Genomic DNA, 55674 nt, shown 5'->3' with positions numbered 1-55674 from the left:
CTTCTCGGGGCGCTTGAAGGTGGCGGGCACCATCAGGATCGGCCGGTGCAGGCTGCGTACCACCCGCTCCAGGTTGGAGCCCAGGTGGCCGCTGTCCTGGTGAGCCGTCTCGCCGCGCTTGCCCAGCACCACCAGGCGAGTCTCGTCCTCCAACTCGCTCAAGGTCTCCACCAGGGTGCCGTTGCGCTGTCGCGTGCGCGGCTCGACCACACCGGCCTCGACCGCGCGCTCGCTGGCCGCCTTGAGCATCAGCCGCCCCTGCTCCTGGGCCACCTTGGCGCGCTGCTCATCGAGGTGGGCCAGCTCCTCGAGCAGGTGCTCCCGGGAGCCCAGGCCAATATTGCCCGAGAGATCGGCCTCGGCGGTCTGGGGATGGTTGTCGACTACGTGCAGAAAGGTCAGCGGCGCGTCGAGCGCCCGGCTGGCCCAGGCCGCATAGTCGCACACTCCTTCGGAAAACTGCGAGCCATCGATGGCGGCCATCACCTGTTCGGTCATCATCTTGTCCTGAAACTGGAGTAAGTTGTCATTGCTCCCGTTCTACACCATCCCACCGCCCCATTACAGAGGGTTGGTGCGGCGGGTTGGTCGTTAATGGCCGCCCATCAACTTCTCGACGGCTTCCGGGTCATCATGCACGGCATAGCGGTCGACGATGGTGGCACTCGCCTCGTTAAGGCCGATCAGCTCGACGTCGGTGCCCTCGCGGCGGAACTTGATCACCACCCGGTCCAGGGCCTGGACGGCGGTGATGTCCCAGAAGTGGGCGCGTGACAGATCGATGGTGACCTTCTTTACCGTCTCCTTGAAATCGAAGGCCGCGCCGAAGCGCTCGGACGAAGCGAAAAACACCTGGCCCACCACCTTGTAGATGCGGTGGCTGCCCCCATCGGCTTCCTCGGAGCCGATGTAGAGGATATTGCCCACCTTGTTGGCGAAGTTCATGGCGGCGATCAGCACGCCGACGAAGACACCGATGGCCAGGTTGTGGGTGCCCACGGTCACGACCACGGTGGCGACCATGACGACGTTGGTGCTCATGGGGTGCTTCTTGAGGTCACGGATCGACGACCAGCTGAACGTCCCGATGGCCACCATGATCATCACCGCCACCAAGGCAGCCATGGGAATCCGCGATACCCAGTCAGCCAGAAACACCACCATCATCAGCAGGGCGACACCGGCGATCAGGGTCGACAGGCGACGACGCCCCCCCGACTTGATGTTGATCACCGACTGGCCAATCATCGCGCAGCCCGCCATGCCGCCCAGCAGGCCGGCACCGATGTTGGCGATGCCCTGGCCCTTGCACTCGCGGTTCTTGTCGCTGCCGGTATCGGTCAGGTCATCGATGATGGTGGCCGTCATCATCGACTCGAGCAGGCCCACCACGGTGAGCATCAGCGAGTAGGGCAGAATGATCATCAGCGTCTCGAGGTTGAGCGGCACCTCGGGCCACAAGAAGACCGGCAGGCTGTCGGGTAGCTCGCCCATGTCGCCCACGGTGCGGATATCCATGCCAGTGAGCAGATAGACGGCAGTGAGCACCAAGATGCACACCAGCGGCGAGGGCAGAGTCTTGCCAACCACTGGCACCAGCGGGAAGAGGTAGATGATACCGAGCCCCGCCGCCGTCATGACGTAGACGTGCCAAGTCACGTTGGTCAGCTCGGGTAACTGAGCCATAAAGATCAGGATCGCCAGGGCGTTGACGAAGCCGGTGACCACCGAGCGCGACACGAAGCGCATCAGGTCGGCGAGCTTGAGATATCCCGCGATGATCTGCAGCACCCCGGTGAGCAATGTGGCGGCCAGCAGGTACTCGAGGCCGTGCTCCTTGACCAAGGTAATCATCAGCAGCGCCATGGCGCCGGTGGCCGCCGAGATCATCCCCGAGCGTCCGCCGGCAAAAGCGATGATCACGCAGATGGCGAAGGAGGCGTAGAGACCCACCTTGGGATCAACGCCGGCGATGATCGAGAAGGCGATGGCCTCCGGAATCAGGGCCAGGGCCACGACGATGCCGGATAGCGTGTCGCCCTTGAGGTTGGAGAACCAACTCAGTTTCATCTTTTCGTACATGCTGCGGTCCAGTCGAGGGTGATTGTCATGGCGTGGGGTGCCGGGATCGAGTCGTGCACATGCCTCCCCTGGCACCCGGGGATGCTGTTGCCGATGACGGATTCATCATGGAGAAGACGGAAGCGGACGCCGGGCGCCCGGGACATCCGTGTGATATCCGGCCATGACGCACCGCTGACGGTGGCATCGCCGAAAAGAGGGAGGGTGCACTAGGGCGGCGTGACCAGCCCGGCCAGGGGAGTCATCACGTTCTGTTGTTTCCCTTGCTTTGTATTAACGGAAGCGTTCCAGGGTTTCTCGATCGCTACCGACAAGAGCGCTGGAGTCTAGCAGAGAACATGCTGCCGCGCATCCCGGCAGCGCCGGCGCGCCAGGCGACGCTCGTAGAGCCCCTTCATTACCAGGGTCCCGGTACCAAGGCGCCGCCATCGTTTCATCCGGCCCTGCTAGCCCTCGTCTTTCTGCTGCTTGTCCCGGTCCTGCTCGTCTTGGCCCCGCTCGAGGAACTCGGCCTGTTCCGCCCTGGCCTGCGTCGTGTCCGCCTCGAAAGAGTCCTGCTCGTCGTCGCCCTCCACATCGGTGGACGGTGCCGCACCGGAAAGCTTATCTCCCGTCGGCCCGCCTGCCGAGCCGCCCATCTGCCTGAATGCCTCCATCAGATCGATAGGCAGTGGCACCACGATGGTCGAGGCGTTCTTGTTGCTCATGTCGTTCATGGTCTGCAGGTAACGCAGTTGCAGCGCCGCCGGATTGGCCGACATGACATGGGCAGCCTCAACGAGCTTCTTCGAGGCCTGCAGCTCCCCCTCGGCATGGATGACCTTGGCGCGTCGCTCGCGCTCGGCCTCGGCCTGGCGGGCGATGGCACGGATCATGCTTTCGTCCAGGTCGACGTGCTTGATCTCGACGTTGGCGACCTTGATGCCCCAGCCCTCCGCCGAGGCGTCGATGATCTCTTGGATGTCATCGTTGAGCTTATCGCGCTCAGAAAGCATTTCGTCCAGATCATGCTTGCCCAGTACCGAACGCAGGGTGGTCTGCGCCAGCTGGCTGGTGGCATTGACGAAGTGCTCGACCTGGATGATCGCCTTCTCCGGATCCACCACCCGGAAGTAGAGCACGGCATTGACCTTGACGGTGACGTTGTCCTGGGAGATGACATCCTGTTCGGGCACGTCCATGGTGATCACCCGCAGATCGACGACCTCCATCTTCTGGATGCCTGGGATGATGATGAACAGCCCCGGCCCCTTCACCGCCTGGAAGCGCCCCAGGAAGAACACCACGCCGCGCTTGTACTCGGGCAGGATGCGGATCGAGGCCGCCAGCAGCATCAGCACCAGAACGACCGGTACGAGATAGGAAATCATCATGATGGTCTCTCCTCGACTTTGATGACCGATGTCTCACCGGCCGTTTCAGGACTCGCGTTCCAGTGGTTCGACCTCGACGGTGAGGCCATCGATGCCGACCACGCGCACGGCCTGCCCGCGGCGCAACGAACGGGGACTATAGGCGTTCCAGCGCTCGCCGTGGAGCCGCACATGCCCCTGGCCCTGGAAGTCTTCCAGCACCCGGGCCTCTTGGCCGACGAGTTCCTCCTGACCGGTGCGCACCGGACGCCGACGCAGTCCCAGAAAACGGGTCATGATCCACAGCATCAGGCCCGCCGCCACCAGGGCGACGCCGCCGATCAGCGGCAGCGAGATATTCAGGTTCTCGGCATCCATCAGCATCACCGAACCGATCACGAAGGCGACGATGCCACCGATGCCCAGGATACCGAAGCTGGGCATCAGCGCCTCGCCCACGATCAGCCCCATGCCCACCAGGATCAGCGCCAGTCCAGCATAGTTGACCGGCAGCACCTGGAAGGCGAACAGCGCCAGCAGCAGGCAGATGATGCCGATGGTCCCCGGCACCAGGCTTCCCGGGTTGGAGAGCTCGAAGATCAGGCCATAGAAGCCAATGATCATCAGGAAGTAGGCGACGTTGGGATTGGTGATCACCGCCAGCAACTCGGTGCGCCAGTCGGGATCGAAACGCTCCAGGGTCAGGTTGGCGGTTTCGAGGGTCCGCTCGCCATGCGCCATGACCACCGAGCGGCCGTCGATCTGGGCCAGCAGGTCGGGAATGTCCTCGGCCACCACATCGATGACGTCCCGCTCCAGCGCTTCCCGGGCAGTGAGGTTGACCGCCTCGCGTACCGCCGCCTCGGCCCAGTCGGCGTTGCGGCCGTGGCGCTCGGCCAGCGAGCGGATATAGGCCACGGCATCCTCGAGCACCTTACGTTCCATGGCGGTCTCGCCACGCCTCTTCGCCGGCTCGGCCGTGTCACCGGCGGTGCCCTCGTCCTCCGCCGGTGCGGCCTCATCGCCGCCCTCCGGATCGGCGGGCGCCTGCGTATCGCCCTCCTCCGACGCGCGGTCATCCGTCGGCTGTTCGGGCTCCCCCAGGCCGGGCAACCCTCCCCCGCCGCCGATCTGCACCGGTGTGGCCGACCCCAGATGAGTGGCCGGAGCCATGGCCGCCACATGGCTGGCATACAACAGGTAGGTGCCGGCGCTGGCCGCCCGGGAGCCTGCCGGCGAGACATAGATGGCCACCGGCACGGGGGAGGACAGCATGGTGCTGATCATGTCACGCATCGAGGCATCGAGCCCGCCGGGAGTGTTCATCTCCATCACCACCAGTTCGGCACCGCGCGTCTCGGCATGCTCCAGGCCACGCTGAAAATAATCGCTGATGGCCGGGCCGATGGCACCGTCCACGGCGATGACCACGGCCACCCGCTCGCCCTGTTGCGCCTGGGCCTGCCAGGCCAGCAGGGCGCCCAGGGTCAGACACAGCACGCTTGCCAGCAAGAGCCAGACACGCAATGTGCAAAGGGGCTTGATCATGACCGTCGACCTCGCGACGAACCTGCTGATGTGATGCCGTACACTCGGCAAGGTTCATCACTATATGAGTGGTAAGTAAAGCTTGGCATGCCATGACCGAAACGCAACCGCTGCCGTCCGGCCACGGTGACCCGTCGATTGGCTACCTTGAGGGACAAGATGTAAGGAATCCCGCCCCCAGGCGACCGAGTGCCGGGAAAACGTGTCCCGACTGACCTCGGAGGACCGTTTTTGCCTTTCACCATCCTAGCAAGCCTGAGGAGGAGTGATGAGTCAGTTTCCGCTACATGACATCGCATCCGCGCCGGAAGACGCCAAGGCACGACTGGAAGGCGCTCAGCAGAAGATGGGGTTCATTCCCCATGTTTTCGGCAAGATGGCCGAGGCCCCCGCGCTGCTCGAAGCCTACATGACACTCGACGAGATCTATTCACGCACCAGCCTGACCCCCGCCCAGCAGCAGACGGCGCTCGTTGCCGTGAGTGTCGACAACCGCTGCGAGTTCTGCGTCGCGGCCCACACCGGCGGGTTGCAACAAGCCGACGTTTCCCAGGGAGACATCAACCGGCTGCGGGAGCAAAGTGCACCGGAGGACCCGAAACTGGCCGCCGTGGCGCGGTTCGCTCGCCACCTCAACGCCACCCGCGGCTGGGCCGAGCAGAGCGAGATCCAGGCCTTCCTGGATGCTGGCTTCGAGCAGCGCCAGATCCTCGAACTGGTGATCGCCTGTGCCCTCAAGACATTATCGAACTACACCAACCATATCGCCGAGACGCCGCTCAACGAGGAACTTAAGCCGCTGGCCTGGCAGGCCGCCCCCTGAGGCCATCGCCCCGACTCTTCTACCATGATGCCTGGGCCTGCCGCCGAGCGGGCCCAGGCATGCTACTCCCCCAAGGTCGGGACAGCGCGAGGCCTACGCCAACAGGTTCCCATGCCCCAACAGGTTCCCATGCCAAGGGAGCCTCCATGCCAGGGAACGTCACAGGTCATGCGGCTCGCCGGCAAAGCGTTTCTGCACCTCCACCATGTAAGCCGCCAGGGAGGTTAGCTCCTCGCTGCCCCACGGCAGCGGTTCCGCCTCCATAGGCGCCACCATGCAGATCTGCACCATCTCGTCGGCGTGGACCTCCGACATCTCGAACTGGTTGGAGGCCATCGCCACTTGATGGGGGAAAGGCTGCTGGAAGGTCGCGTTGTAGCCCATGTCCTGGCCATCGCTGCCATGACAGCTCGCGCAGGCGAGGCCATTGGTGCTCAGGGAGGTGTCGTAATAGAGCGCCTCGCCGCGAGCCAGCATCTCTTCGGGATTGTCACCGCTCTCGCTGTACTCCGGTGAGTAGCCATCGGGCCTTGCCACCGCGGCGCTGGAGCCACCCTCGGCTTCTCCCTCAGCCTCGCCTTCAGCTTCTCCCTCGGCCTCGCCTTCAGCTTCTCCCTCGGCCTCGCCTTCAGCTTCTCCCTGAGCCTCGCCCTCCGCTTCGGCACCGCCTTCGGCGTGGTTGCTGGCCAGCAGCAGGGACGCATCGGAGGGCGAAGTGAATTCAGAAACGGCCTCACCATCGCTTGCCGAGACATGAAGGACGGCACCACCCGCCACCAGCGCAAGCAGCGGGGCCGTATAGGCCAGTTGTCGATTCAGGCGACTCAGGAGTCGGCGGCGTTTATCCTCGTGCTGTGACATGACTTTCACCCTCTATTGTGATTGTTCAGGAAATGGCGGGGCGCTGACTCTGCCCCTTGCGCATCAGCGCTTTCGTTGTGTCGACCGATACAACGCGGGCTTACACTCAGGGCGAATTGATGGCGCGACACACAGCCGACCCGATCTTTCGCCCCTGTGGCGTCATGCCGCTGACGATGTAAGGAAAGTCCCCATCGTGCGACCATCAATGACCGATACCCAGACATCGAGGAATATCATGCCGGAAGCCCGACCGGACCTCTGCCATTCCCTGGCCATGGCCCTGAACCGGGCCGGTCATGACGCGGCTATCCAGGCGGTACGCCCGATGGCTGATACGGGCCTGGCCCATCACCATCTATGGCTCGAGCGCGACCAGGATGACTGGGTGGCCCGACTGCCCAAGCAGAGCCAGATGGGGCTCGCCGCCCAGGCCAACCTCGAATACCAGGCGGCCTGCTTTAGCCGCGCCAGCCAGGGCGGTCATGCGCCGGCCCTGCATGGCGTCCTGCCGCCTTCTCGCCCCCTGCCCCGTGGCGGCCTGCTAGTCGACGCCGTGGCCGGCCGGCCCGCGCGGCTGCCAAAAGACCTGCCGGCCATCGCCGAGGCCCTGGCCAGTTTCCATGTGCTCAAGGTGCCTGACGCCGAGGCACGCCCGCCACTGCTGTCACCCGCCGATCCCTGGGTGGCGATGCTCGAGGAGGTCAAGGGTCAGGCACGCTTCCTCGATCGGGCCGGGCTGGATGCCGACGCCCGGCAGCTGATCGAGGCCGAGCTGGCCGCCCTGCCCGAACGGTTACCTGCCGGGCCGAGTGCCGAGTCGCGCCTGATCAGCTTCGACGCCCACCCAGGCAACTTCCTGGTCACCGACGCAGGGCGCGCCGTGCTCGTGGACCTGGAGAAGTGCCGCTACGGCCTGCCGGGCTTCGACCTGGCCCATGCCAGCCTTTACACCTCCACCACCTGGGATGTGCAGAGTCATGCCGTACTGTCCGCCGAGGAGGTGGCCGCCTTCTATCGACACTGGATCGCCGCCACGGGGGTCGACAGCGATGTCGTCACGCTGTTGGCCTGTCGCCGGGCCATGTGGCTCTGGTCGCTCACCTGGTGTGCCAAGTGGCGAGCCAGCCACCGGCATTCTCGGGATGCCCGGGCCCGTGGCGAGGACTGGTCGGCCGAGCTCAGCGACGATGCCCTGGTGGCCCATGTCCGCGAGCGCGTCGACCATTACCTGTCGCCGCCGGTCATCGACCGGGTGAGCGAGGAGTTCGACGCGCTCGAACACGCCCTCTCCCCCGGCTGACCGTCACCGACCGGCCGCCCCGGTTATCCTTACTCGCGACCTATGTTATGTCTCCCTGCCAAGGAATCGCCATGTCGACCCGCCTCGCCTCGCTTGCCCTTTCCCTGATCCTGGTTGCCTCCACGGCCCAGGCCGCCCCGCTGCCCGGCGACTGGCCCACGCTGGTCGACCAGGCCCGTGGCCAGACCGTCTACTGGAACGCCTGGGGGGGAGATCCCGCGGTCAACCGCTATATCGGCTGGGTCGGCGAGCGCCTGGAAGAGGCTCACGATATCGAGGTGGTGCACGTCAAACTCGACGACACCGCGGCGGCGGTCTCCCGGGTGATTGCCGAGAAGTCGGCAGGCAACGTCGACGACGGCGCCATCGACCTGATCTGGATCAACGGCGAGAACTTTGCCGCCATGAAGCGCAACGGCCTGCTGTTCGGCCCCTTTGCCGAACGTCTGCCTCACTTCGCGCTGACGGCGCCGAAGGAGAATCCGGAGATGCTCACCGACTTCACCCTGCCCACCGAGGGGTATGAATCGCCCTGGGGCAAGGCCCAGCTCACCTTCTACTACGATTCGGCCCGCCTCGAGCAGCCCCCGACGGACATGGTGGCCCTGCTGGACTGGGCGAAGGCCCATCCCGGACGCTTCACCTATCCGCTGGTTCCCGATTTCCTGGGCAGCACCTTCCTCAAGCAGGCACTGATCGAGCTGGCCGAGGACCCGGCGGTGCTGGCCGAGCCGGCCGAGACCCACGATATCGCCGCGGTGACCGCGCCACTCTGGAACTACCTGGACGCCCTGCATCCGCATCTGTGGCGTGAAGGCCGGCACTTCCCCCGCAGCGGCCCCGAGCTCAAGCAGCTGATGGGCGACGGCGAGCTGAGTCTAGCCTTCACCTTCAACCCCTCGGAGCCGGCCGCGGCGGTGGCCGCCTACCAGCTGCCCCCCTCCACACGCAGCTATGTACTGGACGGAGGCACCTTGGGCAATGTCCACTTCGTGGCGATCCCTTTCAACGCCCGCCACAAGGCCGGGGCCCTGGTGCTGGCCAACTTCCTGCTCTCCCCCGAGGCCCAGGCCCGCAAGCAGGACATCGACGTGTGGGGCGACCCCACGGTACTCGATATGGACCGGCTCGACGCCGAGGCTCGGGCACGTTTCCAAGACGCCGAGGACAACCCGGCTCGGCTGCCCCCCGAGGCCCTGGAAAAGCTGCTGCCTGAGCCGCACCCGAGCTGGATGCAGGCCCTCGAGGCGATGTGGCTCGAGCGCTATGCCCGGGGCTGACGACCGGGCAGGACCTTGATGTCGGGCTTTACCCTGGGGATTCGTCTGGTCCCCCGCCTTACCCTTTTGCTGCTGGTCCTGCCGGTGGCCGCGGGCCTGATAGGCGTGGTGGCACCGGCCTTCGGCTGGTTGCCGGCGCTGGGGGGCGAGACCTGGACGCTGGCCCCCTGGCAAGCCCTGTGGCAGGCGCCGGGGCTCGCCGACATGCTTCGCCTGAGCCTGGTCACCGGGCTCGCCAGCACCCTGGCAGCGCTGACCATCGTGGTGCTGTTCCTCGGCGCCTTTATCGAGACCCGCCTGTTCCGGGTGGTCAGACGCCTGCTCTCGCCGCTGTTGGCGGTGCCCCATGCCGCCGCCGCCATCGGCCTGGCTTTCCTGCTGGCCCCGTCGGGGCTCGCCAGCCGCCTGGTCTCGCCCTGGCTCACCGGCTGGACGCAGCCGCCGGACTACCTGTTTCCCGGTGACCCCGCCGGGGTAGCACTGATCGCCGGCCTGGTGCTCAAGGAGGTGCCCTTTCTGCTGCTGATGAGCCTGGCTGCCCTGCCCCAGTGCCAGGCCCGGGAGCGCCTGATGGTGGCCCGCTCGCTGGGCTACGGACCGGTCACCGCCTTCACCAAGGCCGTGCTGCCGGGGCTCTACCCACTGATTCGCTTGCCGGTCTATGCGGTCATCGCCTTTGCCACCTCCACGGTGGAGGTGGCGCTGATCCTCGGGCCCTCGACGCCGCCGACGCTCGCCGTGGCGGTGGTACGCTGGCTGGGTGACCCCGACCTGACGCGGCGCTTCCTGGCCTCGGCCGCGGCGCTGCTGCAGCTGGGTGTCACCGCGCTTGCCCTGCTTGCCTGGTGGGGAGCCGAGCACCTGGTGCGCCGGCTGGTGGCCGGCTGGCTGGTCGATGGTGGCCGGCGGCGCGGCGAGATCACCGGTCGCCTTGTCGGCGCGGCCCTGACCTGGCTGTCCATCGGCCTGCTGGGGGCCAGCCTGGCCGGCCTGCTCCTCTGGTCGTTGGCCGCCTATTGGCCCTTTCCCGCCGCCTGGCCCTCGCCCATGACGCTGCGGACCTGGCGCGAGGCCGCCGATACGGCGATGGGCCCACTCGGCCACACCGCCTCCATCGGCCTGGTCGCCACCGCGCTCTCGGTGCTACTGGTGGTCGGCTGCCTGGAGGCCGAGACCCTGCGCTACCGACCGCTGCGACCCGGCGCCCAGCTGATCCTCTACCTGCCGCTGCTGGTGCCGCCGGTGGCCTTCCTCTACGGCCTGGTACAGTTGCAGGCCCAGCTCGGTCTCGCCGCCGGCTGGTGGGCGGTGACCCTGGGCCATAGTCTCTTCGTGCTGCCCTATGTATTCCTCTCGCTGGCCGAGAGCTATCGACGGCTGGATCCCCGCTGGGGACAGGTCGCCGCCAGCCTGGGCGCCTCCCGGGCCACCACCTTCTGGCGAGTCCGACTGCCCATGCTGGTGGTACCGATCGCCGTGGCCGCCGCCGTGGGCTTCGCGGTCAGCGTCGGCCAATACCTGCCTACCCTGTTGCTCGGCGCCGGGCGACTGGCCACCCTGACCACCGAGGCGGTGAGCCTGGCCAGTGGCGGGGACCGCCGCCTGACGGCGGTCTACGCCCTGGGTCAGCTTGCCCTGCCGGCCCTGGGCTTCCTCCTGGCCCTGGGTCTGCCCCGCTTCCTGCTTCGTCATCGACGCTTGCTATTGCCTTGATCCCGGAGTCCTCGCCCCGCATGCCCATCCCCTGCCCCCTGATCCTGGACAACGTGACCATCCGCCACGGTGCGCACACCTTGGTGGCGGTGGATGCCCGCATCGCCCCGGGTGAGGTGCTGACCCTGATGGGTCCCTCCGGGGTCGGCAAGTCGACCCTGCTGGCTCAGGTCGCCGGCTTCCTGGCCCCGGTATTCACGGCCACGGGGTACATCCGGCTAGGCGACGAAGAGCTGACCCGGTTGCCTGCGGAGCGCCGTCGCCTGGGCCTGCTGTTTCAGGACCCGCTGCTCTTTCCCCACCTCAGCGTGGGGGGCAATCTGGCCTTCGGCATGCCCGCCGGGGGCGGCCGCCGACGGCGTCGCCAGGCGGTGGAGGCGGCACTGGCCGACATCGGCCTGGCCGGCTTCGCCGGCCGCGACCCGGCGACCCTGTCCGGCGGCCAGCGCGCTCGGGTGGCGCTGATGCGGGTGCTGCTCGCCGCGCCGCGCGCCATGCTGCTCGACGAACCCTTCTCCAAGCTCGATGCCGCCCTGCGCGACGAGATGCGCCGGCTGGTGTTCGCGCGTATCCGCGAGCACGGCCTGCCGACCCTGATGGTGACCCACGACCGCGATGATGCCGAAGCCGCCGGCGGGCCGGTGATCGCATTAAGCGCCCGAGAAGCATGACGCGATGACCAGACTGAGCGTCCCGGCCGCACAGGGGCCAGCCTGCACCCAACAGGACGATCGCCGACTCTCAGAAACTCATCCGCAGACGCGCCTGGAGGATGTGATGGCTGACGTCATCCAGGCCGAGCACCGTCTGATACTCCAAGGATGCCGTCGAGCCGCCGGGCAGCGCCCCGGTCAGACCCGTGGAGACAGTAAAATAATCACGATCCGGGTCATCGCTGACGACCACCTCGATGTCATCACTTGGGTCATTGACCAGTCGCGCTTCCAGGGCACGGGCGTCATTGTCGAACTCATGCCGCCACTCCGCCCTGATTCGGGGCAACAGCGTGGTATCCCCGGCCCGCACCGGATAGCTGGCCTGCAGCCCGAGCACCGACTGCAGAGAGGTCACCTCCTGATCACCGATCTGCAGGTTGAACCAGTCGGCGCCTCGTTCCCGGAAGTCGTCGATTTCCGTGTGCAGATAGTCCACGCCCGCATAGGGCGCCATCAGCGTACCGCCACCCCGGAACTCATAGCCTGCATTCAAGGCCAACGCATAATGGTGGCCGTCGGTGGTCGAGACGGCGGTTTTATCCACGCTGTCGGTCTCCAGCGTATAACGGATATTGCGTGACATGTCGTAATCGGCCATGCCTGCGGTGGTGGTAAGATCCAGAAAGAAATCATTGACGTAATAGGTGGAATAGAGCGACAGGCTGTAGCTGTCCGCCCCTACATCGCCTTCCGAGTCATCGAGCTCGGCGTCCACGCTGGAGGAACCCACGGCCAGCCCCAGGATGAAGCGGTCCGTGAAGCGATAGTCCATGCCCGCCGTGAAACCGACGGTATCGAAGTCGAAACCATCCTCGGTGGCGGTGGCGTCCTTCTCGCCTATGCTCAGTGCGGCACTGGCGAACACGCCGAGCCGTGGGTCCAGGCGTACCGGGCCCATACTGCCACCGCCCCCATCGGTACTGGCCAGCAACAGCGAGCCTCCTGACGGCACGGGCCGATATGCTATCAGAGCCGGTCCTTCACCTCCGGTCGCACCGAGACGCAGGGCCCGCAAGCGTGCACCGAGATTCGCGAGCTGCCGGCTGGAGGCTTCCGCGGAGAAGGTCCCCTGCGTCGCCACCTCCTCCCAGGCCACTGCCCCTAGCGCCGGCCGCACCTGGGCCTCGGACACGGAGGAGTCTTCCATATTGCACACGGCTTCCCCGAGCTCGCCCTGCACGCCGGGATCACCTTGCAGGCTCCCACAGAGCCCCGTCATCAGGGCCGCTGCCGCCCGCTGAGGCTCGGTCTGCGCCGCGCTCTGCAGGTCGGCCGCAACAACCGCCATCGGTGTCGCCAGCGTGAAGCCGCCAAGAAGCACGGCCCACAGGCCCCTGACACCGGATCGCTGGCCCCTTGTTCGTTGATACGGTGGTCGTTCACACAGTAGGGGAATGGCGGTGACCGCGGGTTCGGCATCCGGCTGTTGAAGGGAAACGCGCGGAGCGCCAGGCAGGCCGTCATGGGTGTCGTTCTTCATTACCCCCTCCCGCAGCACGACGCACGTCGTGCGTGGCTGCTGACCGATCTGCGGAAATGACCGGGTTTGGACATGAAAAAAACTCTCTCCAGCGACCAGGTTCGACCGAGATGCCGCCTAGGCGCGGAAAGGCTGTGGAGCGATCCTTGGCTATAATACTTGCTCAGGTATAGGTGGGATTGGCCCGATACGCCACCGGCCATCGTGACCTGAGCGACCGCTTCCCGAGGAGGGCAAGATGTCGATGATGCGCTTCCTGCTGGGTATCTCGTTGGGCTTGGTCCTGGCCATGGCAGGCTGCAGCGGCCAGGGCCCTGCCGGTGGATTACCCGACCTGTCCGGTGCAGCGGATGGCCCCATGGCGTCCGGTACTGCCTTTCTCATCGGCGATTGTGTCCTCCCCCCCCGCACCCGCGCCGCCGGTGGCTTGGTGATGGAGGTGCCACGCCGGCCGCTGAAGACCACGCGAGCGGAATGCCGCGAGCAGGGGGGGCGCATCGTCTCGTCCCAGCAGGCCTGGGCACCATTGGCCCAGCGAGGCGATCCCGAGGCCCAGAATTACCTGGCCGACTCGCTGGTACGTGGCGATGACGGCGCCGTGGACTGCCAGGAGGCCGCCGCTCTCTATTCACAGGCCACCGCCCAGGCAGACCCCTCGCAGCGAAGCCGTGCGCTGTTCAGCCTTGCCTACCTGTACGAAACCGGCTGTGGGGTTCCACAGGATCAAGAACGAGCCCGGGCTCTCTACGCGAGCGCGCTGGCTCTGGAAGGAAACGCCACCACCGCCGAGCCGCGAGTGGACTTCGGCCGATTCCATGCCCTGGTCATCGGCAATGATCGTTACCGCCACCTGCCGCCCCTGGAGACGGCCGTCAACGACGCCCGTGCGGTGGCCGACCTCCTGCGCGGTCAGTATGGATTCGAGGTACGGCTGCTTACCGATGCGACACGGGCGGAGCTTTTGGAGAGCCTGGAAAGCCTGCGCCGCCGCCTCACCGAGGAGGATAACCTGCTGATCTACTATGCCGGCCATGGCGTGATCTACGACGAAGAGCACCAGCGCGGTGCCTGGCAGCCCATAGACGCCCGCCATGACAGCCGCACCCACTGGATTCGCACCCGCGATGTCACCGATATCGTCGACACCATGCTTGCCCAGCGCGTGCTGATCGTGGCCGACTCCTGCTTCTCTGGCGCCTGGACTCGCTCGGTATTTCCCGATCTCTACCCCGACAAGGTGGCCTTCTGGATCGAGCGACTGGCCCGTCACCGGGCCCGCCTCACCCTGGCCTCAGGGGGCCTGGAGCCGGTTCCCGACCGCGGCCCTGAGGGTCATTCCGTGTTCGCCACGCACTTCCTGGCCGCCCTGAAGGAAAACCGCGACATTCTCGTTGGCCGTCGTCTGTACGCCTACCTCGAGGTGAACGTGCCCTACGAAACCAACCAGGAGCCGGTCTATGCCCCCATGCGCCATGCCGCCCATGAAGGTGGCGAGTTCTTCTTCAAGCGCGTGGTCGAATCGACCGCCGACGCCTCAGACAAGGTCGCCGTGGCTTCGGTGGGGGAATAGGCCATGCGTCTCACCCTCCTCACCATTGCGGCGCTGTCCCTGGTCGTCTGGTTGTTCTACTACGGTTATGCGCCGCTCAGCACCGAGGAGACCGTGGTGGTCGTTCTCGCTTGCAGCGTGCTGGTGCTTGCCGGGCGCTGGGCAGGGCGATGGCTGCGACGACTCTGGCAGCGGGTGCGCCATGGGCGGTGAGCCGCGCATGCGCGTCGTCCTGGCGGCGCGATGCCTCGCCCGCCTCCTCGCCCTGGCCGCGCTCCTGCTCACGGGCCCTGTCGCCGCAGCGGCCGCGACGCTCGTTTGCACCCCTGACCGACCCGTGGTGCGTCCCGGGGAGTCGGTGGTCCTGCGAGCCTGGACCGATGTCCCCGATGTTAGGCCGCGCTTTCAGTGGAGCGTTGAGGCCGGCCGGGTCGACGGCATTGGCAACGAAGTGAGCTGGCTGCTCGCTGGCGTGCGCCAGAGCCCCATCCCCTACCGAGCCGAGGTCAGGCTTCTCGCGGCGAATCGCCCGACGCTGGACTGCCAGCTTCGGGTGTTCGTGGCCCCACCCGGCTACGACCCTCTTGCCGGCATGCGAGGCGGGCGCGAGGCCGGCCGTGCGCTGCTGCCCCCGGGGCAGAAGGAAGCCGAGGGCTATGGCCTCTACAGTTACCTGCTGTTCGGTGTGCCGCCTAACGCCGCGACCCTCGAACGCTATGAAGCCGCTGTCGCCGCCCATTTACGGATGATCCCCCACCTGGCCACCCTGGATCGATACCTGGAGCCAAAGGCCCTCAACGCCGTCTATCTGCCCGTGGTCACCCTGCCCCCGGAGTCCTCGACCGTCACCACCGCCTGGACCCTCGAGCATTATGACTACGCGCGGGCCCGTGCCCTGATCAGTGCGCTGCCCGGCACGCTACGCTCCGGCCCCTATCTTGTCTCCACGCTTCAACCCCTGGGGCGTGCCGCGTCACCGCCACAACACCTGCTCATTCAGGATCTCGCCTCGGTTCCGCCGGATCTCGTGGAACTGTGGGTCCGGGAATTCCTCAATCAGGCGGCACAGGAGCAATTCTGGCGACAGGATACGGCCGCCGCCCTGGCGCTGCGCATGCGCACCACCATTGCCAGGCTGGCCATCGGTCTTCCCGAGATCAACACCGCCTTCGAGCGCCTCGGCATGCCGGATATTCCCACCACCATCGCGGGATTGATCAACTGGCGCACCGTCGACCGGTAGAAAGCGCGGGACCACGACCGCGATGATGCCGAGGCCGCCGGCGGGCCGGTGATCGCACTACCGACGTAGTACCGACGTAGCCATCATGCTCCAGAAAGATGCTTTAGTGACACTCACGGCCTCTCCATACCTGCTTGTGGGCGTGAAAAGTTATTCCGTAGAAAAAGGAGCGGTGGCACCTTGATGTTCGCGGCTCAGGTAGCCATAGGCTTCTAGCCTCCGACGGTCCAAACCATGGGCCTCGAACAGGCGCGGGTCCTTGATACAAAGCGTCTCCTGCAACCTGTGCTTGAGTTGGCTATCCGGCTGGCTATGCTCCTTCATCCCTCTGCGCCGGGGCTGCTCGAGGATCCGTCTGATCCCCAGCACGTTCTTGCTATACGCCTTTCGGGCGAAGCGGTGCAGGGGGGCGATCGTGGCCACGAGTCTTTCCAGTCGCCTCAGCCGCGTCTTGAGGCGCGTCACTTCCTCGGAATACACGTGACCCACCGACCTGGGCTTGCGATTCACCCAATGACTCGACAACTGCTTGACCAGATAATCCGCTTCCACGCCCAGCAGATCCGCCAGTGCCTGGGCGAAACGATCGGGCTCCCGGGTCATGTCTTCGTACAGTAGCACCGTGGTATCGAAACGGGTGACCATCAAGGACAACAACCGTTCCAGATCGAAGAATTCGTAGCGGATGTTGGCCACCCCCTTGTTCAGCAGATCCGCGGCGCACTTTTCGAAGCTGTCCAGCGACGCGAGCCGCCGGTAGCACTCCGGGTAGAGCTGGATATACAGCGAGAAGAAGAGATCGAGAGGATTCCTCAACGTCAGCAAGATCTTGATATCGAAAGGCGCAAGCAGGGCCTTCAGGTTCGCGATGCGCCTTTCCAGCGGAACATTTTCCTGTCCCGGATAGTAGGTCAGTATCCCCTCGTCGCTGAAGACATTGAGCCTGTCGTCGACCAGCATCTGGTCGATCCGGCGCGAGATGTCCTGGGGGATCGTTTCCTGGCAGGCCCTGCGGATATCGGCTCCCCTGTAATTCGAGGACTTCGGGGCTGCACCTCTGGCCTCGAGAGAGACCGCCTTGCCAAGGAAGTTAAGCCGGCCTTGCTCGTGCAACTCCTGAAAGACATGGTGCTGCAGGGTCGTGGTCGCCGTCTTTGGCAGACCCACGTGCACGATCAACTGTTTCATGCCGTTTCTCCTTTTACGGAATCGACATGCCTTGTCAGGGAGCCCGCCAACCCTGATGGTAACCCACGACTGCGATGATGCCGAGACCGCCGGCGGGCCGGTGATCGAGCTTTTGCCCTAGGACTCGGACGCGACCGGTGCCGCGATGCCCGGGGCGGGGCTATCCTCCAGCCAACGCAGCTCGCGGGGGCTGAAGCCGCCCACCAGGCGTGGCTTGATGATGGCAAAGAAGGGCGAGATATCGAAGTCCCGCGGCGTGAACAGGGTGTAGTGACGCCGCCGGAATAGCCGGCGATGGCCGGCGACGCGGATCGGCAGGATGGGATAGTGCACCGACTGGAAGGCCTCGGCGAGCAGCGTCGAGCAGATCGCCCGGGTCGGATCGCCGCTGCCGAGCGCCAGCATGCTGCGTCGCCAGGCAGCCGGCACCGGGGGCAGTGGCATCAGGTAGCGAGCCAGGTCAAGGAGATTGCGCAGGTCATAGCGATAGCCGACTCGGGCATGGGCGAAGTCGATCAACTGCGTGATCTCCATCGGCGAAAGGCCCACCGGACGACAGATGCGCAGGGCGTGGCCCCGATACGCCTCGAACCCCACCAGGCGCACGCCCTCGGCGAGATCGGCCTCGATGAACACCTCGCCGGGGTGGGCGCCGAGGCGCCGTCCCTGCTCCTCTCCCACATAGAGGGTGGCATGCGACCACGAAGACTGGGTCAGGTACTTGATCACCGTGCTCACCCGCGACGAGCCCTCGACCAGCAGGACGTCGCCGGGGCGAAGGCAGCCATACACGTCCTCGTCGTAGGGGGCCGCCATTCGGTGCCAGGGACGCGGACAGGACAGCCAGCAGCCCAGGACATAGCCACAACGCTCGAGCCAGGTCATCATCGTCCACCTCCCGAGGGCCTGCTGGCCCGATGGCCATAGTGAGCCGCCAGGCGAGCGAGCCCCACCAGCAGGGCCAGACAGGACAGCGGGATCAGCCAGGGGGCCAGCACCGCCAGGCTTCCAGCGATCGGCAGCCCGAGCCAGATCACCACGAGGGGCGCACAGCAGGCACCGCCGGCCAACAGCGCCGGCAGGGCCGCCAGCCCGCCGACGGAGGGCGCACGGATCGTGCAAGCGACCGGTGCCTGGCGGACCAGCCACAGCCCAGCCAGATTGCTACCCAGCAGCAGGCCGATCCCCAGGGCGATCAGGGTGTCAAGGGGGCTGAAGGTCCACACCCAGGGACCCAGCTCGATCAGCCCCACCGGCTCGAAGCGCAGCACCCCACGGGACTCGAAGGCCCGCTCCCATGCCGGGAAGGCCAGGTGCAGCCCACCCTGGCCACCACCGGCGATATCGCCGGCCAACCACAGGAAGAGCAGCGCATAGCCAAATGCCACCCCGAGGAGGATGGCGAGCGTAGCGGGCCGGGAGAACAGCGCCACAAGCAAGCGGGCCAAGGCGATCATGGTGCCTCACCCTCCCCGATCAGCATGCTGCCGGGCTGGAAGGCCACCCAGGCGAACCACATGACCTGGAAGGCCGAGATCGGCTCGAGGGCGTCGATCCCGGGTCCCCTCACGCCCTCCGGGCCGAAGGTCAGCGAGGCATGATCGATCGTACGACCCTCGGGATTGCGGTAGACCCAGCCGGTATCCAGCTCGGGATCATGGAGAATCACATAAGGCCGTTCGTCGAGGGTCAGGGTCAGCACGCCGGCCTCACGCAGCGCCGGCAGGCGGATGGCCGCGGCGGAGCCGGCATCACGGAAGGCCAGCACCATGGCCTTGGGCGACAGGCGGTCGTCTCGAGCCATGACAGGGAACAGCGGACGGCTGTCGCGGCGATAATAGCCGCTCACGGGGTTGTACCCCCCATAGGGGTCGCGGCGATAGTTGCGGACATAGCCGGTATCGCGACTCAGGACCCGAGTCTCGGGATGGCGGGCCTTCCAGGCGCCCCAGGTGGTCCAGATCAGTCGCTCGGCGTTCAGGCCCCGCCCAGCCAGGGGGCCACTGATGGCCACGCCCAGCAGTTGCGGCCACTCGCTGTCCGTGGCCCGGTCATACATCACCAGGTTGCTGTTGACCAGCCGTCCGGAGACGCCAAACGTACTGTCACCACGCCGGAAGCCCAAGGCCGAGCCAGTTAGTGGGCAATAGGTCACGCTCAATGGCTCGCCGGCCACCACATCGTTGACGATCTCGTGCCAGACGAGGATACGCTGGGGATAGGCCCGGGCCTCGCCATCCCGATAGAGGCCGATGACCCGATCACCTGGCTCAAGCCAGGTATCGGCCTCGGCGACCGACTCGAGATGGGGCCGGTCGATGGCGGGGATGCCGTCCTTGCCTGGCCCACCGGAACGCACCGTCTGGCGATAGGCCGCCAGCGAATGCGCCAGCGAGACCTCGGCATCAGGGATGGTCGGCGGTGCCGCCGCCCACGCTGGAAACGACACCGCCGACCACAGCAGGATCAGCGACAGGGTCAACACGCCACGTGACATGATCTTGCACCTCCTGCACGCGCCTGACGCCCTCCTGACCTGGGCCGGCGCCGACACCGGGCCTCTCTGGAATTTGGTCGCCGATCCCGACTGTGGCTTACGGCCATCTCGCCACGGTAAGGTTGAGGCCAGCATAGTGACCAAGGGGCACCTTGCCCGATGAACGCCACAGGACATCGACATTGCACAGTCTGCCAGCCTCCTCCCTGGCCGTCATCATCCCGACCCTGAACGAGGCCGGCGAAATCGTCGCCTGCCTGCGTACCCTCCAGCCCCTTCGGGCGGCCGGCACCGAGGTGATCGTGATCGATGGGAGCAGCCAGGACGATACGGTCGCCCTGGCGGCGCCCCTAGCCACGCAGGTGTGCGTCACCGAGGCCGGCCGGGCCCGGCAGATGAACGCCGGGGCGCGCCTGAGCCGGGCCCGTCACCTGCTGTTCCTGCATGCCGATACGCGGCTGCCACCTGACGCCGATCGGCGCATCGCCGCGGCCCTGGCCGATCGACATCACTGGGGGCGCTTCGATAGCCGCCTGGCCGGGCGGCATCCCCTGTTGCCGGTGATCGCGGCGGCCATGACCCTGCGCTCGCGACTCACCGGCATCGCCACCGGTGACCAGGCGCTGTTCATGACCCGCGAGGCGTTCGACGCCGTGGGCGGCTTTCCCGATCAGCCGCTGATGGAGGACATCGAGATGTCACGGCGCCTCAAGCGCCTGTCGCGCCCCGCCTGCCTGCGCCAACGGGTAGTGAGCTCCGGTCGACGCTGGGAGCGACACGGCGCCTGGCGCACGATCCGGTTGATGTGGCGGCTACGCTGGCGTTACTGGCGAGGCGCCTCTCCGGAGGCACTGGCCGAAGCGTATCGCCATGTGCGCTGACTTCCCGCTCGCCATCCTGGCCAAGGCGCCGCTGCCGGGTCGCGTCAAGACGCGCCTGATCCCGGTCCTGGGGGCCGAAGGCGCCGTACGGCTCCATGAGCGCCTGCTGCGCCGCACCCTGGCCATCGCCCTGGCCACCACACGCCCTGCGCGAATCACCCTGTGGACCGCCCTAGACCACGCCCATCCGCTGTTCCTCGAACTTGCCGAGCAGCACGGTATCATGCTGCGGCCCCAGCCGGCGGGCGACCTGGGCGTGCGCATGCATCATGCCCTGCAGGCCATGGACCAACCGGGGCTTCTGATCGGCAGCGACTGCCCGGTGCTGAGGCCCACCCTGTTGTGGCAATGCCGGGAGGCCCTGAGCAGGGTGGACGCCGTCTTCCTGCCCGCGGAGGACGGCGGCTATGTGTTGGTGGGGGTCCGGCAAGCCGACCGTCGGCTCTTTGCTTCCATCGCCTGGGGCACGAACCGGGTGATGGCGCAGACACGCGATCGCGCCAGGGAACTGGGGTGGTGGCTGTCTTGCCCTGCTACCCTCTGGGATGTCGACCGGCCCGAGGACCTTGACCGACTGAGTGGCTATTCCGACGGGATCGCCATTACCTGAGCACTCCATACGCGGAATACACGCCTTGGTAGGGAACGCCAGGCCTTGCCCTGAGCTCCAGCATAAAGCATGGCAATCCTCTCTACTATTCTTCCCTGCCAGATTGGGCATACAGGAGCGACTCCCTGTAAGCTCCCTTTATCCGCAGCGACTCAACCGGGAGAGCCTGTACCCTGATGGACCCACGCTGCTAGACTTCACTCGCTTTTCAGGCAAACGGTCCAGATGGGGATGAGGCATCACTAATGAAAGAAAAAGAGGATAGACTGCAACGACTTACCGCCGTAAGACCGCGCCTTGTCTCCTTCGCCCTCATGCACTTGCGCGACCGAGAGCAGGCGGAGGATGCCGTACAGGAGGCCCTGGTATCCGCCATGGAAAAGAATGACACCTTTTCCGAACGATCCGGCTATGAAACCTGGGTCTTCGGCATCCTGAAATACAAGATACTGGACGCCATGCGTGCCCAGAAGCGCCAAGGGAAATGGCAGCCTCTCGACGGCGAGCAGGATGACGATGCCATCGACCGGCAGTTCCAGCAGAACGGCCGATGGCAGGAAGACGCTCGACCCTCGAGTTGGGGAGAGCCCGAGGCGACCTTCGAGAACGAGTATTTCTGGCGGGTCTTCGACGCCTGCATGATTGCCCTTCCGGACAATGCCGCCAGGGTCTTCTCGCTCCGAGAACTGATGGGGCTCTCGACCGAGGATATCTGCCGCGAGCTCGGCATCAAGGAAAATAACTGTTGGGTCATACTGCACCGGGCCCGCCTACGTCTGAGGGCTTGCATCGAGAAGGGCTGGCTGAAGGAGGAAACGCCGTGATGATGTGCAAGGAGGCGACCCGACTGATGTCGCTCAAGCAGGACCGTACGCTCACCTTCCAAGAGCGGTTGTCATTGCGCCTGCACCTCACCATGTGCAGTGCCTGCCGAGAATGCGACAGACAGTTCACGCTACTCCACAAGGCCGGCAGGCGCTTCGATCCGGAAGATGATGATGACGGGCCCTGAAGCCCCGTCGATGTCTCACTGGCCCGCGGCAGCGCTTGCCACTCCCTCCAGCACATCGGCTACCTTGTCCAGAGGCAGGTCACAACCCTCCAGGGCGTGGCGCTCGGCCAAGTAGTGTGGCGAATTCCACTCCAGTCGAACCCCATCGCCTGCCTCTCGAATTACCATCTTCTGTGGCAGGTCAAGGGCCATGCTGCCCTGGCACTGCATCATCGGTGTTCCCACCGCTGGGTTGCCGAAGATGAAGGTCCGGGTCGCCGGTAGTGTCATGCCAGCCTGCTGGGCATTGGCGGCATGATCGACCACGGTCATCAGAGTCAACCCCTTCTCTTCGATGGCGTCACGAAGCCGCTCGTCGACGCGGTCGATATCTTGACTGGTCTCGATGTGGCGGATGCCATGCCCTTCTGCCTGTACGATCATCGGCAAGGCCACGAGCATGGCCATGGCCGTACCGGTCACCGATTTCCACATGATAGGCACCTCTTTTTTTCGGCGAATTCCATATCATCATGGCCAACACCCCCGCCCATGGCAAGGACCCCGAACCCGATTCCTCAGGCCCGAGGTCCTTGTCTCGAATGAGTGCGACTAATGCCACCAGTAGCGCAGGATTTCCCGCGTTTGTTCCCAGTCATCACCTTCCGGTAGATGCAGCTCTCTGGGGTCTCGATCACGGTCTCTCATGATGATACTAGCCTCCTGGTTGACCGAACGCCCACTCTCTGACTGCAGCTCCTGATGATGCTTTTTCTGATAGGCTGAGTCCATCGCGATCAGCGGTCCAGCACTCAGCAGCAGGGTAATCGTAGCCAGGATCAAGATGCGAGTCTTCATGGCAACACCTCATCACTATTGATAGATAAAAAGCCTTTATGCAAGTCTTGATACTTGGTGTGATGGCGCGCATGATCCTTACGCACTGACTGGAACCCACGATGCGACCCTGATCACGTCGGCAACGATACCGAACAGGAAACACCGAAGCATAAGCAGACAAGCCGAGTCTGAAAACATAGCATAACGAACACTGATATCTTGTGATGAGCTTGTAAGGATCCTGCAGAAATATCGACTAACACCCCTTTTCTTGAAAGAACGAAGTGGAATACAGAATGGCCAGACTCTCCCTCTTCCCCTGCCTCATGGCATTGTCGGCTCTTGCAGCCGGACCGCTCATCGCGGCAGATGCCCTGCACTTCTCGCCGGAGGATATCCAGGCCTGGCCGACACGCTCCTTCGAGGGCGAGACCGAATACCGTGTGGTCACGCGAGAGGGCTCCCGAGTGCTCCAGGCACGAGCCAGGCAACAGGCCTCGGCGAAATACCTGGAACGCGAGATCGACCTGCGCGAAACCCCGTACCTACACTGGTGCTGGAAGGTGTCGGGGGTCCATCCGGGACTCGACGAGACACGCAAGTCGGGGGATGATTATCCGGCGCGAGTCTATGTGGCCCGCAAGACAGGCCTGCTGCCTTGGCAGGTCGAGTCGGTGAATTATGTCTGGGCCTCGAGCCAGCCGGCAGGGTCGGCCTGGCCCAATGCCTTCACGTCACGCGCTCGACTGCTGGCGCTGCAGAGTGGAAAATCACGCGTGGGCGAGTGGGTGGCGGAAGTGCGCGACGTTCGCGAGGACTATCAGCGCCTCTTCGGGAGTCATCCGGACAGCATCGATGGTATCGCCCTGATGAGCGACGGTGACAATGCCAACGTCGATGCCACGGCCTGGTTCACGCACCTGGCCTTCTCCGCCAGCCCCGAACCGCCCACCTGCCCCTGACCACACACCCCGCGAGCGCTACTTCGATGCCCCAGCGACCCGGTCGGCAATGGCTGCAAAGCGTGCATCGAGCTCCCGGGCGATCGCTTCCAGCTCCTCCCCGGCCTCGTCCATATAAGGTGAGAGCAGGTGACTCGGCGTCTTCCAGGAAAGCGTGGCACTGCCATCGTCATTCTCGGTGACATAGAAGCGCATGGGGGCTTCGATCATTGCCGGAACGCTCAGCCGAAGGATCCGCACGGCATAGTCGTTGCGAAACACACCCACGACCCGATTGCCGGGAATGGTCACTCCTCGGCTTGCCGCGGCCTCGGTGGGTCCGACCTCGGTGACCACAAACATCCCCTCGGCCTCGACCGCCTCCCGCAGGACCTCCAGCAACTCGGCATAGGCAAGCGAGGTGGGCGTCACCTGCCACCCCTGGTCGGGCCAGCGGGTATCGGCGACGACCGGGGCAGCCAGCATCAGCGCCAGCAGCCACGTCGACAGTATCACGCGCACCATCAGGCACTCCGCCGCGAGAGGGGAGCCTGCTCCACGGATTCCCGTTGCCAGTGGCGCAGGGTGGAGGGATGCACCCCGAACGACTCGGGCAGGCCGATACCGAGCTGCTCGGCCAGCAGGGCGATGATCGCCATATGGTGAATGCTGTGACTGGTTAGGAAAGCCAGTTCGCGGGCCAGGCTAGACGCCAGGGAGAGTGCTTCGTCATCCATGGGATAGCCCAGGATGAGCGCGTCCGAAGACGTAGCGCTGCCCAGCGACGACAGCCGTGCCTCGATGCCAGCCAGATGGCTCGCTGCCTCCTGCGGCCATTGCTCGAGGGCCTCGTCACGGCGGCGCTGCTCGTAGTCGATGGCCGGCTCTCCCCTCTCGAGACCGTCGAGCAAGGCATCGTAATGGTCGATGATGTGGCGAACATGCTTGCCCAGGGTGTGACGTCCGTGCGCGCCGAAGGCCTGCCGATAGGCGTTGGGCGCCAGATCATCGACCAGGTTCCTGAGTTGGGCAAGCGTCAGGAGGTTCTCTTCGATGAGCCCTTCCGGGGAAGGGATCGGCCTGGATGGATGGCATGGCATGACAGATGTCCTTGTTGGATCCGGGATCGCCCTGAGGCACCGGGGTGGAAGACCAGACCGCCTCCCATGGCATCCGGGCCCGGTCTTCCTCTTGCTACCTGCGCAGGCTTAACCCTCAGCTTCGGCTTCGGCTTCACCTTCGGCTTCACCTTCGCCTTCGCCTTTGTCCTCACCTTCTGCCTCGGCATCGCCCTCGGCATCGCCCTCGGCGTGGGCCTCGGCGAGCATCAGGGGCGCCTCCTGACCGCTGGAATAGCTCGGCTCACTGGGTGCCTCGCTGGCCACGGCCTGGAAGGCCGCACCGCTGGCCACCAGCACCAGCGCCGGTGCCGTATAGCCCAATTGGCGACTGAGCCGACTCAGCAGGCTACGACGCTTCTCGTCTTGCAGTGTCATGATCATGACCTCCTCGATACAAAGTGGGCGACATGGCGGGCATGTCGTCGTGCCATGAAGTCGGCCCTGACAGGCCGGCTTCTTCATCGGCGATGCGGGGGCATCACCGTATGCTCGTGCGTGGTTACTCCCTCGCCATGGCCGGACGGATGACATGGGGGTCGGGTGCTGTCCGAGTGACCAGCCATTCGGCCAGCGAGGCGGCATCCGGCGCACCTGGCCCTGACCTCACGGCGTGCGAGGAAAGGGTGGCAAGCCATTCGCTCAGGACCGTCACGCTATGGGCATCCAGCGCCTGACCATCGCAGGTCAGGCAATTCGGCAGCAGAGAACCAAGCGCTTCCAGCATGGCGACCGGGGCGAAGGCCTCCTCGGCAGCCTCCTCGGCCGGCAACAGCACGCTGCGAAGGGTCACGGATTCAGGCAATCCGGTCGAGGTCTCACCGGCAACGTCCGGCAGAGGGAAATCCAGGGGTTCGGCGGTTGTCGGATCCGAGAGGTCTAGGCGCACGCCACGGGTCAGCACGCCACCCGCTGCCTTCCGCAGCCGCTGCAGCAGGACCCGGCGCTCCTCGTCGTCGGGGAGCAGGCAGAGCATTCCGGTGCCGTGCGGCGTGACCAGCAGGGCAGCGTCGACCACCGGGCGACCGGGCATCGCGGCCTGGCGAATCAGATGCGCCGTCAACACCGGCCCCAGCTGGGCCAGCGTCAGCCGTGATGCCAGCAGCCGCTTTTCGTCCACCAGGGCATAGCCGCCGGTCTCGCGCAGTACCGCCAGCCGCGGCAGACGGCTTGCGGCCTCATCGGCAAGCGGAGACAACCGCTCGCCGAACCATGTCGTCAACCGCGCCATGGCGCGGCCGCTGGCCACGTCCAGGGTCCAGTGACGACCGTCCAGGCTGAGCCTCATGGCCTGCCCCGACGGCGACACCGGCGTCGTTCGATCCTCGACCTCGCGCTCTCCCGCTAACGCTGCCGGTGCGCCTCCCTGCTGACAGAGCAGGCCATCGCGGCACCAGTCACCCAGCGTGGCCCAGACGTCACGTCGCAGTGCCGGGCCATCCGGCATGGTTCCCGCTTCGGCAGCGGCCCGCGCCAGTTCCTCGGCGATGGCATCGGGGTCCAGCCCTTCGGTGGCCAACAGCCAGATCAGGGCTGCCGTATCGTTGGGCCGGTAGTAGCGACCGCTGCGGGTGTCATAGAGGGCGAGACGCGCCTCGTCGACCAATTCCACCGCGTGGCGACGCCGCAGTCGCAGGGGCGGCATGGCCCGTCCCACCAGGCCCTCGGCCAACGCGCTATCGGCCAGGGAGGGCAGCGAGAAATAGGACAGGTAGCGCTCCGGCTCATCGGCCGGCAGCAGCCGCAGGAAGCCACCGGCGCGAGCCTGTTCGGCCTCGGCCTCGGCGACCAGTTGCGCAGTGTCGGGTGTGCCGTCGGCGGCCTCGCGGGTGTCATCGCCAGGGATATCGACCAGCGAGATCAGGTCACGGACCAACTCGCCCTTCACGGCCTCCTCGGTGCGTCCGCCGTTATCGGGGGCGGCACAGATGCCCAGCGAGGGGCTGAGGTTGCACTCCAAAATCCAGGGCCTGAGGGTGTCGTCCACCAGGCAGTCGAGGCCCAGCAGTTCATAGCAGCCGCGCGGGTCGGCACCGGCCTGAGCCGTGCGGCGTCGCATGGCATCCACGGCGGAAATCGTGGTCAGGGCGACCAGGTCGTGAATCCGCGCGAAGAGCCGATCGTCGTCGTGCCCCTGATCGCGCAGCCACTGGCGATAGCGGTCGAGGTCGATGAACTCCACCGGCACTTCGGCACGACTGTTCAGGGCGTTGATGTCCGGGTTGGTCAATTGACTGTAGGGGTTGTCGGCATCCTCGGGATCCCACGGCTCCGAGGCCAGCTTGGCGAAGCCCTGGCGGTAGAGGTAGACGCGCAGCGGCTCGAGAGAGGTGATCAGCACATAGAGCCGCAGCACGTACTTGTGGCCGCGGATGGTATGGGGGTTGGTCAGATACTCCTGCACCAGCCAGTCCCGAGCGAGGGGTGCCTCGGCGACATCGCGCAGCACCCGCACGCCCTTGCCCTTGGAGGCATTGGTGGGCTTGAGGATCCAGCGCTGGTCCGGGTTGGCCAGGGCGGCCTCCTGCAGTTCGTGGTAGTCACCGGGCATCACATAGGCGCGGGGAAAGAACGCCAACCGCTGTCCCAGCTCATGGTCGAGTCCGTGGCTCTCCTGGATGCGCTCGCGCAGGGTCGAGAGGCTATCATGGAGTCGACTCTTGACGGTGAGCGCCGCGTTACCCGGGAAGTGGTTGAGCCTGCGCGTCGGCGAGACTCGCCGAAACTGCGCGGGATCCGGCATGCCGGTAATCCAGCCGGCATCCCAGTCCTGCTCGTCCCCGACTTGCCAGCCCAGAAGTTCCAGGGCCTCACGGAAGAACCGATCCTGCTCGGCGGCCCGCCTGCCGCCCAGCCAGAAGCGCCTTGTCGGCGAATGCTGCTCCGTCATGCTGGAGATCTCCTGTCCGCCCATCGTGATCGTCTTGTTGTTGCGGCTTGCCTGTGGTCACTCTGTCGGCGCCTTCACGCGCTCCTTACAGCGATAGACGCTGGAACGCAATTTGTCGCGGCTTGATTTATGGAACGATCGATACTAAATTCAAGTACATGATACGAGGACGCCCCATCACATTCAGCCCGGACGAGGCGGCAAACGCCGCCATGCAGGTCTTCTGGGCGCGAGGCTACGACAGCGCCTCGACCCGGGACCTGCTCGAAGCCATGGGCCTCTCGCGTAGCAGCCTTTACCAGACCTTCGGTAACAAGGAACAGCTGTACCTCGAGGTTCTGCGTCGCTACCGCGAGGCCTTGATCGACCGACTTAGCCGCCGGCTCGAGGCCGCACCCTCGGCCATGGCCTTCCTTGAGAGCTTGTTTTGCGAGACGGCGAACGAGGCCGGCAGCGAACGCGCTACCCGGGGTTGTCTGATCTTCAACTCCGCCAGCGAGCTCAGCCAGCGCGACACTCTGCCCTCCCAGCATGCCCGCCAGAGCATGGCCGCCATCACGGCACTGTTCCACCAGGCGGTGGCGCGGGCCCAGGCGGAGGGCGACATCGCCCCGGACCGTAATACCGATGCCCTGGCCAGCTACCTGACGATGGGCATGGCCGGGCTCAGGACCCTGTTGAAGAGCGGGGCGGATGCCGGACAGGCCGGACCAGCAGCAGAGCTGCTCCTGGACGGCCTGCGACACTGATGCTCCCTTTTACTTGCCATTTCTGGAACGATCGATCCATAAATGGTGCAACACCTAGTCCCCATGACGACGAAGGAGGTATTCCCCATGTCCGCGGACTATCAGATGCAGCTCCCGCCCCAAACCCTCGACAACGCCGATGCCAAGGCCAAGCCGCTGCTTGAGCAAGCCAACGAAAAGCTCGGATTTGTGCCCAACATGTACGAAGGCATGGCCAAGGCACCGGGCGTACTGGACACCTACCTGCACGGCTACACGCTGTTCCGCGAGGACTCCGGCTTCGCGCCGCCCGAGCAGGAGGTGGTCTTGCTGACCATCAGCCGCCTCAACGGCTGCGGCTACTGCATGTCCGCCCACAGCATGCTGGCCGAGAAGATGTCCCAGGTGCCGGCCGATGTGCTCGAGGCAATCCGTGAGGACCGGCCCATCCCGGATGAGCGCCTGGCCGCTCTCGCCGAGTTCACTCGCGTGATGTTCGAGACCCGCGGCAGGCCCACTCAATCCGACGTCAAAGCCTTTCTGGACGCCGGCTTCGAGGAGCAGCAGGTGCTGCAGATCGTGCTGGCCCTGGCGGTCAAGACGCTGTCCAACTATTCCAACCATGTCAATCACCCGGAACTCGACGAGGCCTTCGCCGGCCACGCCTGGCAAGGCTGACATTCTCATACCTTGCAGGAACCACGATGAACGATACCCTGGCCCTTCGCCGTCACCCTGCCCTGCCCCTCCTCGCGGGCGGGGCCCTGCTGATCGCGGCGCTGGTCATCGGCACGCACTTTGGCGCTCGTACGGGCCTGTTGATGCTTATCGGCGGACTGCTCGGCATGGCGCTCTACCATGCCGCCTTCGGCTTCACCGCGGCCTGGCGAGTCTTCCTCACCGAGCGCCGCGGCCGCGGCCTGCGTGCCCAGATGGCCATGCTGGCGATTGCCGTGATGCTCTTCTTTCCGGTGCTGGAGGCCGGAAGCCTGTTCGGGCATCCCGTCTACGGCTTCGTCGCCCCTCTGGGGGTCTCGGTCATCGCCGGGGCCTTTCTCTTCGGTATCGGGATGCAGCTCGGCGGTGGCTGCGCATCGGGCACCCTGTTCACCGCCGGGGGCGGCAACGTCCGAATGCTCGTCACGCTGCTGTTCTTCATTATCGGTTCGCTGATCGGCACGGCCCACTTCAGCTGGTGGCAGAGCCTGCCTGCCATCGCCCCGGTGTCACTGGTTCACACCATCGGTTCACTGGGCGGTATCCTGCTCAGCCTGGTCCTGTTCGCCGGCATCGGCGCCTTGACCGTCTGGATGGAAAGACGCCGGCATGGCCGACTCGAATGGGCGCCCAGAGGCGATCGGGACAATCGACACTGGCTGACCGGGCCCTGGCCGCTGCTGTTCGGGGCCATCGCCCTGGCCCTGCTCAACTTCGCCACGCTGGCACTGGCGGGTCGCCCTTGGGGCATTACCTCGGCCCTGGCGCTCTGGGGCGCCAAGGGGTATGAGCTGATGGGGGGCGATGTCTCGACCTGGGGATACTGGCAGTCACCCGGCAATGCGGCGGCACTGCACGCCAGCGTATGGAGTGACATCACTACCGTGATGAACATCGGCATCATGATCGGCGCCCTGACGGCGGCGTCATTGGCCGGCAAGTTCGCCCCCAGCTTTCGGATTCCCCCCAGGTCCCTGCTGGCCGCCGTCATCGGCGGTCTGTTGCTCGGCTATGGTGCGCGACTCGCCTTCGGTTGCAACATCGGCGCCTATTTCAGCGGTATCGCATCCGGCAGCCTGCATGGCTGGCTGTGGTGGGTCGCGGCCTTCATCGGCAACATGGTGGGCATCAAGCTGCGTCCCTGGTTCTTCGCGCTACGGGGAAGGGGCCAGCGTGCCGCGTAGAGCAGGCTTGATCCATGCTCCGTGGGAAGCCTCATTCGTCAGGGTGAGGAGAGCCATCATCGAGCCGGGTGGTTTCGAGAACGCCACCCTGTACGATGGCTTCATGGCGGCCTGGACCCGCGCCGAGTGGCCACAGGGCACTCACCTGCCTAGATCAACCGGTCGGCCAAGGCCTCGAGGTCGCTCACCGTAAGATCCGGCTCGATGCCCCAGGGGTCGAAGGGGGCTTCCGGGCTGCGCCGCACCCAGGCCCCGTGCAGGCCCGCGTGGCGTGCCCCGATGACGTCGAAGGGATTGCTGGAGATCAGCCAAGTATCGCCGGGGGCGACCTCGAGGCGAGCGCGCAGGTGGGCATAGACCGCCGGGTCGGGCTTGAAGCGCTTGACCTCGTCGACGCTGACCACGTCGTCGAAGCGCTCGCGGATATCGGCCTGGTCGAGGAGCCCCTCCACCGCCTCCCGGCTGCCGTTGGAGAAGGCCACGCAGGTCACGCCGGCCTCATGGAAGCGCGCCAACGCCGCCGCGGCATCCGGGAAGGCCGGCAGACGGGTATAGGTGGTCATCAGGTGGTCCTTGTCACCATCGGAGAGGCGGGTCTGAAGGATCCGATCGGTGAACTCCAACGCCTCCCGGGTGCAGCGGGAAAAGTCCACATAGGCGCCCATCAGGCCACGCCGGAAGCTGTACTCCAGCTGCTTGTCACGCCAGCGCCGCGAGAACTCGGCGGCCAGCTCCGCCTTTCCGGAGGCGGCGAGCCGTTCCTCCAGTTCGGTGACCACGCCATGAGTATCGATCAGAGTCCCATAGACATCGAAGGCCAGCACCGTTGCCATCCGCTCAGCTCCTTGGATTAACGTATTGCATTACCTGCAGCATGGCGCCTGATGAGCGCGGACTCAAGAGAGGGCGGGAAAACCATCCGCCTCGATTGGCACCGTCGCCAGCCCTGCCATGCCCTCGGTGCCGAGGCTGGTCGCGTCGTCTTGCTGGACCTTCAGCAAGGATGTGACGCAACTGTCGTGCTGTGCAGCATGAGCGACGGCGTTCCCAGCAGGTGTCCGCCCCTTGCCCCCGTACCATGGTACGGCCAGTAATCTATTTCCCGAGACTTCGAGGGTGCTGCCATGACATCCAAGATTCACGCCTTATTGCTGGCACTGGTTGCCGCTGTCATCTCGACAGCGGCCATGGCTGCCGGGCCCCGTTACCAGGTCGAGGTCGATGGACTCGCCTGCCCCTTCTGCGCCTATGGCATCGAGAAGCAGCTTGGCAACATCCAGGGGGTGAAGAACCTCGAGACGGACATCGAAGCTGGCAGGGTGATCGTCACCATGGAGGAGGGGCACACCCTCGACGAATCACGCGCCGAGCTGGCTGTCGACCGGGCCGGATTCACGCTGGGAGGCTTCGAACCACTCGACGCCCCAGGGACGACCCATGATCAATGACGAGGGAGCGTTATTCATGACGCCCTGTCGGCGCAAGACAGCATCCGGACCTCGACTATTGGCCGTGGTGGCGCTGGTGGTGTCCAGCCTGGCTCAGGCGGCTCCCCAGACCTTCAACACGGCCTTGCCTGTCGCGGAAGGCAACCTCGTATTACGCGAGCAGTTCTTGTACCGCAAGGCCGATGACGACACCAGCCCTGCCCGCCGGGACCTGCGGGTCAACGGGGCCATCACGGTGCTCGGTTACGGCCTGACCCGTGATCTCGCCCTGTTCGGCGCCCTTCCCTATCTCGACAAGGAGCTCGACCTCGATGGCCCCGGCGGGCAGCGCATCGAGCGGAGCAGCCGCGGGCTCGGCGATGCGCGCCTGTTTGCACGCTACACAGCATTTAAGGACGACGCGCCGGGTCGCACCTTCCGCATCGCGCCGTTTTTTGGTGTGGAAGCGCCGACCAGAGACGACGATGAGCGGGACCGGTTTGGCCGGCTACCGCAGCCGCTGCAGTCCGGCTCAGGGTCCTGGGATCCCTTCGGCGGTGTGATCCTGACCTACCAGACGCTCACCTATCAGCTCGATGCCCAGTTCGCCTATCAGGCCAACACCGAGGCCAACGATTTCGAGTTCGGTGATGAGGCGCGTCTCGACGGCTCCTTCCAGTACCGGCTCTGGCCACGGAAGCTGGGTGGCGGCGTGCCCGGTTTCTTGTACGGGGTGCTGGAAGCGAACCTGATTCATCAGGAAAAGCATGAGATAAACGGGAGGCGAGATGCGGACTCAGGGGGAACTCAGCTGCTCCTTTCACCGGGCCTGCAGTATGTGACCCGTCGCTGGATCATCGAGGGCATCATCCAGCTCCCTACCGCCCAAGACGTAAATGGCACGGCGCTGGAAGATGATGTCATCACCCGGGTTGGTTTTCGTATTAATTTTTAGGACCTCCCATGACAGCAAAGCGATTTCTCAAGATGGGGGCGATAGTCACAGGCCTGGTGGTGGTTGCTGCCATTGCCTCCTATGCTGCCTTCGTTCCCCGCGAGAAGGAATCTGGCTACGAGTTCGTCGGGGCCTGGGGTAGTCAGGGAAGCGAGCCGGGACAATTCGATGATCCGACCGGCGTTGCCGTCACCGCGAATGAAGTGTTTGTCGCCGATGCACGGAATGGGCGAATTCAGGTCTTTGACCATGAAGGACAATTCAAACGTGCCTTCGGTACCCCCGGCGATGCCCCGGGAAAGCTCGGGAGACCGATGAACCTGACGATCCACAAGGGAAAGCTCTATGTGCCTGAGTACATGAATGACCGCATTCAGATGTTTAGCCTGGCTGGCGAGCCCCTGGATATCATTGGTGGCCCCGGACAGGGACCCGGCGAATTCAGTGCCCCTGACGGGGTCGCCGTTGCCGAAAGCGGCGATCTTTTCGTGGCCGACTTCTACAATCAGCGTGTGCAGCGCTTGCGGGCGGATGGGGAGTTCGTTCGGCAATGGGGGACAACCGGGGAAACAGGGCGAAGAGCGGGCATGTTCACCTACCCTACCGATGTCGCGCTCGCTGCGGACGAAACGCTCTACGTGGCGGACGGCTATGGTAACCGCGTGCAGGCGTTCGACGCCGCGGGCGAGTTCCTGCGCAAGTGGGGCGGCCCCTTCGCCATCGGCATCTATGGCCCGTTCAACGGCTGGCTTACGACGGTGACGGGCATCGCCATAGGCCCGGACGAGCGAGTGTTCGCTGCTGACTTTTACAACGACCGGATCCAGATATTCACTGCCGAGGGAACGTTCCTCAACACCTTCGGTGAAACAGGCGACGGGCCGGGACAGTTCAACCACGCCATCGCCCTGGATATCGCTCCGGACGGTACGATATTCGTCGCCGACTTCCAGAACAACCGCATCGAGAAATGGCGCCCGATTCAATAATAAGGGAAGAACAGAGCATGCGGCCCCGCAAGCCGTCGAGGACCGTGACCTGCAGGGCCGGCAGTGAAGCGCATCCGTCGCTGGCTCAGCCCTGCCAGGCGCTTGTCGGGGATGGGCTGGTCATTGCAGATCGCCTCGATCACGCCGGCGTGCACCTGCGACCTCTTTTCCCAGTATGCTGTGGGCCGCCATGCAGTACGCGCAGCATTGAGTCGGCCGATGGTCATGCCGAGGGAAGCCGGCGTGGTTCCACCCGGTGTCACCTACGGCGTCCTGCTATAACACCTTGAGTTCGCCGCTCATGCCTGCCTCTGCATGGCCCGGTACTTCACAGCGAAAGGCGTAGGTCCCGGCTTCGTCGACCGTGAATTTCACGGTGTCCGTTCCACCCGCGGTGATGGTCTTCGTCATCACATCCAGTTCCGGAATATGCAGGTTGTGCCCCATGACCCCCGCATTCTCGAATTCCAGGACGACCTTGGTGCCTGCGGGAACCTCGACCTCAGCGGGCTGGAACTGGAAGCCCTGCTGGGCCGTGATCGTGACCCTGACGGTTTCAGGCTGGCCGGCTACTGCCGTGGTCACGGCAGCGCTCCCTATCATCGTGACCAGAGCAAGCAGCATGATGGCCATGCCCTGTTTGCTGATATCGGTTAACAGACGTGACATATCGGTTTTCCTCCCTGTTCGGCGTGCTTGGTTCAATTTCTGGACCGGGTATCCGCATTGGAATGCTGCTGCCGGAGCCACAAAGCCATCGAGGGAGTGCGAGACGGATCATCACTCCACTGGACACTCCCTCGATCTTGCGTGGCTTTCAGGTTACGAGGCGATCTCTGCTTATTGGCTGCCCAACTGCCATTCGACGATGCTGTCCTCTTCGAACATCATGTGAATGAAGGGCTGATTCTTGCCATTGGACAGCTCGAAGGCGGTGTTCACCGGCTCGAACACCGGACCCTGCGGCGTGGGCTTTATGGGCATCACGATCAGGTGGGTGTGATGCTCCTGGTCGGGAATGTGACGCTCGCTGGATTCAAGAGGCATCTCCTCATCCAGCGCCAGGGAGTAATCCCGCTTTCGCACGACTTCGGTGGTCATCAGGTGGGCCACTTTGGTATCCACCTTTTCGTCATTGATATAGAGGTCAACGACGCCCCACCAGGCGGCACGGGTATATTCCTTGGGCATCAGTGGCGACCCGGTGCCGGTGGTGCCGTGCAGCCAACCATCGATAAAGACGCCACCTTGGGTCTCGTAGCCGGGAAACGGTGGCTGGACCACGTGATCGAACTCCAGCCGATACTTGTTGCCGGCCGGATCGTGGAACCAGCTTTCCAGCTGCACCTCGTCGGGCGTGTTGCCCGGCTTGCCGGGCTGGTCCTCAGCCACCCGGTCAAGCAGAGTGGTCCGGAAAAAGCCGCTCTGGTCGGGAGGCAAGGGCCTAGCCTTGTCACTGAAGGGGGTCGGTTGCGAGAATACCGTGTACTCCGTCTCCGCCTCGTTGGTCTTGCGCGCTGGTTCCGGCGCCGCCACCAGAACCGGCAGCTTCTGGAGAAGCTCGCGGATCGGCGGCTTATTCACCTCGGCGAGGATCGGCTTCAGGGTACGCTTGGGATTATCCGGCGTGCCGAACACCTCCTTGCTCAGCTGCCTGGGACCAGGCAGTACCCAGTAGACGGTCTTGCCGGCCTCCTGCTGGATCACCGCCTTGTTGATCAAGGGGCCACTCTTGTCCCCACCGGCGGCTGAGGCCTCCATCGCGAACAGCAAGGTAGCGAGACACATCGCTGCCTTAAAGCCTGTCTTGTGCATCATCTCGTACTCCCGCCGCATCCGCGGCCTTCGGTCGAGTGAATGGCTCGCCATGCTCGCCGGCGCATGGGAGGGCACGCCGTCCTGCATACGTTGCGTTAGCACTCATTGTCTCCGTCTCAGCCACTACAGATTCCTTACAGGCGAGTCATCAGGCTGGGTGGGCATGGTCCCGCGTCTCGAACATCACCTTGGTGAAGGCGTTTAGGGCCGCCAGGCGCTCATCGGGAATCGGCTGGTCGTTTTTCATTCGCCGACACTACTCGACAAGCCTTCATGCAGTGACGCAATCAGCGGGCAGCTGATGGTGGTGCTGTGCTGGTGGCAGGCCTCCACCAGGCGAACCAGCGTACGCTCGATGCGTTTCAGGCCCGCCAGTTTTTCGCGTACATCCGCCAATTTGTGCTCGGCCAAGACACTGGCTTCTTCACAATGAGTGCCATCCTCCAGGCGCAATAGCTCAGCAACCTCGCTCAGGCTGAACCCCAGACGCTGGGCGGTCCTGATGAAGGTCAGACGCTCGACCTCATGGTGGCTGTAACGCCGAATGCTGCCATACGGCCGTTCCGGCTCCGGCAGCAACCCCCGGCGCTGGTAGTACCGGATGGTCTCGACATTGACGCCGGCGGTCTTGGCCAAGCTGCCGATGGTCATGGTCTGTGCTTCTTTCTGCATGACGTTTGCACCCGTACTCGACTACGGAAGTAACCTTAACCTAGTCGACTCGCTCCCGAGAAGAGGAACCACCATGCCAAACCCGAAGAAAGGCCAGGGCGCCTTGGCCACTGGCGGGATTGCGGCCCTCCTGGCCTCGGCCCTCTGGTGCTGATCACGGTGGGAATTTCCGGCGCCTGGATCGGCAACCTTGTTGCCCTGGAACCGTATCGCCCGCTCTTCATCGCCGTGGCGCTGCTGGCGCTGTTCTTCGCCTGGTGCCGGATCTTCCGATCCGTGAAACAGTGTCAGTCAAGTGAGCTATGTGCCGTACCAGCGGTCAGGACGGGCTACAGCGACGGCCAACGCCGGCTGTCCCTCCCGAAACCCTCAGATGCGGATCGGCAGTGACCATGAAGAACCCGAGAACCCTACTGCGCGTGAGCGTGATCGGCACCGTCCTGGTCGCGCTCTGCTGCTTCACGCCGATCCTGGTCATCCTGCTGGGTGCGCTGGGTCTAGCAGCCCTGACGGGCTATCTCGACTATGTGCTACTGCCGGCTTTGGCCTTTTTCACCGGCCTGACTCTCTACGCGATTTGGCGCAAGAAGCAGTACGACGCCTGTTGCGACAACGGCTCTACCAAATCAAGGAATCCCCCCATGAGTGACGACAAGAACCGGCACATCGCGGTCATCGGCAGCGGCGGTGCGGCCATGGCGGCGGCCTTGAAGGCTGCCGAGCGTGGGGCCCGCATCACCCTGATAGAACGCGATACCTTCGGCGGCACCTGCGTCAACACCGGCTGTGTGCCCTCGAAGATCATGATTCGCGCGGCCCATATTGCCCACCTACGCACGGAAAGTTCCTTTGATGCAGGCCTGAGCGCCCAGGCGCCGGTGGTGGATCGCGCGAAGCTGCTCGAGCAACAGCAGGGGCAGGTCGAGGCACTGCGCCATGCCAAGTACGAAACGATCCTGGCCGACAATCCGGCCATCACGGTGCTGCGCGGCGAGGCTCACTTCGTCGATGCCCGAACGCTGAGCGTGCGTACCGATGACGGCCGCGAAAAAGTCGTTACCTTCGATCAGGCCTTTATCGGTACCGGCGCCAGTCCCGCCATTCCGCCCGTGCCGGGGCTGGCCGAGACGCCTTACTGGACCTCCACCACCGCCCTGGCGAGCGACACCCTACCGCCACGCCTGGCGGTGATCGGTGCCTCGGCGGTCGCCGTGGAACTCGCCCAGGCTTTCGCCCGGCTCGGCAGTCAGGTCACCCTTCTGGCCCGCAGCCGCCTGTTGTCCAAGGAAGATCTGGCGGTGGGTGACGCGATAGAGGTAGCGTTTCGCCGCGAGGGCATCGAGGTGCTCAAGCAGACCCAAGTGAGCCGCGTGGACTACCTCGACAATGAATTTCTTCTCGACACCAACGCCGGCACATGGCAGGCAGATCAACTGCTGGTGGCCACCGGACGGACACCCAACACCGACCTCCTGAACCTGGTGAGCCTCGGTGTGGAAACCGTGCATGGCGCGATTATGGTGGATGCGCATCTGCAAACCAGCGTGCCGGGGCTCTATGCCGCCGGTGACTGCACCAACCAGCCACAGTTCGTCTATGTCGCCGCCGCCGGTGGCAGCCGGGCCGCCATTAACATGACAGGAGGCGAGGCCACCCTGGACCTTGGCGCCATGCCGGCGGTGATCTTCACCGATCCTCAGGTGGCGACCGTAGGTCTGACGAAAGCCGAGGCACTCAAGCAGGGTTTCAGCGTGGCGACCCGCGTGCTCGACCTGGAGAACGTGCCGCGGGCCCTGGTTAACTTCGACACCGCGGGCTTCATCAAGATGGTGGCCGAACGCGACTCAGGGCGATTGCTGGGGGTACAAGCGGTGGCGGGGGAAGCCGGCGAGCTGATCCAGACAGCGGTAATGGCGCTGCGCGCGCGGATGACAGTGCAAGCCATCGGCGATGAGCTGTTTCCCTACCTGACCATGGGGGAAGGCCTCAAGCTGTGTGCCCAGACATTCACCCAGGACATCAAGCAACTGTCCTGTTGTGCAGGATGAACAACAAGAGAACCACAACGTCGATCAGTCGCCCGCCAGCCGCGACAAGGCAAAGCCGGCGATGGCGGTGTCCTGCACCCCGGTACCGGTCAGGTCGCATACCGTGATGGTCGCCTCCGTCAGGCGTAGTCGCTGCCCCTCGGCGATCATCCGGCCGAGCTCGTGTACCTTGAAGGGCACCTCGGTGCCGGCGAAGACCTTGAGCTCGCCGTTGGTTTCGCTCTGGGCCCGGGTGTCGCAGACGAAGGCATCGGCCCGGGTCAACACCGAGGCGTCGAGCTCGCGCTTGTCGGGGCTATCCGAGCCCATGGCGGTGACATGCACGCCCTCGGGCAAGTCCCGAGCTTGCAGCAGCGGCGTGCGTGATGGTGTGGTGGTCACGATGATATCGGCCCGCGCGCAGGCGGCCGGGATATCGTCGTGGACAACGACCTCGAGTCCGGTGGCGCGCATCGCCTCGGCATAGGCCTCGGCGCCCTCGCGCCGCCGCGCCCAGACATCGACACAGTCGATGTCACGCACCAGGCGCAGCGCCGCCACCTGGCGACGGGCCTGCTCACCGGCCCCCAGCACCGTCACCCGACGGCTGTTCTCCCGGGCCAGGTGCTTCGCCGCAATGGCCCCGGCCAGAGCCGTACGCACCATCGTCAGATACCCCTCGTCGAAGAGCACCGCCTCCACCAGGCCGGTCCGCGCCGAGAACACCAGCATCAGGCCGTTGAGGCTCGGCAGCCCGAGCCTGGGATTGTCGAAGAAACCGGGACTCACCTTGATGGCGAAGCGTTCGGCACCCCGGATATGGGCGGTCTTAACGTCCACCTCGCCGTTGGCTTCCTCGATGGCCATGGAGAGGATCGGCGGCTGCACCACCTCGCCACGGCCGAGGGCGGCGAAGCCCGCCTCCACGGCGGCCAGAGCATCGTGGTCGAGGCGTACAGCATGCTCGATGGCATCGTGATGGTAGAGCTGCATGAAAACCTCCAGGGGCAAGGAGCAAGGGGCAAGGGGCAAGACACAAAACAATCCTGTTCTGGGCGCTGGGCGCTGGGCGCTGGGCGCTGGGCGCTGGGCGCTGGGCGCTGGGCGCTGGGCGCTGGGCGCTGGGCGCTGGGCGCTGGGCGCTGGTCAGCGTCTCGCCAAGGCTCGAGCTCGGTCAAGGGTTTCCAAGGAGACGGCATTACCGGAGAGGATCAGCGCCACGCGCTGGCCACGCACGTCGAGACCGTGCTCCTCGAGGGCCGCCAGGCCCACCGCGGCGGCCCCCTCCACCAGGCGCTTCTCGTGCTCGAGGATATCGACCATGGCCCGGGCGATGGCGGCCTCCGACACCTGAACGTGGTCATCCATCACCTCGCGCACCAACGCCAGGGTGCAGCGGTTGTCGGCACCGATGCCGCCGCCCAACGAGTCGGCGAGACTCTCCACCTCCTCCACCGCCACCGGGTGGCTGGCCTTGAGGCTCTCCCACATGGCCGCTCCCGCCGAGAGGCTCACCCCGGTCACCCGACAGGCCGGACGGATCGCCTTGACTGCGGCGCCGATGCCGCCCAGCAGGCCGCCGCCGGAGAGCCCGACGATCACCCGGTCGAGGGCGGGCGCATCCTCCATCAGCTCCAGGCCGATGGTGCCCTGCCCCGCGGCGATGAGGGAATCGTCGAAGGGTGGGACCAGGGTCATGCCGCGCTCGGCGACCAGCCGGGCGACCTCGTCGAAGGCCGCGTCCTGGCTCTCGCCGACGCGCTTCACCTCGGCGCCCAGCGCCTCGATGGCCGCCACCTTGTTGGCCGGCACCAGCCGCGACAGGCAGATCACCGCCGGGATCTCCAATCGCGAGGCGGCGTAAGCCACCGCCCGGCCGTGATTGCCGGTGGAGGCGGTGGTCACCCCGGCGGCCAGGGCCTCTCGGCCATGCTGTGCCAGCATGGCCGACAGCATGTTGGTGGCGCCGCGCAGCTTGAAGGCCCCGGTGGGCTGGCAGGTCTCCAGCTTGAGCAGGATCTCGGCATCGAAGCGCCGGGAGAGCGCCGCCGAGCGGATCAGGGGTGTGCGCACCACCTGGCCACCGATGCGCCGGCGTGCCAGGTAGATCGCCTCCAGGGAGACGCCATGGCTAGGGGTCGACATGCTTACCTCCTCGACGTGACGACGCCACAGGGTCTCCCCGGTGGCGTCTTCGGACCCGCCTTGATCAGGCCTGGATGGGCTGGATGACGCCCTCGCGCACCAGGGCATCGGTCACCTTGTCGACTGCCCGGGCGGTACGGGCGACGATCTCGTCCACCTCGGCCCGGGTGGCAGTCAACGGCGGCGCGAAGCCGAGGATATCGCCCTGGGGCATGGCGCGGGCAATCAGATTCTCGTCCAGCGCCGCGGCCGCGATGCGTGCCCCCACCTTGTAGGCAGGGTCGAAGGCCTGGCGCCGAGCCGGATCGGCGGCGAACTCCACGGCCGCCAGCATGCCCACGCCGCGCACGTTGCCGACGAGGGGGTGATCGCCGAAGGCGGCCTGCATCCGGCGCTGCAGGTAGGCGCCGGTCTCGGCGGCGTTGGCGGTCAGTCCCTCGCGTTCGATGATCGCCAGATTGGCCAGGCCCGCGGCGCAACCCAGGGCGTGGCCGGAGTAGGTCCAGCCATGGCCGATGGGCCCGTACTCGCCGGTGCCGGCTTCCAGCACCTGCCACACGCGATCGCCGACGATCACGGCGGAGAGCGGCTGGTAGGCGCTGGTCAGCCCCTTGGCCACGGTGATCAGGTCAGGCCTGATGCCATAGTAGTGGCTGCCGAAGTCGGCGCCGATGCGCCCGAAGCCGCACACCACCTCGTCGGCGATCAGCAGGACGTCGTACCTGGCGAGCACCGCCTGGATGGCCTCCCAGTAACCCTCCGGCGGCGGCACGATGCCGCCGGTGCCGAGCACCGGCTCGCCGATGAAGGCGGCCACGGTGTCCGGGTCCTCGGCGAGGATCATCTCCTCGAGCTTGGTCGCGCAGTGCGCCGAGAATTCGCGCTCGGTCATGCCCTCGAGTTCCGCGGCACGCTGGTAGTAGAACGGCGCCTCGGTGTGGCGGATGGTGTCGATGGGCAGGTCGAAGTGGTCATGGAAGGCCTTGAGGCCGGTCAGCGAGCCCGAGGCGATGCCGGAGCCGTGGTAGCCGCGCAGGCGCGAGATGACCTTCTTCTTCTGCGGGCGGCCACGCACGTTGTTGTAGTAGCGCACGATCTTGAGCTGGGTCTCGTTGGCGTCGCTACCGGACATGCCATAGTAGACCTTGGACATCCCGGGGCCGGCGAGCTCCAGGATCTTCTCGGAGAGCGCGATCTGCGGCTCGTTGGCGTGGCCCACATAGGTATGATAGTAGGAGAGCTCCAGTGCCTGCTGATAGATCGCCTCGGCCACCTCGGTGCGCCCATAGCCGATGTTGACGCAGTACAGGCCGGCGAAGCCGTCGATGAACTCGCGGCCATCCCTGTCGACGACATGGATGCCCTTGCCGCCGGTGATCACGCGGCCCGGCGCATCGCCATGGGCGAAGTCGCGCAGGTGGGTGGAGGCATGGAAGGTGACCTTGCGGTCGCGATCGATCAGGTCCTGGTGCTGCTGGTGCATCTCGTTCTCCCTTCAAAGACGCTCCCCGGCTCCTGCCGGGGAGGATGATAGGCGGTTTCACGATGTGGTAGCCCCGTGGGAGCGCTCTTCAGCCCCGTAGGGCGGATAAGCGTTAGCGCATCCGCCGGGACATCGGTTCCCTTCTGCCGGATGCGCCTTCGGCTTATCCGGCCTACGCTCAAGTCACGGCATCCAGATGACGCAGCTAGCTCCCAGACACGGAGCCCAAGGCGCCGAGGCAGTAGTACTTGGTCTCCAGATACTCGTCGATGCCGGTCACCCCGCCCTCGCGGCCGAGCCCCGAGTGCTTGACGCCACCGAAGGGCACCGGAGGGCCGGTCATCTTGACCGAGTTGATCGCCACCATGCCGAACTCCAGCGCCCGCAGGATCTTCCAGATCCGACGGATGTCATGGGTGTAGAGGTAGGCGGCCAGGCCATACTCGGTATCGTTGGCCATCTCGATCACCTCATCATCATCCCGGTAGGCGGTGATGCCGGCCACCGGCGCGAAGCTCTCCTCGTGCCAGATCTTCATGTCGTGGGTGACCCCGGTGAGCAGGGTCGGCATGAAGAAATTGGGGCCCGGCGCCTGGCTCTGATCACCGGCCACCAGGGTCGCGCCCTTGGAGATGGCGTCGTCGACGATGGCCGCGGCCTTCTCCACCGCCTGGGCATGGATCAGCGGTCCCAGGTCAATCTCGTTGGACAGGCCATTGCCTACGGTCAGTGCCGCCATGCGCTCGGCGAAGAACCCGACGAATGCGTCATGGATGGACTCGTGGACCAGAATACGATCCGCCGCCAGGCAGTCCTGGCCGGCGGTCTGGAACTTCGCCGCTACCGCGGCATAGGCGGCCTCCTTGGGATCCATGTCCGGCCCGACGATAAAGGGCGCATTGCCGCCGAGCTCCAGCGATACCCGCTTGACCGTGTTGGCACACTGCTCCAGCAGCAGCCGGCCGACCCGGGTGGAACCGGTGAAGGAAAGCGCCTTGACCCGGTCCTCGGCGCAGAGGATCCGCGATACCGCGGGTGGGTCCCCCAGCACCACGTTGAAGACCCCCGCCGGGATCCCGGCACGCTCGGCGAGCTCGGCCAACGCCAGCGCCGAGAAGGGGGTCTCGTTGGCAGGCTTGACGATCACCGTGCAGCCAGCGGCCATGGCGGCGGCCGCCTTGCGAGTGATCATCGCCAGCGGGAAGTTCCACGGGGTAATCAGCGCGGCGATGCCTACCGGTTCCTTGAGGGTGCCCAGCGCCGCATTGGGGATGTGGCTCGGGATCGTCTCGCCGTAGGTGCGCTTGCCTTCCTCGGCGAACCAGCGTACGAAGCTGGCCCCGTACTCCACCTCGCCGCGGGCATCGGGCAGCGGCTTGCCCTGCTCCAGGGTCATGAGGATGGCCAGGTCCTCTCGGTTGGCCTGCAGCAGGTCGTACCAGGCCAGCAGGCGCTCGCAGCGCTCGTCGGCGCGCAGGGCGCGCCAGTGTACGAAGGCCGTCTCCGCGGCATCGACGGCGCCGCGGATCTGCGCGTCCTCGAGCAGGGGGATGTGTCCCAGGGCCTCGCCGGTGGCGGGATCGAACACGGCCTCCTCACGCCCCCCGTCACCGTGGGTCCACTTGCCGTCGATGTAGGCGTACTGGCGAAACAGACGCGGATCGCTGAGCTGGTTGGAAAGCGTCATGGTCGACCTCCCTTGAGACCCGGCGTGGCAGCGGACCACGTCGGTCATGAAAACGGCATCCGCGGCCCGGGGCCGCGTGATGGGATCATGATAAGGGAGATGATGGGGCGGGACTTTCCGTTAACCCCGCCGGAGCCGGCGGGATTTTTTGTCCTGGACGGAGAAGTTGCGATTTTTTCTGTGGGCCTCGGGACGGGCCAGCCAGGCCGGTAATCAGCCCGCCGGCGGATCGACCAAGGCCTCCTCGGTGAACACCAACAGGCCAAGCTCGGGGCGATAGCCATGGATCTCGGTGACATCCAGGGCCTGCAGGAAGCGCAGGATTTCCTCGCTGATCACCTGGCCTGGGACCAACACCGGGAAGCCCGGTGGATAGGGGATCACGAAGCTGGCCGAGACCACGTCGCGACCGGCCCGCATCTGCGCCTGCAGCTCGCCGTTATCGAAGCGCAGGTACTCGGTATTCTCCTCGTCGTAACTGAGGAAGTAGGCCTGGCGGATATCGCCCGCCGGTGTCTGTCCACCGGGGTTGGGGCGGAAGGCGTCGTGGAAGCGGCTGAAGTCCGGCAACGGCGGCAGATCCCGGGTCAGCGAGCGGACATGATGCTCGATGATCTTGCGCTCGGGGCGACTGCTCTCCTCCCAGCGGTACTCGAACTCCTTGGCCAGCTTGATCAGCACGTCGAGCAGGTAGCCGATCGCCCCCCGGGTGGTGCCGATGTTGGTCATGAACAGCACGGTGTTGCGCGAGGTCTTATTGATCTGGATGCCGTACTTGTTCATCAGGTATTCGTTCTTGAAGGCGTCGCCGTCGACCCCGGTGGCCCCGATGGCGATGGTTACCCGGGTCGGGTCGACCACGAACTCGTCATGGGCCCAGGCCTCCTCCATCTGATTCCAGCCGGTCACCTGGTCATAGTAGGTCTCGACCCCGGACTCCCGATAGGGAGCGGGTACCATGTCGCTGTTCTTGAGGACCCGGAAGTACTTCTGCAGCAAGGGGTGAGTGTAGAGCTGCTCGCGCAGCGACAGCGCCGCCTCGACCTGGGCATGCACCAGTTCGAAGCCCTCCATCTCTGCCTGCATGCGGCCCACGTCCAGCGAGGCCAGGATCTGGTAGTTGGGTGACGTGGAGGTGTGAGTCATGTAGGCCTCGTGGAACGGGGCCTCGACCCGCTGCCGGAAGTCCTGGTCGTAGACGTGGATCATCGAGCCCTGGCGCAGCGAGGTCAGGGTCTTGTGGGTGGAGTGGGTAGCGTAGGCCCGCACCCGCACCACGTCCGGGTCCGGCATCAGGCGACGCTCGAGCCAGGTGGCGTCATCGTCGGGATCGAGGGCATCGAACTCCGCCTTCCAGGCCGCGTATTCCTCACGGTAGGCCTCGCTGCGGTAGCGGTCGCGCAGGGTTCGGGCGGCGTGCATGGCGGTGCGCGGCCGGTAGGTCGGATTGAAGGTGGCGAAGGCGAACCAGGCCTCGTCCCACAGGAACACCAGGTCGGGCTTGATCGCCAGGCACTCCTCCATCACTCGTCGCACGTTGTAGACCACGCCGTCGAAGGTGCAGTTGGTGAGCAACAGCATCTTGACCTTGTGGAGCTGCCCGGCCCGCTTGTACTCGAGCAGCGTCTTCTTGATCTCGTGCAGCGGCACCGCGCCGTACATGGAGTAGTCGTTGAGCGGGTAGGAGTCCAGGTAGCTGACATGGGCCCCGGCCAGCACCATGCCGTAGTGGTGCGACTTGTGGCAGTCGCGATCGATCAGCACGATGTCGCGCGGCTTGATGAGCGCCTGCACCACGATCTTGTTGGCCGTGGAGGTGCCGTTGGTGACGAAGAAGCTCTGGCGGGCCCCGAAGGCCCGAGCGGCATACTCCTGGGCCTTCTTGATCGGACCATAGGGCTGCAGCAGGGAGTCCAGCCCGCCCGAGGTCGCCGAAGTCTCGGCCAGGAAGATGTTGATGCCATAGAAGTCGATCATGTGCCCCGCCCAGTGGGAGCGGGTAATCGACTTGCCCCGGGAGATGGGCATGGCGTGGAAGACCCCGGTGGGCTTCTTGCTGTACTCGCGCAGGGCATCGAAGAAGGGCGTGCGGTAGCGGTTGTCGATGGCCCGCAGGATGGTGTGGTGCTGCTCGATGTAGTCCGTCTCGCGGTAGAAGATGCGGTTGAAGTGACGGATGTCGCGGCTGGCCGTGGTCTCCACGTCGCCGCTGGTGACCAGGAACTGGTCGATCTCGGGACGCAGCTCGTGGATCATGGAGCTCAGCAGGATGCTGCGCTCCGCCTCGGTCTGGTACTCCAGTTCCTTCTCCGAGAGGCCCTCCAGGTAGTTGCGCAGGGCGCTGAGGTTGTACTTGGACTTGTAGGGAAATTCATAGCGGATCAGGCAGGCCTGGATGTTGGGGTTGACCAGCACGGCGATTAGCGCATCCTCGAAGCTTCTCACCGTGACCACGTCGTAGACGAAGCGATCCTCGGGGCGACGCATGTTGTGGAAGGCCTCGCGGACCACCTCCTCCTCCTGGACGGAGAGGTTGTCGACGATCAGCAGCTCGAAGTAGGGCTGGGCCGAGCTGTTCGATGCCGGGTGCCCGCGGCGCAGCTGGTTCAGCGCATCCAGGGTCTCCAGGTCCTCGGCATCGGCATCGGTCTCGCTGAGGTCCACATGGCGGCGCCGGTAGGACTCGCTGATCAGGGCTCTCACCAGCCGCCTGACCACCTTCTCCAACAAGGCATATTCCTTGCGCTCGAACAGCGACCAGAGGTGGCGGAAGTCTTCCTTGGAGGGAAAGGCGTGGTAATCCTCGATGATCTCGAGCCGAGTGAGCTTGACGTCGATGGCCTTGATCAGGTTCCGGGCCCGGTTCCCGTCGGTGACTCGTACCAGCTGGCCGAGATCGCGCTTCAGCGCATTCCAGGTGTCGGCGCGCAACTGAGATATCTTGTGGTAGAAGCCTAGGGCCGTATAGGGCGTTTCTTTTTGGCTCGTCTCTTGCATGGCGACACCTATCCATGTTTGTTGTGGCGAGATACGTCGACGCTCCCGCGGCATCAGCCGGGATAAAGTCCCCGCATGCCGTAGCGCACGGTGATCCGCTCCTCGGGAAAGTCGTCGAAACTGAGGTCCAGGTTCATGCCGGGCCAGTGGAACCGCGCCCGCCCCTCCCAGGGGTGATAGATCGCGGTATAGACCGTGCCCAGTCCGCGCCGGTAGTCGTGACGAAACAGCGGCGGCGAGAAGAAGGCCGAGACGAGACGCTCCTCGGTGGTGCCCTCGTCATCCACCAGGATCGACAGTTGGCGCTCGCGGATCAGGGTCTCGGAGGCCAGAGCATGGGCGTACCACTCGACCTTCTTCTGGTGGTTGGTGGCCACGGGCACGCGGCGGATGCTAGCACGACGATCCGGCGCGATCATGGCCGTCACGTAGCGCCCAGCGGCATCGGCCACGGTGATGTTGTAGGCCATATGGGTCGGCACCCGGGCCAGCACCTCCGCCGCCTCGGGCACCGTCTCACAGAATTCCAGGATGTAGCGCAGGATGATCGGGGCCCCGAAACCCTCCCCGACTGCCTTGCGTCCTCCGAAGGCCAGCGAGATGGCCAGCCCGGCGTCATTGATGCCGTCGAGCGCCCCCCACAGGCAGTCGGACATGGCGATCACGCCGCGTCCGTTCCAGTGGGTATAGAGGATGGAGCCCTCGCAAAGCTCGGGTGGATAGTCGTAGTTACGGGCCAGCACGGTGTTGTCGGGACGGGCCAGCACCGCCTGAGAGCAGCCGGTAATATAGGGCGGCGGCTGGTAGAGGCTGAGGAAACGCGACGCCAGATCGCCTCCCCCGGCCAAGTCGCAGAGCGCCCGATAGGTCGGCACCAGCTCCGGCATGTGCCGGTGCAGCGCGTTGTAGCAGGCAAGATAGCCCGGCCGCTCCCGCTCCCCCTCGGCCAGATACCACTGCTCATAGGCCGGCCAGTGGAAGTCGAACAACGACTTCCACTTGGGACCGGGCGTCGCCTCGCGCACGGTGCGAAAATCCAGCATCTTATTCATGTCGGCCGGCGGCCCCCACTCGTCGGAACGGGGACCCTGCTCCCCGCTCACAGAATCTTGAAGTTGCCGCCACCGACGGCGTGGCTGACGGCCACTTCCTCCACCACCGGATCCTGCAGCGACTGGCCGGCATACTGGCCGCGGATGCCCTCGATCCACGCCTTGGCGCGCTCGGTGAGCTGGAAGTCATCGTCCATCAGGCGGCCGCGAGTGATCAGGATGCCGAGGTCCGCCCCCTCGTAGCGGAAATCCCCTGCGCCGCTGATGCGCAGGAAGAAGGCCTCCTGCTCGTTCTCGGCGGCATGCGGATGATAGCTGTAATGGTCATAGGCGATGCTGCCGTCGCCGGCCATCTTCCACACCCCGGTACGTGGCGCGCTGGTGAGAAGGTCGACGCTCTCGTCGGTATGCTTGATGACCAGCTGGCTCCAGCTGTCGACGCTGTCGGGATGCGACCAGCGCTCGTTGATCTCGTCGATGTCGAGATCGAAGTCCAGCCCCGAGAACTCCAGCAGATGGAACAGAAACAGCGGGATGTCGGAGTGAGCGAAGGCGGCCACGTTGGTCAGCGAGCTGGCCCCGGTGACCCGCGGATTGAGCTCGCCGAGGTAGACCTCCTGGGACTCCATGTCGATCAAAAAGTCTAGCTCGAAGTAGCCATGGTAGCCCTCCTCACGCAGCGCCTCGCCGAACTTGAAGGTGTATTCCCGAGCCTTGTCGCGCACCTCCTGGCTGAAGGCGCCGGCGAACATCTCGTTACCGCACCAGCCCCCCTTGTAGGGGGTCAGCGACTTGAAGCCCACCAGCTCGGTCATCAGCGGGCCGACCACCGTGCCGCAGCGGGTGGCACAGGCTTCGATGGCCGAGCCGCGACAGTTGATGCGCTTCATGATCTTGACCTCGGGCTCGGCCTCAATCTCCTCGGCATGCTTGTAGTAGTCGTCCTCGCTGGCGATGAAGAAGGTGGTATGGCCGGAGTCGCCGAAGGCGGTCTGCACCACCAGGTCGTTGCCGAGCTCCTGGCTGACCTCGCCTAGTTCCTGGTAGCTGCCCACCTTGGCCAGCACGTTGGGCACGCTGGGCACGCCGGCCTTGTTGCCGATGCGTACCGTTTCGATCTTGTTGTCCATGCGCTGTCTAAGCTTCGCCGGCGGAAAGGCAATCCGCAGGCCCAACTGCTTGCACACCTCCTCGGTATGCTCATCGAACATCAGGAAGGCGGCCACACCGGCGTTATCGCCGTCGGCCCGAGACTGAATGAAGTCGATGACCTCCTTGTGCTCAAGGAGATAGTTGTTGATGTCTTCGATGCTTTCGAAGTCACGGGGAAACTTCTCCCGGGGCACGAAGACATTGCGCTGTTGTCGATCGAAGCAGTCGATATAGTTGATGTGGCGGAAATTGCCCACCCAGTCACCGATGCCCAGCAGGTTGAAGTTGGTGGCCGAGATGAAATAGATCGGCTCCTTGTTGTTGCGGAAGTGACGGCGGACATCGGCAATGCTTGTTATTTTGCTCATCGTTGTCGCTCCATGGGTGACGGCTGACGACCCTGGTGCCGTCTTGGCGGCAGGCCGTTCAGGGGACAGCGCACCGGCAGCACCGGCGCTACGGAAAGGCGCCAGGCAGCGGCGCAGGACGGACATGAGGCGTGCCAGCATGCAAGCTCCTTGCTCCACCTGCCGAGGCGACGTTAGTACTCCTCGATGTCGGCACGTTGCGGCTTGGCCAGCGGGCCCAGGGTATCGAGGAAGGGGGACGAACCGGTCTCGCTGCGATAGAGTGAGAAGTCCACGGCGCGGTCACGGAAACTCTTGAGCGGCTGGCCGAGGCCACGCAATCCCGTCTCGCGCTCGCGGCGCACGCGATGGAAGTCGACCTCAATGGGCATCACCTCCTCGCCGGTTCCCGCCTGGTGGATGACATCACCCGAGGGTCCCACGACGATGGAGCGGCCATTGCCGATGGCTCCGGCCCCGTTGATGTCGAAAAAATAGCACTGATTGATGGCCGCGTTAGTGCGCGCGATGGACAACTCGATATCGCGATCGATGGTGTCGGTCATGGTGGGGTGAAGAATCACCTCGGCGCCCATGGCCGCCAGGGTGCGGGTGGTCTCGGGGAACCACATGTCATAGCAGATCGAGACCCCGAAGCGCCCCACGTTGGGCACGTCGAAGGTGACGAACTCGCCGCCGCTCTCCACCCCCGCCTCGTAGGGACGGAAGGGGAACATCTTGCGATAGCGTGCTACCACCTGGCCATGGGGGTTGATCACCGAGAGGGTGTTGTAGATCTGCCCGCCTTCCGAGCGCTCGAACATGGAGCCGGGAATCAGCCAGATGCGATGCTGTTCGGCCAGGTGGCAGAACACTGTCTCGGCATGACTGGGCAGGGACTGGGCGTGGTGCGGGGAAGCGCCCAGGGGCATCAGCTCGCTGAACAGCACCAGTTGCACCTGGGGGAAGCGCCCCATCAAGGCATTGATGCGATGACGCATGGCTTCGGTGTTGTCACCATGATGCAGGGCATGCATCTGGACACCGGCAATCGTGAAATAGGACATTGTCAGTCTCTCTGCAGCAGGCGATCTCGAATCGTTCTGGGCTGTTACTACCTGGCCGGCGCTACGCGACTCGAACGCCGGTCGGGATCGCCCGGCATGGGTGAACGAGCACCCTTAATCTCGCTACCAGCTTATGCCAGTTCCTCTCTCGTTACATCAACGCTGTGTTTCACGGCTGCCGCTGGGTGGGCCTTGCCGCCGGTGGCGCGCATGTTGGTCAGACGAAATCCCGAGGCAAGACGCCGGGTTCAGGACGTTTTACCGTCTTGGTCACGATATAGGTAAAATAGCGCTCGATGCCGACGTCCGAGGTGAGCCAGGCATCGATCAGGCGCTGGTAGGCATCGATGGAGTCGGCCTCGACCTTGATCAGGTAGTCCACGCCACCGCCCACGGCCACGCATTCGGTGACCGCCGGCGTGTCATGCACCAGTGCCTCGAACCGGGCGAAACTCTCCGCATTGTGCTGCTTCAGCTCGATCTGTACCCACACCGGGGTGCGACGGACCAAGACGTCGGCATTGATCCACGCTCCATAGCCCGCGATCACCCCGGCCTTCTCGAGACGCCGCACCCGCTCCCAGCAGGGGCTGACCGAGAGGTTGATGGCCTCGGCCAGCTTCGACTTGGTGATGCGGCCGTCCCGGGACAGGATCTCGAGGATCTTCAGATCATAGCGATCGAGCTTCATGCGCGGGGTTATCCCTCTCAGTCCAGGGAATCGACGACATCGGCGATCACCGCGATGGTATCGCCCATGTTGACCAGCGCCGGGTGGCGCCGCGCCGCGAGCACGCCACCACGGCTGGCACGATACTCCACCGGGGCTGTGCCGCTGCGGGTCAGGTCATAGATGCGAGCCACCACCTCGCCCATCTCGACCCGATCCCCCAGGTCGAAGGCCAGCTCGAGCAGGCCCGAGTGCTCGCTCTGCACATAGCAGCTGGCATCGGGCATGTCGAGATAGACCTGGGGCGCGTCGGGCATCTCCACTTCGCCCTCGATAAGGCCATAGTGGACCAGGAAGTTGCGCACCCCGCGCTCGGTGATGGCCAGGCTCTGCGGCGTGGAGGTGCCGCCGCCGCCAAGCTCGGTGGCTACGAAGACCTTGCCCTGGGACTCCACTGCGGTGTCGAACAGCGCCGCGGCGTCGAGCTCGAACATCATCATGGCGTAGGGAGCGCCGAAGGCCTTGGCGCCCGCCAGCGCCTGGCGCTGCTGCTCGACGTCCTCCAGCACGTGGGAGGCACCGAAGGGAATGATGTCCAGGGTGCGCCCGCCGGAGTGCAGGTCGAGCACCACGTCGCTCATCGGCACCATCACCCGGGTGAAGTAGTCGGCGATCTTCTCGGTGACGGTGCCGTCCGGGTCGCCGGGGAAGCTGCGGTTGAGGTTGCCGCCGTCGAGGCCCGAGGTGCGCTTGCCGGCCATCACCGCCGGCTGGTTCATGCAGGGCACGATGATCACCCGGCCGCGGACGTCCTCGGCGCGCAGTTCGCTTGAGAGCTTGAGCAGCGAGGTGATGCCCTCATACTCGTCGCCATGATTGCCGCCGGTCAGCAGCGCCGTGGGGCCCTCGCCGTTCTTGACCACGCTGACAGGAATCATCACCGCCCCCCAGGCCGACTCGTCCACGGAGATCGGCAGCTTGAGGAAGCCATGCTGGACACCGTCGGCGTCGAAGTCGACGGTCGCGGAGATGGGGCTGGGTCGCTTGGCCATTGTCTAGGGCTCCTTATTCTCATGCGGCAGGCAACACCAAGGCCCCTGCGCCGCTCGGGACTGACCGGCGGCAAGCCTGCGAGGAGGCGCTGTAAACCCATCCCTGGGCGCTACCGACGCCATCCCTGGCGTAGGACCTCCTCTTCGGCTTGCCGCCGGCGCCCCTCCTTGATCGTTGGTGATTGCTCGACTTCTACTCACTCAGCGTACAAACAATTGTCGCGGGAAGTCGGCCAGGGTCTCGCAGCCGGTCTCGGTGATCAGGATGCTCTCGGTGATCTCCAGCCCCCAGTCGTCCTCCCACAGGCCTGGCATGAAGTGGAAGGTCATCCCGGGCTGCAGGATGGTCTCGTCGGAGGGACGCAGGCTCATGGTGCGCTCGCCCCAGTCCGGGGGATAGCTGATGCCGATCGGATAGCCGCAGCGGGCCCCGCCGCGGTCGAAGCCGTACTTGTCCATGGCCGCGCCCAGCGCCATGGCGATGTCCGCGGTGCGATTGCCGGGCCTGGCCACCTCGAGGCCGTGCTCGATGCCCTCGATCAGCGCCGACTCGGCGCGCACGAACTCCTGGGGAGGCCGGCCGAGGAAGACCGTCCGCGACATCGGCGCATGGTAGCGCTTGAAGACGCCGGCGATCTCGAAGAAGGTCCCCTCCCCCTCGCGAAACGGCGTGTCGTCCCAGGTGAGGTGCGGGGCGGCGGCGTCGGAGCCGGTGGGAAGCATGGGCACGATGGCGGGGTAGTCGCCACCGTAGATCTTGCCCTGCTCGTCCCGCCAGCCCTCGATGCCGACCCGGTAGATCTCCGAGACCAGCTTGCTCTTGGGCAGGCCCGGCTCGATCACCTCGAGGATGCGCGAGTGCATGCCCTCGACGATCTTCGCCGCTACCCGCATGTACTCGATCTCCTGGGGCGACTTGATGGCCCGGCACCAGTTGACCAGGACGTTGGCATCCATGAAGCGGGCATGGGGCAGCTCGCGCAGCAGGCTCTGATAAGCCTTGGCCGAGAAGTAGTAGTTGTCCATCTCCAAGCCCACCACGCCCTGGTGCCAGCCGCGGTCGGGCAGGATGGTCTGGGCGAGGTAGTCCATGGGATGCATGTCCGGATTCTGCACGTAGTAATCCGGGTAGTAGGTGATGTTGTCCGGGTCGATCCAGCAGGTCCGCAGCGCCCCGTTGGCATCCATGCGACGGCCGTACCAGACCGGTTCGCCCTCCAGACCGACCAACACGCACTGGTGCACATAGAACGACCAGCCGTCGTAGCCGGTGAGCCAGGCCATGTTGGAGGGATCGCTGATGATCAGCACATCGATACCCCGACTGGCCATCTCGGCGCGCACCTTCCACAGGCGAGTTGCATACTCCTCTCGCGTGAAGGGCAGGGAAACCTGAATCATGAAGCCACTCGTCATCCCATCATCAAGACATCGGCCTTCTCCACCCTGGAAGGCCGGACCGGGGTAACCATCACTGCCGTAGCGACCGGCCCGGTGGCGGGCCAGGTGGCAGTTTCGTAGCGTCGATCGATCCCGCGCCTCGAGGTTACTGCCAACCCATGGTAGGCGGTCAAGCATTTCCTGATGTGCCGTGAGGCTTGTCCACGGGCACTCCCGCTTCCATGATGACGCAGGGCCACCAGAAGGAGAGATCATGAAGGTTCTCGTGCATATCGACGACGCCGAGCAGTGGCGGGCCGCCCTTTCGGCACGCCTTCCCGAGGCCGAGGTGATCACCAGTAACGCTTCGCTCGAGGCTCGCCGGGAGGCCGAGTACCTGGCCGTCTGGAAGCCCTCCGCCCGGTTACTCGGCGAACCGACCCGGCTCAAGGGCATCGTCAACCTTGGCGCCGGGGTCGACGCCCTGCTGAGCAACCCCGCCCTGCCCCGGGACGTGCCGATCGTCAAGCTGCGCGACGCCGGCATGGCGGAGCTGATCGGCGACTATGTGCGCTACGGCATCCTGCACTTCCAGCGCGACTTCGACCGTTACCGGCGCCAGCAGGCTCGCGAGGAGTGGCGCGAGCATGCGGTGATCGACAAGGTCGACTGGCCGGTGGGCGTGCTGGGCCTCGGCGCCATCGGGGCGAAGGTCGCAGCCATGGTCGCCGCCGACGGCTTCCCGGTCCATGGCTGGAGCCGGTCGCCCAAGTCGCTGGATGGCGTTACCTGCCATCATGGCGACGAAGGTCTCGACGAGGTGCTCGACCGGGTGATGACCCTGGTACTGCTGCTGCCGGACACCCGGGCGACCCGACATATCATCGATGCCAATGCCCTGGCACGATTGCCGGCGGGCGCCAGCCTGATCAACCCGGGGCGCGGCACCCTGGTCGACGAGGCCGCCCTGCTCGAGGCGCTGGCCCAGGGGAGCGACCAAAGCGGCGAGACCGAGGGCCGGCTGCGAGGCGCCCTGCTCGACGCCTTCCCCGAGGAGCCGCTGCCGGCGGCGAGCCCGCTATGGTCGCACCCGCGGGTATGGGTCACGCCCCACATGGCCGGGCCGACACCGCTGGGCGCAGCGCTGGATCAGGTGGCCGAGGCGCTGCGTGCCCTCGAGGCCGGCGAGCCCCTCGATACCGTCGACCCCGAGGCCGGCTATTGACCGGCCCCTGCGCTCCGATTGCCCACTACAACCGGAGCGGCACAGGTCCTACGCTGAAGGGTGACACCCGACGACCTCCAAGGAGATGCGTGATGACCGCGCAAGTGGACTATGGACCCCGCGACGCCCTGCTCGTCGTGGACATGCAAAACGACTTCTGCGAGGGCGGCGCCCTCGCCGTCGAGGGTGGCGGTGGCCTGGTGCCCGGCATCAACGCCGAGATCGACGCGGCCCGCCAAGCGGGCGCTTTGATCATCGCCTCCCGGGACTGGCATCCCATCGACCATATCAGCTTCGAGCATCGTGGCGGCCCTTGGCCGGTGCACTGCGTCCAGGACACCGAGGGGGCGGCCTTCCATCCCGACCTGGCCCTGGACGACACCACCATCCGGGTCAGCAAGGCCACCGCTTTCGACGCCGACGCCTACTCGGCCTTCGACGGTACCGGCCTGGCCGGCTACCTGAAGGAAAAGGGCATCGAGCGTGTCGTGATCTGCGGCCTGGCGCTGGACGTGTGCGTGCGCGCCACGGTGCTGGCGGCCCGCGATGCGGGCTTCGCCACTCTGCTGCTGGGGCAGCTCTCCGCCGCCGTGGAGCCCGATGCCGTGCCTGACTGTCGCCGCGAGTTCGAGGACGCCGGTGCCGAGGTGCGCGCATGAACGAGCCTATTCCCCTGCAGGTCGACGACACCGAGCTGGCCCTGCTCACCGACCTCTACCAGCTGACCATGACTCAGGCCTACTGGAAGGAGGACATGCACGCACCGGCCACCTTCAGCCTATTCTTCCGCAGGTTGCCGCCGACCCGCCGCTTCATGCTGGCCTGCGGCCAGCAGCACGCGGCGGCCCTGCTCAGCCGACTGCGCTTCGGTGACGAGGCCATCAAGCGACTGGCCGGCACCGAACTGTTCGAGGACGGCTTCCTCGACTGGCTGGCCGACTGGCGTTTCGAGGGCGACATCCACGCCCTTCCCGAGGGCACCCCGGTGTTCGCC

At 65.2% G+C, this 55674-nt stretch carries 54 protein-coding genes and 1 pseudogene (2 of these 55 cut by a window edge); 24 read left to right on the top strand and 31 right to left on the bottom strand.

The features are described 5' to 3' along the window. From FHR94_RS03880 to FHR94_RS03865, 4 genes and pseudogenes are all read right to left on the bottom strand, one after another. A protein-coding gene (locus tag FHR94_RS03880; protein ID WP_183324307.1) for a universal stress protein crosses the window boundary here: on the bottom strand, window positions 1-498 show its 5' portion. The gene continues 357 nt to the left of window position 1, outside the view; 498 of the gene's 855 nt are visible here — the first part of the coding sequence; the start codon lies at window positions 496-498; its stop codon lies beyond the left edge, outside the window. A 93-nt stretch (window positions 499-591) separates the two neighbouring features. After that, window positions 592-2082, bottom strand: coding sequence for a SulP family inorganic anion transporter (locus FHR94_RS03875; protein WP_183324306.1), 1491 nt, complete (start codon window positions 2080-2082; stop codon window positions 592-594). Between the two features lie 634 nt (window positions 2083-2716). Then, a pseudogene (locus FHR94_RS03870) lies at window positions 2717-3455 on the bottom strand (slipin family protein); the annotation flags it as partial. Between the two features lie 45 nt (window positions 3456-3500). Next, complete coding sequence (locus tag FHR94_RS03865) at window positions 3501-4982, bottom strand: NfeD family protein (protein WP_183324305.1); 1482 nt, start codon at window positions 4980-4982, stop codon at window positions 3501-3503. A 268-nt stretch (window positions 4983-5250) separates the two neighbouring features. On the opposite strand from FHR94_RS03865, the gene FHR94_RS03860 reads away from it, so the two are divergent. Continuing rightward, window positions 5251-5805 (top strand): carboxymuconolactone decarboxylase family protein, encoded by a 555-nt coding sequence (locus tag FHR94_RS03860; RefSeq protein ID WP_183324304.1) that lies wholly within the window; start codon window positions 5251-5253, stop codon window positions 5803-5805. Window positions 5806-5964: 159 nt separating this feature from the next. Here FHR94_RS03860 and FHR94_RS03855 read toward each other — a convergent pair whose 3' ends face one another. Beyond that, complete coding sequence (locus FHR94_RS03855; RefSeq protein ID WP_183324303.1) at window positions 5965-6666, bottom strand: c-type cytochrome; 702 nt, start codon at window positions 6664-6666, stop codon at window positions 5965-5967. 238 nt (window positions 6667-6904) lie between these two features. On the opposite strand from FHR94_RS03855, the gene FHR94_RS03850 reads away from it, so the two are divergent. The 4 genes from FHR94_RS03850 to FHR94_RS03835 all read left to right on the top strand — a co-directional run bounded on the left by FHR94_RS03850 (window position 6905) and on the right by FHR94_RS03835 (window position 11633). Beyond that, the gene (locus FHR94_RS03850; protein ID WP_183324302.1) at window positions 6905-7969 is read left to right on the top strand and encodes a phosphotransferase; all 1065 of its coding nucleotides are present in this window, start codon (window positions 6905-6907) and stop codon (window positions 7967-7969) included. 71 nt (window positions 7970-8040) lie between these two features. Next, window positions 8041-9249 (top strand): ABC transporter substrate-binding protein, encoded by a 1209-nt coding sequence (locus tag FHR94_RS03845; protein WP_183324301.1) that lies wholly within the window; start codon window positions 8041-8043, stop codon window positions 9247-9249. Between the two features lie 18 nt (window positions 9250-9267). Then, complete coding sequence (locus tag FHR94_RS03840) at window positions 9268-10962, top strand: ABC transporter permease (RefSeq protein ID WP_183324300.1); 1695 nt, start codon at window positions 9268-9270, stop codon at window positions 10960-10962. Window positions 10963-10982: 20 nt separating this feature from the next. Continuing rightward, window positions 10983-11633 carry an ATP-binding cassette domain-containing protein gene (locus tag FHR94_RS03835; protein WP_183324299.1) on the top strand — a complete coding sequence of 217 codons (651 nt, stop codon included), beginning with the start codon at window positions 10983-10985 and terminating at the stop codon, window positions 11631-11633. A 70-nt stretch (window positions 11634-11703) separates the two neighbouring features. On the opposite strand, the gene FHR94_RS03830 is transcribed toward FHR94_RS03835, so the two are convergent. Further along, window positions 11704-12966 carry an autotransporter outer membrane beta-barrel domain-containing protein gene (locus FHR94_RS03830; RefSeq protein WP_183324298.1) on the bottom strand — a complete coding sequence of 421 codons (1263 nt, stop codon included), beginning with the start codon at window positions 12964-12966 and terminating at the stop codon, window positions 11704-11706. A gap of 430 nt (window positions 12967-13396) precedes the next feature. On the opposite strand from FHR94_RS03830, the gene FHR94_RS03825 reads away from it, so the two are divergent. From FHR94_RS03825 to FHR94_RS03815, 3 genes are read left to right on the top strand one after another with little or no spacing between them, the layout of a single operon-like run. Further along, on the top strand, window positions 13397-14728 hold the full coding sequence (locus tag FHR94_RS03825) for a caspase family protein (RefSeq protein ID WP_183324297.1): 1332 nt from the start codon (window positions 13397-13399) through the stop codon (window positions 14726-14728). Window positions 14729-14731: 3 nt separating this feature from the next. After that, the gene (locus FHR94_RS03820; protein WP_183324296.1) at window positions 14732-14920 is read left to right on the top strand and encodes a hypothetical protein; all 189 of its coding nucleotides are present in this window, start codon (window positions 14732-14734) and stop codon (window positions 14918-14920) included. A 7-nt stretch (window positions 14921-14927) separates the two neighbouring features. After that, on the top strand, window positions 14928-15950 hold the full coding sequence (locus FHR94_RS03815; protein ID WP_183324295.1) for a hypothetical protein: 1023 nt from the start codon (window positions 14928-14930) through the stop codon (window positions 15948-15950). A gap of 150 nt (window positions 15951-16100) precedes the next feature. Here the strand turns inward: FHR94_RS03815 and FHR94_RS03810 are convergent, their stop codons facing one another. The 4 genes from FHR94_RS03810 to FHR94_RS03795 all read right to left on the bottom strand — a co-directional run bounded on the left by FHR94_RS03810 (window position 16101) and on the right by FHR94_RS03795 (window position 19635). After that, on the bottom strand, window positions 16101-17138 hold the full coding sequence (locus FHR94_RS03810; RefSeq protein WP_183324294.1) for a sulfotransferase domain-containing protein: 1038 nt from the start codon (window positions 17136-17138) through the stop codon (window positions 16101-16103). Window positions 17139-17255: 117 nt separating this feature from the next. After that, window positions 17256-18026, bottom strand: coding sequence for a C40 family peptidase (locus tag FHR94_RS03805; protein WP_221188355.1), 771 nt, complete (start codon window positions 18024-18026; stop codon window positions 17256-17258). After that, on the bottom strand, window positions 18023-18595 hold the full coding sequence (locus tag FHR94_RS03800) for a hypothetical protein (protein ID WP_183324293.1): 573 nt from the start codon (window positions 18593-18595) through the stop codon (window positions 18023-18025). Before FHR94_RS03800 ends, FHR94_RS03805 begins: the two co-directional genes overlap by 4 nt. Further along, window positions 18592-19635, bottom strand: coding sequence for a DUF3179 domain-containing protein (locus FHR94_RS03795; protein WP_183324292.1), 1044 nt, complete (start codon window positions 19633-19635; stop codon window positions 18592-18594). Before FHR94_RS03795 ends, FHR94_RS03800 begins: the two co-directional genes overlap by 4 nt. Window positions 19636-19817: 182 nt before the next feature. Between FHR94_RS03795 and FHR94_RS03790 the strand changes: the two genes are divergently transcribed. The 4 genes from FHR94_RS03790 (at window position 19818) to FHR94_RS03775 (ending at window position 22138) form a co-directional block, all read left to right on the top strand. Continuing rightward, on the top strand, window positions 19818-20516 hold the full coding sequence (locus FHR94_RS03790) for a TIGR04283 family arsenosugar biosynthesis glycosyltransferase (RefSeq protein WP_343064627.1): 699 nt from the start codon (window positions 19818-19820) through the stop codon (window positions 20514-20516). Further along, window positions 20506-21126 (top strand): TIGR04282 family arsenosugar biosynthesis glycosyltransferase, encoded by a 621-nt coding sequence (locus tag FHR94_RS03785; RefSeq protein ID WP_183324291.1) that lies wholly within the window; start codon window positions 20506-20508, stop codon window positions 21124-21126. Before FHR94_RS03790 ends, FHR94_RS03785 begins: the two co-directional genes overlap by 11 nt. Window positions 21127-21371: 245 nt before the next feature. Further along, window positions 21372-21950 carry a sigma-70 family RNA polymerase sigma factor gene (locus FHR94_RS03780; protein ID WP_183324290.1) on the top strand — a complete coding sequence of 193 codons (579 nt, stop codon included), beginning with the start codon at window positions 21372-21374 and terminating at the stop codon, window positions 21948-21950. Beyond that, window positions 21950-22138 (top strand): zf-HC2 domain-containing protein, encoded by a 189-nt coding sequence (locus tag FHR94_RS03775; RefSeq protein WP_221188361.1) that lies wholly within the window; start codon window positions 21950-21952, stop codon window positions 22136-22138. Before FHR94_RS03780 ends, FHR94_RS03775 begins: the two co-directional genes overlap by 1 nt. Window positions 22139-22153: 15 nt before the next feature. Here the strand turns inward: FHR94_RS03775 and FHR94_RS03770 are convergent, their stop codons facing one another. Both FHR94_RS03770 and FHR94_RS03765 read right to left on the bottom strand, forming a co-directional pair. After that, window positions 22154-22612 (bottom strand): DUF302 domain-containing protein, encoded by a 459-nt coding sequence (locus FHR94_RS03770; RefSeq protein WP_183324288.1) that lies wholly within the window; start codon window positions 22610-22612, stop codon window positions 22154-22156. A 117-nt stretch (window positions 22613-22729) separates the two neighbouring features. After that, window positions 22730-22975, bottom strand: a complete 246-nt coding sequence (locus FHR94_RS03765) for a hypothetical protein (RefSeq protein ID WP_183324287.1) — start codon at window positions 22973-22975, stop codon at window positions 22730-22732. Between the two features lie 278 nt (window positions 22976-23253). Here FHR94_RS03765 and FHR94_RS03760 point away from each other — a divergent pair, with 278 nt between their 5' ends. After that, the gene (locus tag FHR94_RS03760) at window positions 23254-23919 is read left to right on the top strand and encodes a DUF3047 domain-containing protein (protein WP_183324286.1); all 666 of its coding nucleotides are present in this window, start codon (window positions 23254-23256) and stop codon (window positions 23917-23919) included. An 18-nt stretch (window positions 23920-23937) separates the two neighbouring features. Here FHR94_RS03760 and FHR94_RS03755 read toward each other — a convergent pair whose 3' ends face one another. The 4 genes from FHR94_RS03755 to FHR94_RS03740 all read right to left on the bottom strand — a co-directional run bounded on the left by FHR94_RS03755 (window position 23938) and on the right by FHR94_RS03740 (window position 27906). Continuing rightward, window positions 23938-24423, bottom strand: a complete 486-nt coding sequence (locus FHR94_RS03755) for a DUF302 domain-containing protein (protein WP_183324285.1) — start codon at window positions 24421-24423, stop codon at window positions 23938-23940. Then, entirely contained in the window at window positions 24423-24998 is a 576-nt protein-coding gene (locus FHR94_RS03750) for a DinB family protein (RefSeq protein WP_183324284.1), read from the bottom strand. Before FHR94_RS03750 ends, FHR94_RS03755 begins: the two co-directional genes overlap by 1 nt. Window positions 24999-25106: 108 nt before the next feature. After that, the gene (locus FHR94_RS03745; protein WP_183324283.1) at window positions 25107-25394 is read right to left on the bottom strand and encodes a hypothetical protein; all 288 of its coding nucleotides are present in this window, start codon (window positions 25392-25394) and stop codon (window positions 25107-25109) included. 124 nt (window positions 25395-25518) lie between these two features. Then, entirely contained in the window at window positions 25519-27906 is a 2388-nt protein-coding gene (locus FHR94_RS03740; protein ID WP_183324282.1) for a PqqD family peptide modification chaperone, read from the bottom strand. Window positions 27907-28118: 212 nt separating this feature from the next. On the opposite strand from FHR94_RS03740, the gene FHR94_RS03735 reads away from it, so the two are divergent. The 3 genes from FHR94_RS03735 (at window position 28119) to FHR94_RS03725 (ending at window position 30535) form a co-directional block, all read left to right on the top strand. After that, window positions 28119-28655 carry a TetR/AcrR family transcriptional regulator gene (locus FHR94_RS03735; protein ID WP_183324281.1) on the top strand — a complete coding sequence of 179 codons (537 nt, stop codon included), beginning with the start codon at window positions 28119-28121 and terminating at the stop codon, window positions 28653-28655. A gap of 87 nt (window positions 28656-28742) precedes the next feature. Beyond that, a complete protein-coding gene (locus FHR94_RS03730) occupies window positions 28743-29312 on the top strand; it encodes a carboxymuconolactone decarboxylase family protein (protein ID WP_183324280.1) in 570 nt (189 codons plus the stop codon). A 26-nt stretch (window positions 29313-29338) separates the two neighbouring features. Beyond that, window positions 29339-30535: a YeeE/YedE family protein gene (locus tag FHR94_RS03725; RefSeq protein WP_183324279.1), complete on the top strand. Its 1197-nt coding sequence runs from the start codon at window positions 29339-29341 to the stop codon at window positions 30533-30535. Window positions 30536-30684: 149 nt separating this feature from the next. Here the strand turns inward: FHR94_RS03725 and FHR94_RS03720 are convergent, their stop codons facing one another. Beyond that, window positions 30685-31368: a haloacid dehalogenase type II gene (locus FHR94_RS03720; protein ID WP_183324278.1), complete on the bottom strand. Its 684-nt coding sequence runs from the start codon at window positions 31366-31368 to the stop codon at window positions 30685-30687. A 291-nt stretch (window positions 31369-31659) separates the two neighbouring features. Between FHR94_RS03720 and FHR94_RS03715 the strand changes: the two genes are divergently transcribed. From FHR94_RS03715 to FHR94_RS03705, 3 genes are read left to right on the top strand one after another with little or no spacing between them, the layout of a single operon-like run. Further along, window positions 31660-31983: a heavy-metal-associated domain-containing protein gene (locus FHR94_RS03715; RefSeq protein WP_221188354.1), complete on the top strand. Its 324-nt coding sequence runs from the start codon at window positions 31660-31662 to the stop codon at window positions 31981-31983. Further along, a complete protein-coding gene (locus FHR94_RS03710; protein ID WP_221188353.1) occupies window positions 31973-32917 on the top strand; it encodes a transporter in 945 nt (314 codons plus the stop codon). The genes FHR94_RS03715 and FHR94_RS03710 overlap by 11 nt, the downstream gene beginning before the upstream one ends. 8 nt (window positions 32918-32925) lie before the next feature. Next, entirely contained in the window at window positions 32926-33906 is a 981-nt protein-coding gene (locus tag FHR94_RS03705; RefSeq protein ID WP_221188352.1) for an NHL repeat-containing protein, read from the top strand. 276 nt (window positions 33907-34182) lie between these two features. Here the strand turns inward: FHR94_RS03705 and FHR94_RS03700 are convergent, their stop codons facing one another. The 3 genes from FHR94_RS03700 to merR form a co-directional block, all read right to left on the bottom strand. Next, window positions 34183-34575 (bottom strand): cupredoxin domain-containing protein, encoded by a 393-nt coding sequence (locus FHR94_RS03700; RefSeq protein ID WP_183324277.1) that lies wholly within the window; start codon window positions 34573-34575, stop codon window positions 34183-34185. 171 nt (window positions 34576-34746) lie between these two features. Beyond that, a complete protein-coding gene (locus tag FHR94_RS03695; RefSeq protein ID WP_183324276.1) occupies window positions 34747-35724 on the bottom strand; it encodes a hypothetical protein in 978 nt (325 codons plus the stop codon). Between the two features lie 243 nt (window positions 35725-35967). Then, window positions 35968-36375, bottom strand: a complete 408-nt coding sequence (gene merR, locus FHR94_RS03690) for a mercury resistance transcriptional regulator MerR (protein ID WP_425485351.1) — start codon at window positions 36373-36375, stop codon at window positions 35968-35970. A gap of 168 nt (window positions 36376-36543) precedes the next feature. Between merR and FHR94_RS03685 the strand changes: the two genes are divergently transcribed. Together FHR94_RS03685 and merA are read left to right on the top strand one after the other, a co-directional pair. Beyond that, window positions 36544-36786: a mercuric transporter MerT family protein gene (locus FHR94_RS03685; RefSeq protein ID WP_425485349.1), complete on the top strand. Its 243-nt coding sequence runs from the start codon at window positions 36544-36546 to the stop codon at window positions 36784-36786. Window positions 36787-36788: 2 nt separating this feature from the next. Next, window positions 36789-38444 (top strand): mercury(II) reductase, encoded by a 1656-nt coding sequence (gene merA, locus FHR94_RS03680; protein ID WP_183324274.1) that lies wholly within the window; start codon window positions 36789-36791, stop codon window positions 38442-38444. 24 nt (window positions 38445-38468) lie between these two features. Here the strand turns inward: merA and FHR94_RS03675 are convergent, their stop codons facing one another. From FHR94_RS03675 to doeA, 11 genes are all read right to left on the bottom strand, one after another. Next, window positions 38469-39416 (bottom strand): cyclodeaminase, encoded by a 948-nt coding sequence (locus FHR94_RS03675; protein ID WP_183324273.1) that lies wholly within the window; start codon window positions 39414-39416, stop codon window positions 38469-38471. A gap of 153 nt (window positions 39417-39569) precedes the next feature. Then, window positions 39570-40568: a hydroxyectoine utilization dehydratase EutB gene (gene eutB, locus FHR94_RS03670; RefSeq protein WP_183324272.1), complete on the bottom strand. Its 999-nt coding sequence runs from the start codon at window positions 40566-40568 to the stop codon at window positions 39570-39572. 64 nt (window positions 40569-40632) lie between these two features. Then, entirely contained in the window at window positions 40633-42051 is a 1419-nt protein-coding gene (locus FHR94_RS03665; protein ID WP_183324271.1) for an aminotransferase, read from the bottom strand. Window positions 42052-42256: 205 nt separating this feature from the next. After that, window positions 42257-43738, bottom strand: coding sequence for an NAD-dependent succinate-semialdehyde dehydrogenase (locus FHR94_RS03660; RefSeq protein WP_183324270.1), 1482 nt, complete (start codon window positions 43736-43738; stop codon window positions 42257-42259). 213 nt (window positions 43739-43951) lie between these two features. Further along, on the bottom strand, window positions 43952-46735 hold the full coding sequence (locus FHR94_RS03655; RefSeq protein ID WP_183324269.1) for an aminotransferase class I/II-fold pyridoxal phosphate-dependent enzyme: 2784 nt from the start codon (window positions 46733-46735) through the stop codon (window positions 43952-43954). Window positions 46736-46788: 53 nt separating this feature from the next. Continuing rightward, on the bottom strand, window positions 46789-47787 hold the full coding sequence (locus tag FHR94_RS03650) for a C45 family autoproteolytic acyltransferase/hydrolase (protein ID WP_246389817.1): 999 nt from the start codon (window positions 47785-47787) through the stop codon (window positions 46789-46791). 47 nt (window positions 47788-47834) lie between these two features. Continuing rightward, the gene (locus tag FHR94_RS03645; protein WP_183324268.1) at window positions 47835-49307 is read right to left on the bottom strand and encodes a biotin carboxylase; all 1473 of its coding nucleotides are present in this window, start codon (window positions 49305-49307) and stop codon (window positions 47835-47837) included. Between the two features lie 173 nt (window positions 49308-49480). Then, window positions 49481-50353 carry a carbon-nitrogen hydrolase family protein gene (locus FHR94_RS03640; RefSeq protein WP_183324267.1) on the bottom strand — a complete coding sequence of 291 codons (873 nt, stop codon included), beginning with the start codon at window positions 50351-50353 and terminating at the stop codon, window positions 49481-49483. A gap of 217 nt (window positions 50354-50570) precedes the next feature. Continuing rightward, window positions 50571-51044, bottom strand: coding sequence for an Lrp/AsnC family transcriptional regulator (locus FHR94_RS03635; RefSeq protein WP_183324266.1), 474 nt, complete (start codon window positions 51042-51044; stop codon window positions 50571-50573). Between the two features lie 17 nt (window positions 51045-51061). After that, entirely contained in the window at window positions 51062-52075 is a 1014-nt protein-coding gene (doeB, locus tag FHR94_RS03630) for a N(2)-acetyl-L-2,4-diaminobutanoate deacetylase DoeB (RefSeq protein ID WP_183324265.1), read from the bottom strand. Window positions 52076-52276: 201 nt separating this feature from the next. After that, entirely contained in the window at window positions 52277-53476 is a 1200-nt protein-coding gene (gene doeA / locus FHR94_RS03625; RefSeq protein WP_183324264.1) for an ectoine hydrolase DoeA, read from the bottom strand. Window positions 53477-53729: 253 nt separating this feature from the next. On the opposite strand from doeA, the gene FHR94_RS03620 reads away from it, so the two are divergent. From FHR94_RS03620 to FHR94_RS03610, 3 genes are all read left to right on the top strand, one after another. Continuing rightward, entirely contained in the window at window positions 53730-54680 is a 951-nt protein-coding gene (locus tag FHR94_RS03620) for a 2-hydroxyacid dehydrogenase (RefSeq protein ID WP_183324263.1), read from the top strand. 92 nt (window positions 54681-54772) lie between these two features. Beyond that, complete coding sequence (locus FHR94_RS03615; RefSeq protein ID WP_183324262.1) at window positions 54773-55339, top strand: nicotinamidase; 567 nt, start codon at window positions 54773-54775, stop codon at window positions 55337-55339. Next, window positions 55336-55674, top strand: the 5' end (the start) of a protein-coding gene (locus FHR94_RS03610) for a nicotinate phosphoribosyltransferase (protein WP_183324261.1). 1008 nt of this gene lie beyond the right edge of the window; only the first 339 of its 1347 coding nucleotides appear in the window; the start codon lies at window positions 55336-55338; the stop codon falls past the right edge of the window. Before FHR94_RS03615 ends, FHR94_RS03610 begins: the two co-directional genes overlap by 4 nt.

It is taken from the genome of Halomonas cerina, assembly GCF_014192215.1.
Classification (GTDB): Bacteria; Pseudomonadota; Gammaproteobacteria; order Pseudomonadales; family Halomonadaceae; genus Halomonas; species Halomonas cerina.
This window is presented reverse-complemented; position numbering and strand designations above follow the sequence as displayed.

Coding starts and splice junctions, on each gene's coding strand:
- FHR94_RS03780 (WP_183324290.1), top strand. CDS start 21,372: ATGAAAGAAAAAGAGGATAGACTGCAACGACTTACCGCCGTAAGACCG.
- FHR94_RS03825 (WP_183324297.1), top strand. CDS start 13,397: ATGTCGATGATGCGCTTCCTGCTGGGTATCTCGTTGGGCTTGGTCCTG.
- FHR94_RS03725 (WP_183324279.1), top strand. CDS start 29,339: ATGAACGATACCCTGGCCCTTCGCCGTCACCCTGCCCTGCCCCTCCTC.
- FHR94_RS03700 (WP_183324277.1), bottom strand. CDS start 34,575: ATGTCACGTCTGTTAACCGATATCAGCAAACAGGGCATGGCCATCATG.
- FHR94_RS03850 (WP_183324302.1), top strand. CDS start 6,905: ATGCCGGAAGCCCGACCGGACCTCTGCCATTCCCTGGCCATGGCCCTG.
- doeA (WP_183324264.1), bottom strand. CDS start 53,476: ATGATTCAGGTTTCCCTGCCCTTCACGCGAGAGGAGTATGCAACTCGC.
- FHR94_RS03810 (WP_183324294.1), bottom strand. CDS start 17,138: ATGAAACAGTTGATCGTGCACGTGGGTCTGCCAAAGACGGCGACCACG.
- FHR94_RS03800 (WP_183324293.1), bottom strand. CDS start 18,595: ATGATCGCCTTGGCCCGCTTGCTTGTGGCGCTGTTCTCCCGGCCCGCT.
- FHR94_RS03865 (WP_183324305.1), bottom strand. CDS start 4,982: ATGATCAAGCCCCTTTGCACATTGCGTGTCTGGCTCTTGCTGGCAAGC.
- FHR94_RS03785 (WP_183324291.1), top strand. CDS start 20,506: ATGTGCGCTGACTTCCCGCTCGCCATCCTGGCCAAGGCGCCGCTGCCG.
- FHR94_RS03835 (WP_183324299.1), top strand. CDS start 10,983: ATGCCCATCCCCTGCCCCCTGATCCTGGACAACGTGACCATCCGCCAC.
- merA (WP_183324274.1), top strand. CDS start 36,789: ATGAAGAACCCGAGAACCCTACTGCGCGTGAGCGTGATCGGCACCGTC.
- FHR94_RS03665 (WP_183324271.1), bottom strand. CDS start 42,051: ATGCACCAGCAGCACCAGGACCTGATCGATCGCGACCGCAAGGTCACC.
- FHR94_RS03795 (WP_183324292.1), bottom strand. CDS start 19,635: ATGTCACGTGGCGTGTTGACCCTGTCGCTGATCCTGCTGTGGTCGGCG.
- FHR94_RS03620 (WP_183324263.1), top strand. CDS start 53,730: ATGAAGGTTCTCGTGCATATCGACGACGCCGAGCAGTGGCGGGCCGCC.
- FHR94_RS03650 (WP_246389817.1), bottom strand. CDS start 47,787: ATGAATAAGATGCTGGATTTTCGCACCGTGCGCGAGGCGACGCCCGGT.
- FHR94_RS03720 (WP_183324278.1), bottom strand. CDS start 31,368: ATGGCAACGGTGCTGGCCTTCGATGTCTATGGGACTCTGATCGATACT.
- FHR94_RS03745 (WP_183324283.1), bottom strand. CDS start 25,394: ATGACACTGCAAGACGAGAAGCGTCGTAGCCTGCTGAGTCGGCTCAGT.
- doeB (WP_183324265.1), bottom strand. CDS start 52,075: ATGGCCAAGCGACCCAGCCCCATCTCCGCGACCGTCGACTTCGACGCC.
- eutB (WP_183324272.1), bottom strand. CDS start 40,568: ATGTCGACCCCTAGCCATGGCGTCTCCCTGGAGGCGATCTACCTGGCA.
- FHR94_RS03805 (WP_221188355.1), bottom strand. CDS start 18,026: ATGATGACCTGGCTCGAGCGTTGTGGCTATGTCCTGGGCTGCTGGCTG.
- FHR94_RS03615 (WP_183324262.1), top strand. CDS start 54,773: ATGACCGCGCAAGTGGACTATGGACCCCGCGACGCCCTGCTCGTCGTG.
- FHR94_RS03750 (WP_183324284.1), bottom strand. CDS start 24,998: ATGCCATGCCATCCATCCAGGCCGATCCCTTCCCCGGAAGGGCTCATC.
- FHR94_RS03635 (WP_183324266.1), bottom strand. CDS start 51,044: ATGAAGCTCGATCGCTATGATCTGAAGATCCTCGAGATCCTGTCCCGG.
- FHR94_RS03715 (WP_221188354.1), top strand. CDS start 31,660: ATGACATCCAAGATTCACGCCTTATTGCTGGCACTGGTTGCCGCTGTC.
- FHR94_RS03675 (WP_183324273.1), bottom strand. CDS start 39,416: ATGCAGCTCTACCATCACGATGCCATCGAGCATGCTGTACGCCTCGAC.
- FHR94_RS03770 (WP_183324288.1), bottom strand. CDS start 22,612: ATGTGGAAATCGGTGACCGGTACGGCCATGGCCATGCTCGTGGCCTTG.
- FHR94_RS03640 (WP_183324267.1), bottom strand. CDS start 50,353: ATGTCCTATTTCACGATTGCCGGTGTCCAGATGCATGCCCTGCATCAT.
- FHR94_RS03695 (WP_183324276.1), bottom strand. CDS start 35,724: ATGATGCACAAGACAGGCTTTAAGGCAGCGATGTGTCTCGCTACCTTG.
- FHR94_RS03705 (WP_221188352.1), top strand. CDS start 32,926: ATGACAGCAAAGCGATTTCTCAAGATGGGGGCGATAGTCACAGGCCTG.
- FHR94_RS03820 (WP_183324296.1), top strand. CDS start 14,732: ATGCGTCTCACCCTCCTCACCATTGCGGCGCTGTCCCTGGTCGTCTGG.
- FHR94_RS03860 (WP_183324304.1), top strand. CDS start 5,251: ATGAGTCAGTTTCCGCTACATGACATCGCATCCGCGCCGGAAGACGCC.
- FHR94_RS03760 (WP_183324286.1), top strand. CDS start 23,254: ATGGCCAGACTCTCCCTCTTCCCCTGCCTCATGGCATTGTCGGCTCTT.
- FHR94_RS03855 (WP_183324303.1), bottom strand. CDS start 6,666: ATGTCACAGCACGAGGATAAACGCCGCCGACTCCTGAGTCGCCTGAAT.
- FHR94_RS03735 (WP_183324281.1), top strand. CDS start 28,119: ATGCAGGTCTTCTGGGCGCGAGGCTACGACAGCGCCTCGACCCGGGAC.
- FHR94_RS03710 (WP_221188353.1), top strand. CDS start 31,973: ATGATCAATGACGAGGGAGCGTTATTCATGACGCCCTGTCGGCGCAAG.
- FHR94_RS03830 (WP_183324298.1), bottom strand. CDS start 12,966: ATGGCGGTTGTTGCGGCCGACCTGCAGAGCGCGGCGCAGACCGAGCCT.
- FHR94_RS03655 (WP_183324269.1), bottom strand. CDS start 46,735: ATGCAAGAGACGAGCCAAAAAGAAACGCCCTATACGGCCCTAGGCTTC.
- FHR94_RS03645 (WP_183324268.1), bottom strand. CDS start 49,307: ATGAGCAAAATAACAAGCATTGCCGATGTCCGCCGTCACTTCCGCAAC.
- FHR94_RS03845 (WP_183324301.1), top strand. CDS start 8,041: ATGTCGACCCGCCTCGCCTCGCTTGCCCTTTCCCTGATCCTGGTTGCC.
- FHR94_RS03755 (WP_183324285.1), bottom strand. CDS start 24,423: ATGGTGCGCGTGATACTGTCGACGTGGCTGCTGGCGCTGATGCTGGCT.
- FHR94_RS03815 (WP_183324295.1), top strand. CDS start 14,928: ATGCGCGTCGTCCTGGCGGCGCGATGCCTCGCCCGCCTCCTCGCCCTG.
- merR (WP_425485351.1), bottom strand. CDS start 36,375: ATGACCATCGGCAGCTTGGCCAAGACCGCCGGCGTCAATGTCGAGACC.
- FHR94_RS03765 (WP_183324287.1), bottom strand. CDS start 22,975: ATGAAGACTCGCATCTTGATCCTGGCTACGATTACCCTGCTGCTGAGT.
- FHR94_RS03730 (WP_183324280.1), top strand. CDS start 28,743: ATGTCCGCGGACTATCAGATGCAGCTCCCGCCCCAAACCCTCGACAAC.
- FHR94_RS03775 (WP_221188361.1), top strand. CDS start 21,950: ATGATGTGCAAGGAGGCGACCCGACTGATGTCGCTCAAGCAGGACCGT.
- FHR94_RS03740 (WP_183324282.1), bottom strand. CDS start 27,906: ATGACGGAGCAGCATTCGCCGACAAGGCGCTTCTGGCTGGGCGGCAGG.
- FHR94_RS03875 (WP_183324306.1), bottom strand. CDS start 2,082: ATGTACGAAAAGATGAAACTGAGTTGGTTCTCCAACCTCAAGGGCGAC.
- FHR94_RS03660 (WP_183324270.1), bottom strand. CDS start 43,738: ATGACGCTTTCCAACCAGCTCAGCGATCCGCGTCTGTTTCGCCAGTAC.
- FHR94_RS03840 (WP_183324300.1), top strand. CDS start 9,268: ATGTCGGGCTTTACCCTGGGGATTCGTCTGGTCCCCCGCCTTACCCTT.